This is a genomic window from bacterium 336/3 (genome assembly GCA_001281695.1).
Taxonomy (GTDB): Bacteria; Bacteroidota; Bacteroidia; order Cytophagales; family Thermonemataceae; genus Raineya.
Genome location: LJIE01000001.1, coordinates 6,107 through 63,777, shown reverse-complemented (window position 1 = coordinate 63,777; position 57,671 = coordinate 6,107). Strand labels below are relative to the sequence as shown.

48 protein-coding genes and 2 pseudogenes (2 of these 50 running past the window's edge) are annotated in these 57,671 nt (G+C 32.6%); 19 read left to right on the top strand and 31 right to left on the bottom strand.

Annotated elements, in window-relative coordinates; all coding sequences use genetic code 11:
- Positions 1 to 275 (top strand): annotated as a pseudogene (locus tag AD998_00275) (hypothetical protein); it begins 577 nt to the left of the window's first position.
- A 641-nt stretch (positions 276 to 916) separates the two neighbouring features.
- On the opposite strand, the gene AD998_00270 reads toward AD998_00275, so the two are convergent.
- The 5 genes from AD998_00270 to AD998_00250 form a co-directional block, all read right to left on the bottom strand.
- On the bottom strand, positions 917 to 1,729 hold the full coding sequence (locus tag AD998_00270; protein ID KOY84792.1) for a hypothetical protein: 813 nt from the start codon (positions 1,727 to 1,729) through the stop codon (positions 917 to 919).
- A 33-nt stretch (positions 1,730 to 1,762) separates the two neighbouring features.
- Complete coding sequence (locus AD998_00265; protein KOY87988.1) at positions 1,763 to 3,892, bottom strand: hypothetical protein; 2,130 nt, start codon at positions 3,890 to 3,892, stop codon at positions 1,763 to 1,765.
- A gap of 148 nt (positions 3,893 to 4,040) precedes the next feature.
- Positions 4,041 to 7,139 (bottom strand): hypothetical protein, encoded by a 3,099-nt coding sequence (locus AD998_00260; protein ID KOY84791.1) that lies wholly within the window; start codon positions 7,137 to 7,139, stop codon positions 4,041 to 4,043.
- A 132-nt stretch (positions 7,140 to 7,271) separates the two neighbouring features.
- On the bottom strand, positions 7,272 to 7,604 hold the full coding sequence (locus AD998_00255) for a hypothetical protein (GenBank protein KOY84790.1): 333 nt from the start codon (positions 7,602 to 7,604) through the stop codon (positions 7,272 to 7,274).
- Between the two features lie 62 nt (positions 7,605 to 7,666).
- Entirely contained in the window at positions 7,667 to 8,446 is a 780-nt protein-coding gene (locus AD998_00250) for a glycerol acyltransferase (protein KOY84789.1), read from the bottom strand.
- A 239-nt stretch (positions 8,447 to 8,685) separates the two neighbouring features.
- On the opposite strand from AD998_00250, the gene AD998_00245 reads away from it, so the two are divergent.
- From AD998_00245 to AD998_00230, 4 genes are all read left to right on the top strand, one after another.
- Complete coding sequence (locus AD998_00245; GenBank protein KOY84788.1) at positions 8,686 to 9,708, top strand: peptide chain release factor 2; 1,023 nt, start codon at positions 8,686 to 8,688, stop codon at positions 9,706 to 9,708.
- Positions 9,709 to 9,796: 88 nt separating this feature from the next.
- Complete coding sequence (locus AD998_00240; protein ID KOY84787.1) at positions 9,797 to 12,931, top strand: hypothetical protein; 3,135 nt, start codon at positions 9,797 to 9,799, stop codon at positions 12,929 to 12,931.
- An 81-nt stretch (positions 12,932 to 13,012) separates the two neighbouring features.
- Positions 13,013 to 13,435, top strand: coding sequence for an rRNA maturation factor (locus tag AD998_00235; GenBank protein KOY84786.1), 423 nt, complete (start codon positions 13,013 to 13,015; stop codon positions 13,433 to 13,435).
- A gap of 38 nt (positions 13,436 to 13,473) precedes the next feature.
- Positions 13,474 to 15,165, top strand: a complete 1,692-nt coding sequence (locus tag AD998_00230) for a hypothetical protein (protein KOY84785.1) — start codon at positions 13,474 to 13,476, stop codon at positions 15,163 to 15,165.
- A gap of 1,054 nt (positions 15,166 to 16,219) precedes the next feature.
- On the opposite strand, the pseudogene AD998_00225 reads toward AD998_00230, so the two are convergent.
- Positions 16,220 to 17,071, bottom strand: a pseudogene (locus tag AD998_00225) (hypothetical protein).
- Between the two features lie 309 nt (positions 17,072 to 17,380).
- Here AD998_00225 and AD998_00220 point away from each other — a divergent pair.
- On the top strand, positions 17,381 to 19,744 hold the full coding sequence (locus AD998_00220; GenBank protein KOY84784.1) for a colicin receptor: 2,364 nt from the start codon (positions 17,381 to 17,383) through the stop codon (positions 19,742 to 19,744).
- A 12-nt stretch (positions 19,745 to 19,756) separates the two neighbouring features.
- Here AD998_00220 and AD998_00215 read toward each other — a convergent pair whose 3' ends face one another.
- The 4 genes from AD998_00215 to AD998_00200 form a co-directional block, all read right to left on the bottom strand.
- The gene (locus AD998_00215) at positions 19,757 to 20,161 is read right to left on the bottom strand and encodes a hypothetical protein (GenBank protein ID KOY84783.1); all 405 of its coding nucleotides are present in this window, start codon (positions 20,159 to 20,161) and stop codon (positions 19,757 to 19,759) included.
- Positions 20,162 to 20,226: 65 nt separating this feature from the next.
- Positions 20,227 to 21,498, bottom strand: a complete 1,272-nt coding sequence (locus AD998_00210) for a seryl-tRNA synthetase (protein ID KOY84782.1) — start codon at positions 21,496 to 21,498, stop codon at positions 20,227 to 20,229.
- An 83-nt stretch (positions 21,499 to 21,581) separates the two neighbouring features.
- Complete coding sequence (locus tag AD998_00205) at positions 21,582 to 22,271, bottom strand: transcriptional regulator (protein KOY84781.1); 690 nt, start codon at positions 22,269 to 22,271, stop codon at positions 21,582 to 21,584.
- The gene (locus AD998_00200) at positions 22,268 to 23,530 is read right to left on the bottom strand and encodes a hypothetical protein (GenBank protein ID KOY84780.1); all 1,263 of its coding nucleotides are present in this window, start codon (positions 23,528 to 23,530) and stop codon (positions 22,268 to 22,270) included. Before AD998_00200 ends, AD998_00205 begins: the two co-directional genes overlap by 4 nt.
- A gap of 227 nt (positions 23,531 to 23,757) precedes the next feature.
- Between AD998_00200 and AD998_00195 the strand changes: the two genes are divergently transcribed.
- Together AD998_00195 and AD998_00190 are read left to right on the top strand one after the other, a co-directional pair.
- A complete protein-coding gene (locus AD998_00195; GenBank protein KOY87987.1) occupies positions 23,758 to 24,096 on the top strand; it encodes a hypothetical protein in 339 nt (112 codons plus the stop codon).
- 182 nt (positions 24,097 to 24,278) lie between these two features.
- The gene (locus AD998_00190; GenBank protein KOY84779.1) at positions 24,279 to 25,529 is read left to right on the top strand and encodes a DEAD/DEAH box helicase; all 1,251 of its coding nucleotides are present in this window, start codon (positions 24,279 to 24,281) and stop codon (positions 25,527 to 25,529) included.
- A gap of 42 nt (positions 25,530 to 25,571) precedes the next feature.
- Here the strand turns inward: AD998_00190 and AD998_00185 are convergent, their stop codons facing one another.
- The 3 genes from AD998_00185 to AD998_00175 form a co-directional block, all read right to left on the bottom strand.
- Positions 25,572 to 27,101, bottom strand: coding sequence for a hypothetical protein (locus tag AD998_00185; protein ID KOY84778.1), 1,530 nt, complete (start codon positions 27,099 to 27,101; stop codon positions 25,572 to 25,574).
- A gap of 2 nt (positions 27,102 to 27,103) precedes the next feature.
- Positions 27,104 to 27,397, bottom strand: coding sequence for a hypothetical protein (locus AD998_00180; GenBank protein KOY87986.1), 294 nt, complete (start codon positions 27,395 to 27,397; stop codon positions 27,104 to 27,106).
- A gap of 282 nt (positions 27,398 to 27,679) precedes the next feature.
- Positions 27,680 to 28,315, bottom strand: coding sequence for a hypothetical protein (locus tag AD998_00175; GenBank protein KOY84777.1), 636 nt, complete (start codon positions 28,313 to 28,315; stop codon positions 27,680 to 27,682).
- 172 nt (positions 28,316 to 28,487) lie between these two features.
- Between AD998_00175 and AD998_00170 the strand changes: the two genes are divergently transcribed.
- Positions 28,488 to 30,677: a glutamine synthetase gene (locus AD998_00170; protein KOY84776.1), complete on the top strand. Its 2,190-nt coding sequence runs from the start codon at positions 28,488 to 28,490 to the stop codon at positions 30,675 to 30,677.
- Positions 30,678 to 30,772: 95 nt separating this feature from the next.
- Positions 30,773 to 31,429 (top strand): deoxyribose-phosphate aldolase, encoded by a 657-nt coding sequence (locus tag AD998_00165; GenBank protein ID KOY84775.1) that lies wholly within the window; start codon positions 30,773 to 30,775, stop codon positions 31,427 to 31,429.
- Here the strand turns inward: AD998_00165 and AD998_00160 are convergent.
- On the bottom strand, positions 31,424 to 31,897 hold the full coding sequence (locus AD998_00160) for a hypothetical protein (protein ID KOY87985.1): 474 nt from the start codon (positions 31,895 to 31,897) through the stop codon (positions 31,424 to 31,426). The two genes, AD998_00165 and AD998_00160, sit on opposite strands and share 6 nt — an antisense overlap.
- 174 nt (positions 31,898 to 32,071) lie before the next feature.
- Between AD998_00160 and AD998_00155 the strand changes: the two genes are divergently transcribed.
- The 3 genes from AD998_00155 (at position 32,072) to AD998_00145 (ending at position 34,406) form a co-directional block, all read left to right on the top strand.
- Positions 32,072 to 33,073, top strand: a complete 1,002-nt coding sequence (locus tag AD998_00155; GenBank protein ID KOY87984.1) for a heptosyltransferase — start codon at positions 32,072 to 32,074, stop codon at positions 33,071 to 33,073.
- The gene (locus tag AD998_00150) at positions 33,070 to 33,471 is read left to right on the top strand and encodes a hypothetical protein (protein KOY84774.1); all 402 of its coding nucleotides are present in this window, start codon (positions 33,070 to 33,072) and stop codon (positions 33,469 to 33,471) included. Before AD998_00155 ends, AD998_00150 begins: the two co-directional genes overlap by 4 nt.
- 89 nt (positions 33,472 to 33,560) lie before the next feature.
- Entirely contained in the window at positions 33,561 to 34,406 is an 846-nt protein-coding gene (locus AD998_00145) for a hypothetical protein (protein KOY84773.1), read from the top strand.
- Between the two features lie 29 nt (positions 34,407 to 34,435).
- Here the strand turns inward: AD998_00145 and AD998_00140 are convergent, their stop codons facing one another.
- From AD998_00140 to AD998_00130, 3 genes are read right to left on the bottom strand one after another with little or no spacing between them, the layout of a single operon-like run.
- Positions 34,436 to 35,845 carry an ATP-dependent endonuclease gene (locus tag AD998_00140; GenBank protein KOY84772.1) on the bottom strand — a complete coding sequence of 470 codons (1,410 nt, stop codon included), beginning with the start codon at positions 35,843 to 35,845 and terminating at the stop codon, positions 34,436 to 34,438.
- A 14-nt stretch (positions 35,846 to 35,859) separates the two neighbouring features.
- Positions 35,860 to 36,195, bottom strand: coding sequence for a hypothetical protein (locus AD998_00135; protein ID KOY84771.1), 336 nt, complete (start codon positions 36,193 to 36,195; stop codon positions 35,860 to 35,862).
- The gene (locus tag AD998_00130) at positions 36,192 to 37,772 is read right to left on the bottom strand and encodes an oxidoreductase (GenBank protein KOY87983.1); all 1,581 of its coding nucleotides are present in this window, start codon (positions 37,770 to 37,772) and stop codon (positions 36,192 to 36,194) included. The genes AD998_00135 and AD998_00130 overlap by 4 nt, the downstream gene beginning before the upstream one ends.
- A gap of 133 nt (positions 37,773 to 37,905) precedes the next feature.
- On the opposite strand from AD998_00130, the gene AD998_00125 reads away from it, so the two are divergent.
- Entirely contained in the window at positions 37,906 to 38,403 is a 498-nt protein-coding gene (locus tag AD998_00125; protein KOY84770.1) for a hypothetical protein, read from the top strand.
- Between the two features lie 69 nt (positions 38,404 to 38,472).
- Positions 38,473 to 39,720 (top strand): ABC transporter, encoded by a 1,248-nt coding sequence (locus AD998_00120; protein ID KOY84769.1) that lies wholly within the window; start codon positions 38,473 to 38,475, stop codon positions 39,718 to 39,720.
- 24 nt (positions 39,721 to 39,744) lie between these two features.
- On the opposite strand, the gene AD998_00115 is transcribed toward AD998_00120, so the two are convergent.
- Positions 39,745 to 40,647 carry a hypothetical protein gene (locus AD998_00115; GenBank protein ID KOY84768.1) on the bottom strand — a complete coding sequence of 301 codons (903 nt, stop codon included), beginning with the start codon at positions 40,645 to 40,647 and terminating at the stop codon, positions 39,745 to 39,747.
- 135 nt (positions 40,648 to 40,782) lie between these two features.
- On the opposite strand from AD998_00115, the gene AD998_00110 reads away from it, so the two are divergent.
- Positions 40,783 to 43,431 carry a hypothetical protein gene (locus tag AD998_00110; GenBank protein KOY84767.1) on the top strand — a complete coding sequence of 883 codons (2,649 nt, stop codon included), beginning with the start codon at positions 40,783 to 40,785 and terminating at the stop codon, positions 43,429 to 43,431.
- Positions 43,432 to 43,533: 102 nt separating this feature from the next.
- Here the strand turns inward: AD998_00110 and AD998_00105 are convergent, their stop codons facing one another.
- From AD998_00105 to AD998_00045, 13 genes are all read right to left on the bottom strand, one after another.
- The gene (locus AD998_00105) at positions 43,534 to 44,532 is read right to left on the bottom strand and encodes a 3-oxoacyl-ACP synthase (protein ID KOY84766.1); all 999 of its coding nucleotides are present in this window, start codon (positions 44,530 to 44,532) and stop codon (positions 43,534 to 43,536) included.
- Between the two features lies 1 nt (position 44,533).
- Entirely contained in the window at positions 44,534 to 45,487 is a 954-nt protein-coding gene (locus AD998_00100) for a phosphate acyltransferase (protein KOY84765.1), read from the bottom strand.
- A gap of 28 nt (positions 45,488 to 45,515) precedes the next feature.
- On the bottom strand, positions 45,516 to 45,710 hold the full coding sequence (locus AD998_00095; protein ID KOY84764.1) for a 50S ribosomal protein L32: 195 nt from the start codon (positions 45,708 to 45,710) through the stop codon (positions 45,516 to 45,518).
- Between the two features lie 30 nt (positions 45,711 to 45,740).
- Positions 45,741 to 46,274, bottom strand: coding sequence for a hypothetical protein (locus tag AD998_00090; protein KOY84763.1), 534 nt, complete (start codon positions 46,272 to 46,274; stop codon positions 45,741 to 45,743).
- 71 nt (positions 46,275 to 46,345) lie between these two features.
- A complete protein-coding gene (locus tag AD998_00085) occupies positions 46,346 to 47,383 on the bottom strand; it encodes a 4-hydroxythreonine-4-phosphate dehydrogenase (protein KOY84762.1) in 1,038 nt (345 codons plus the stop codon).
- A 57-nt stretch (positions 47,384 to 47,440) separates the two neighbouring features.
- Positions 47,441 to 48,049, bottom strand: a complete 609-nt coding sequence (locus tag AD998_00080) for an RNA polymerase subunit sigma-24 (protein KOY84761.1) — start codon at positions 48,047 to 48,049, stop codon at positions 47,441 to 47,443.
- A complete protein-coding gene (locus AD998_00075; protein KOY84760.1) occupies positions 48,040 to 49,176 on the bottom strand; it encodes a hypothetical protein in 1,137 nt (378 codons plus the stop codon). The genes AD998_00080 and AD998_00075 overlap by 10 nt, the downstream gene beginning before the upstream one ends.
- Positions 49,177 to 49,192: 16 nt before the next feature.
- Entirely contained in the window at positions 49,193 to 49,498 is a 306-nt protein-coding gene (locus AD998_00070; protein KOY84759.1) for a hypothetical protein, read from the bottom strand.
- A gap of 66 nt (positions 49,499 to 49,564) precedes the next feature.
- Entirely contained in the window at positions 49,565 to 50,017 is a 453-nt protein-coding gene (locus AD998_00065; GenBank protein ID KOY84758.1) for a MarR family transcriptional regulator, read from the bottom strand.
- Between the two features lie 98 nt (positions 50,018 to 50,115).
- Positions 50,116 to 50,475, bottom strand: a complete 360-nt coding sequence (locus tag AD998_00060) for a hypothetical protein (GenBank protein ID KOY84757.1) — start codon at positions 50,473 to 50,475, stop codon at positions 50,116 to 50,118.
- A gap of 61 nt (positions 50,476 to 50,536) precedes the next feature.
- Positions 50,537 to 52,006 (bottom strand): hypothetical protein, encoded by a 1,470-nt coding sequence (locus AD998_00055; protein KOY84756.1) that lies wholly within the window; start codon positions 52,004 to 52,006, stop codon positions 50,537 to 50,539.
- Positions 51,937 to 52,944, bottom strand: coding sequence for a riboflavin biosynthesis protein RibD (locus AD998_00050; GenBank protein KOY84755.1), 1,008 nt, complete (start codon positions 52,942 to 52,944; stop codon positions 51,937 to 51,939). Before AD998_00050 ends, AD998_00055 begins: the two co-directional genes overlap by 70 nt.
- A 21-nt stretch (positions 52,945 to 52,965) precedes the next feature.
- Entirely contained in the window at positions 52,966 to 54,672 is a 1,707-nt protein-coding gene (locus tag AD998_00045) for a hypothetical protein (protein KOY84754.1), read from the bottom strand.
- Positions 54,673 to 54,788: 116 nt separating this feature from the next.
- Between AD998_00045 and AD998_00040 the strand changes: the two genes are divergently transcribed.
- From AD998_00040 to AD998_00030, 3 genes are all read left to right on the top strand, one after another.
- Positions 54,789 to 55,088 carry an NADH oxidase gene (locus AD998_00040; protein ID KOY84753.1) on the top strand — a complete coding sequence of 100 codons (300 nt, stop codon included), beginning with the start codon at positions 54,789 to 54,791 and terminating at the stop codon, positions 55,086 to 55,088.
- 103 nt (positions 55,089 to 55,191) lie between these two features.
- On the top strand, positions 55,192 to 56,181 hold the full coding sequence (locus tag AD998_00035) for a carbohydrate kinase (GenBank protein ID KOY84752.1): 990 nt from the start codon (positions 55,192 to 55,194) through the stop codon (positions 56,179 to 56,181).
- 115 nt (positions 56,182 to 56,296) lie between these two features.
- On the top strand, positions 56,297 to 57,671 hold the 5' portion of the coding sequence (locus tag AD998_00030) for a replicative DNA helicase (GenBank protein KOY87982.1). It continues 233 nt past the right edge of the window; only the first 1,375 of its 1,608 coding nucleotides appear in the window; it begins with the start codon at positions 56,297 to 56,299; its stop codon lies off the right edge, out of view.

The following is a 57,671-nucleotide window of genomic DNA, read 5'->3' as shown; positions in this document are numbered from 1 at the left end:
CAGATATATATTCTTTAGGTCTGATGTATTATGTGATGCTTACAGGGAAATATCCTTTGGAGCAACTTACATCAGAATATACTATTTATGATACTATTGTTAATAAGGATTTTGTTGATATACAAGCTTTAAAAGAGGATATTTCTGATCCTTCTATTTTCGTTTTGCAGACATGTTTACAACGTAATCCACAAGACCGATTTGCAACAGCATTGGATATTATAAAGGCATTAGACAACCCCATATCCATTGAAAAAGAGACTAAAACGTCTATTCCTCCAATTCAGAAAGTTGAAAATAAAATAGTACCCGAAAAGTTAGAAACCAAAAAAAGTCTAAAGAAATGGTATTTTGCTCTAGGGGTATGGGTTGTTTTAATTGCTACAGTAGTTGTTTTTTATGAGCCTATCAGCAATTTTGTAAAAGAACAATTTCTGAGTAATGAAGGAAAAGAAGAGAAACCAAAGGAAGACGGTGTTAAAATGTATGTTACTTCTACAAACCTAAATTTACGAAGTTTTCCACAAACAGGAAGTGTAATAGCTACAATTCCTTATGGAGATGCTGTTTATGTTTTGAGTGAGAGTAATCAGCCTGATTGGGTACGAGTTCGATATAACGATAAAGAAGGTTTTATATTTAAACATTATATAGCCGACCATGTAAAACCTGTCTATAAGGTAATAAGCCCGCAAGCCTATTTTTATTTAGATGCAAACTATGAAAACCCAACAAACGCTTATTTAGTTGCAGGACAATTTATATTGGCTGAGGAAACAAAAGGGAGTTTTGTATTTACACACTTTATTTATAATAGTAAAAAAACAAGTGGTTGGATAGACTCTAACGATTTGGAAAGAGTAAAATAAAAGGGCATTTTTAAATGCCCTTTTATGTGAAGATTTTATAATTGAAATTATTTTTTTGTTGTGATTTTCGAAGTACCATCTACAACTACATCCATTCCTTGAGCAGATACGCTCATTTTTTGAGTCATATTAGCTTCCAAAATAACACCAGTATTTTCTTCTATAATCATTTTACCAGTTTGTGTACCTGCTTCTTTACCATCTTGTGAAATTGTACTAGCTACTTCTACAGTCATTTTACCATCTTTACGCTCTACAACTTTATAGGTTGATTTTGTAACTAAAACACCAACTTGGCTTTTATTTTCACTTGTTCTTTCCCACGTATCACCAACTCCTAATGGTGTTTCAGGAAATTCATTACTCATACTATTGATAGCTTGCTTAGCAGCTTCATCACTAACATTTGTGATTTTGCCATTGGGAGCCGTTGTTGTTGAAACTTTCTTACCTTTCATTTCTTTAAGGTTCGCAAGTTCAGCAGGTTGTTTTTTCTCATCATCAGAGTCAAACTCTACTTCTGCACCTGTCATAGGGTTTGCTTGTTTTGAATAGATTTTTTCGTAGGTCATTTCAGTGGTAATATTACCTGTAGCATCCACATCTGTTACATTGTTTTTAAATGTATAAGATTGTGCCATAGGCATTTCCATAGACATAGAAGGAATGGTTATTTTCTGGTTAGATTCCATTACTTGTGTAAAAACATCACCCTTTTTTAATTTATAACGTAATACAACTTTACCATTTGAGGCTTCAGTTTTATTTTTTTTCTTCTTTTTCTCTTTCTTTTCCTTTTGAGCATAACTCATAGAAGATAAGGCTAACAATGCAACCAATAAAAAACTAATTTTTTTCATGCAAATTGAAATTTAATTGTGATAGATTGATATTTATTTTTTAGTTTGAGATAATTCATGAACAATCTGAATAGCATTTTTTAGATACAAATCTTTTAAATTATTAAAATTTTCTACAAGCTTTTTTGTATCATTTACATTGTTCACATCTTCTTCCTCTTCTTCTATGAGTTTCTTCTCATTTTTGAGAGCTTCTTTTTCTGCTTTCCTTTTTGCTTCATTCAAAGAAATTTTAGTTTCTTGTCTTCTTTTACGAGATTTTTCAGTATCAGCGATTAATTTTTTCAAATCATCCTCTGTTTTCATACGTTTTTGGAAGCTACTTTGTATATTTTTAAGAGTTTTCTCAGATATTTCATTTGTGGGCTTAAAGCTTTTTGCAGAAGCTATTTCGTCCCAAGGAAGAGATGTTTTATAAGAAGCTTCACTAAATTCTTTATCTTCAAAAGGAGTTGGTAACAGTACATCAGGAATAACACCTTTGTTTTGAACACTACTTCCAGATGCTCTATAATATTTTGAAACTGTTAAGTTTAACTGACCAACATTGCCATTATTACTTTCAGAGACAATATATTTACTCAAATCCATGATATTCTGAACAGTACCTTTTCCATAAGTGCTTTCACCTACAATGATACCTCTTTTATAATCTTGAATTGCTCCAGCGAAAATTTCAGAAGCAGAAGCACTAAAACGATTTGTCATTACAAGCAAAGGTCCATTATATACTTGTTCAAAATCGTCTGTATCACCAACGCTGATACGTCCATTAGCATCTTTGACTTGTACTACAGCCCCACCTTTGATAAACAAACTTGTTAAGTCAATAGCCTCTTTCAAAGAACCACCACCATTATAACGCAAATCTACAATAATCCCATCAACATTTTCAGTTTTGAGCTCTTCTAAGATTTTCTTTACATCATTAGTTGTACTTTTATAATCAGGTTTTCCTTGTCTGTATTCATCAAAATTGATATAAAATGCGGGTACACCAATTATTCCAAAGCGATATTTTTTCTTATTTTTCTCAAATTCAACAATTTGCTTGGTAGAAGATTGTTCTTCGAAAGTAATTTTTTCTCTTACCATTCTGACCTCCATTGGTTTGGCATTAGCTCCTTCGCTTGCTGGCAAAAGTTTTAAGCGAACAACTGTTCCTTGCTTTCCTCTAATCAATTGAATAGCTTCATCTACTCTCCAGCCAATGACATCTACCATTTCACTATCATCTCCTTGAGCTACAGCAATAATACGGTCATTCTTGAATATCTTTTTACTCTTGAAGGCAGGACCACCAGGACGAACTTCTCTGATAGTTACATAATCGTTTTCACTGGTAAGTGTTGCTCCAATCCCTTCCAAAGAGCGATTCATAGACATATTAAAATTAGAGGCTGCTACAGGCGAAAAATAGTTGGTATGCGGATCATAAGCCATTGCCAAAGCATTCATGTATGTCTGAAATACATCTTCAACAGTAGTTTTTGTTAGATTCTTTTTAAAAGTATCATAACGTTTTTCCAGTTTTGTAACAGTAGTTTCAGGTGCTTCACCTATCATTTTAGCTTCTAAAAAGCTGTTTTTAAATAATTTACGCCATTCTTTATCAGCTTCTTCTTGGGTTTTAGCATAACCGACTTTTTTACGGTCTGTTTCGTAGTATTCATCAGCACTGAAGTCATATTTTTCTTTGACAAGTAGTTTATTTCTTTCTAAACGCTCATAAACACGCTTTAAATAAATATTATAAATATAATAAGCTGTATTGAGGTTGTTTTTTTCTTGACGAAGTTCATCATCTATTGATAGACGATATTTTTTAAAATCTTCAATATCTGATTGTAAAAGATAAAGTTTGTTTTCATCAATTTCTTCAATAAAATTATCAAAAATATTAGCAGAAACAGAATCATCAAATTGCATTCTTTTGAAATGGCGATTTACAATAAGAGAGACAACTGTAGTAGCTTTTTTCTCAAATATACCATTGGGACGTAAACTAATATTAGTATCTAAAGTACAGTAAATTTTATTTGCTTTTGATATTTGGAATAAATTGGCAGTGGGTGTATCATCTGCATTCTTCTTCCACAAACCTAAGCTCCAAACAACAGCCGTAAGCAGAGCCACAGGTATAATCACCAGAAATTTTTTCATAATCATCATTTTACCTAAAATTTAATACAAATCTACCTAATACAAAAAACGTGCAAGATAAGATTTTAGTGTTTAGATGTAAAAATAAAAAAATAACCTGCAAGTTTAAGTTTCTTGCAGGTTATTTTTTATAAGGAAACAAAATCAATTACGATTTGATTTCAGTCTTAGCATTTGCTTCTTCAGCTAATCTTTTTTCCTCTTCTTTCTTTGCTTCTTCAGCACTTTTTCTTCTTGCGAAATCTAATACAGCAGGAGCAGCAATAAAGATAGATGAATATGTACCAAACACAATACCGATGAACATCGAGTATGAGAATCCTCTTAACACTTCACCTGCAAAGAATAACAAAATAAGTGTTGAAGTAATAGTAGTAATACCTGTTACAACTGTACGACTCAAAGTATCATTAATTGCACTATTCAACTGACCCGCAAAGTCTTTACTATCAATGCTTTGCTTCGCAAATTCACGAATACGGTCAAATACAACCACCGTGTCATTGATAGAGTAACCAATTACAGTAAGAATAGCAGCAACAAATACTTGGTCAATTTCTAAATTCAAACCAAATACTTTTGCAATAGGGACAAAAGCTAATGTAATTAAAACGTTGTGAGCCAATGAAATTAATGCTCCCAAACCATATTGCCAGTATTGGAAACGAGCAATAATATAAATAAACATAGCTATAAGAGATAGAATTACTGCATAACGAGCTGTATCCAAAATACTATCAGCTACAGTAGAATCTACTTTTGTGAAACTTACAATTTCAGGTTTTGCATCTTGATATTTTGATAAACCTTCTTTGAGTTTAGCCTCTACTTTTGCGTCAGCATCAGCATCATCAGCCAAATAGTTGGTTGTAACTTTTACTTGGCTACTAGTATTGAATGTTTTTACTTCTGTACCTGCTTGGAATGTTTTGCTTAGTGTTTCACGAACTTCGTTGGTTGGTATCGTTTTATTGAAAGCCACCACATAAGAGCGTCCACCTGTGAAATCAACACCAAATGTAAAACCACCTTGTATCACAGCTAAAATAGCACCTACCAAAATAATAGCTCCTGAGAACATATATGCTTTCTTACGAATAGCAATAAAATTGAAATTCGTTTTAGGGAAAATACTATTGAAGAATGCAGATTTGAAACTAAGAGCTTTACCTCTTGAAACATAAAATACTTCTGTAATCAGACGAGTAATAAAAATAGCACTAAATAATGATGTACAAATACCAATCATCAAAGTAATGGCAAAACCTCTTACCAAACTTGCCTCACTCAACAAATACAAAATTACACCAATGATAAAGGTAGTAATGTTGGAGTCTAAGATAGAGCTATATGCTTTTGTATAACCAATACGAACAGCCTCGCCAAACGATTTGCCAACTTGCAATTCTTCACGAATACGTTCGTTAATTAGTACGTTCGCATCAATGGACATCGCAACAGAAAGTACAAAACCAGCAATACCAGAAAGTGTAAGGACTGTACCAAACGAAGCCATTACACCCAATGTAAAGAAGATGTTTGCAATCAATGCTACCCAAACAATTAGACCAGCAACGTTATAGTATAAATAAATAAATAAAAATACTACTGCAATAGCCACCAATGTAGAAAGCAAACCTTGATTGATAGATTCTTGTCCTAAAGAAGAACCTACAATACCACGTTCTACAACTTCTGTTGGGATAGGTAATTTACCTGATTTTAAGATAGTTGCTAAGTCTTGAGCCTCTTCTAAAGTGAAGTTTCCTGAAATAGATGAATTACCTCCTGTAATTTCGTTTTGTACAGTAGGAGCAGAATAAACAGCTCTATCCAAAACAATGGCAACTTGTTTACCTATATTCTCTTTTGTGATACGAGCCCAATCTTGAGCACCTTTTACATTCATAACCATGGTTACACCATAACCTTTCTGAGGGTCGTAATCACGGAAGGCATTCTCTACAACATCACCACCCAATAAAGGCTCACCATCAACACCAGCTTTTAAGAAATATAAAGGCAATTTGCTTTTTGTTGGATTATCTTGTCCATTACCAAGTTTTTCTTCATCATCCACTTTAGCACCCCACATATAGACAAAATCGGAAGGGAACATCGCTTTTACTTCTTCTTTTGCAAATATTTTATTGATACGTGCTGTATCTTCTAACTTTACATAAAAAATATTGCCAGCTCCAATACTAAACAACTTATTGAAAGCTGCAGAATTAGAGTTTTTATTAGTGGTATCTTTCTTAGTCGTATCTTTTTTAGGTTCAGGTTTTTTACCTGTATCATTTTTCTTTACAGAATCAGCTTTGGGTTTGCTGAGTGTATCAGTTTTTTTAGAAGTTGTATCTTGTTTTACCTCATCTTTTTTCGTAGAATCATCTTTTTTAGCAAAAGGGTTGGCATCTGTATTACCTTCTTTTTTAGAACCTGTTGTGCTTGAAGCTTCAGTTTTGTTTACATAATCTACAAATTGACTAAAACCACCTGCTAAGCCTTGGAAATCATAAACTCCCCAAAACTCTAATTTGGCTTGACTCTTCAAAAGCTTTTCGGTTCTTTCAGGATCTTCTACACCAGGCAATTCAATTTGAATACGACCAGAAGCGGGTACTTTAGAAATACTAGGGTTTGCCAAACCTGTTTTATCAACACGGTCTTGAATAATTCTAAAAGCGATATCAACACTTTCTTCTGTTTTCTTGTCAAGAAACTTAATTACATCATTATTAGATGATTGTAGAGTAATTTCTGAATTGGTAGAACTTACAAAAAAGCGAGACAATTGCGTTTTAGGAGCCAACTCTTCTACTGCATCAGCAAAAAGTTGTGTAAAACGAGTAGAACTCTTTTTCTGTTTTTCTTTAGCACTAGCCAATGCTTTTTGGAAAACAGCTTCTTTCGCTCTTCTTCCTGCTAAAATTTTAAGTAACTCGGCATGAGATACTTGCAAAGTGAATTGCATACCACCTTGTAAGTCAAGCCCTAAGCCTAATTCTCTTTTCTTTACGCTGTTATAGTCATATTGAGCGATTCCAATATCAAAAACAGTTTCATAAGATTTATTTCTTAAAATCTCTTGTCTTTTAACAGCATCTTCAATGCCTTCTTTGTTGGTTGCTTTTGCTTTTGCATCATTACGTACACCTCTGGCTACCCAAGTAAAGGATAGTGAGTAAATACACAAAATTGCAATTACAACCGTCAGGAAAATAATAACTGAACGATTTTTCATGATAATTTAGATTATTTAAAATTGTGAATAAACGATTTAAAATTAGATATGAATTATAAAAGATAAGTTGTAAATGATAATTCCTTATTAAATATCAAAGACAGCTTAATCTTAATATGTTGGAAAGTTAAATTACGGGGCTTGGGGTGCTATAATATGCTCAAAAACTTTTTCAAAGAAGGAAACTCTGAAAATTGGTTTTTGAAAATAATGAGAAATATTATTTAAAACGACATAAGGTGTTTCAAAAATCAAAAAGTAAATAGCCTGAACAAAAGATGTAGAAGTTACAGGCATAGAGGCTTTTACCTGATAAGCTGAAATTTCTGTTTGTGTAGGCTTTTTATCTTTTTGTTCAGTTTTGTTACAGAATCCTTTTTGCGAAAAAGCATAGCTTATTGTTCCTGAAATCCAGAACAATAAAAGCAAGAGTGCAAAAATAGATATGTGTTTTTTGGTCTTCATGTTTTCGGAGTGCAAAAATACAGAAAACCTTGAGAAAAAAAAATATTTTGAAATGAATCCGTTTATTTACCTTCAGGGCTATCAAATTTAAACTTGAATTTTTCTGATTGCTCTATCGCATCCATCACTTGTTCCAAAATAATATCTGCATCATCCTCATAATTAATTTGTAGGGGTTCTTTGAAAGTTATTTTGAGTTGTGTACCTGTTTTTTTAAGAACTAAACCTTTTTTATCAAAAGCTCTTCTAAAACCATCAATAACAACAGGGACAACAAGAGGTTTGTATTGTTTGATGATGTGGGCTGTGCCTTTTCTCCCTGGGGCAAAAGCTTTGGTTGTTCCTTGTGGAAAAGTAATCACCCAGCCATCTTCCAAAGCACTCCCAACATTGGCTGTATCCTGTGTATCTACTTCTCTCTTAATGTTTTTTCCAGCTTCTCTCCAAGTTCTTTTTACCTGAATAGCACCTACATACGCAAACAGACGAGGAATAAAACCAGATTTCATGGTTTCTTCGGCTGCTACAAAATAAGTATTGGTTCGTGGTTTTAGTAAATAAAAAGGATTTTTAGTATTTTTAGTGATTTTAGAATTTACAGTGCAAAATACATGAAGCATTGTAATCACATCAGCAAAATAAGTTTGATGATTAGAAACAAATAAAACACCTGTATTGGGCAGTTTTTCTAAAATATCTTTTCCTTTAAAATGTGTTTTATTAATCCAATTTAAACGAGGAAAAGTAAGGCTGCCTATCAATGAAACAAGTAGCCTTTTTAGAGGAATAATATGCCCAAAAGTGTCTTTTTTTATAAATGGTAACTTTAAACTTAATTTCATACATGATTGCGTTAATCATCAAAAATTAAAATACTCTTAATATCAAAAAACGTTCAAAAAAATAAAGATGATAAAAAAATATAAAAAAACAAAATAAAACCCCTATGAAGTCGTGTAAATACTCGTAGGTATTTGGCAATCAATTCAAGACTTTTTCTAAATTTGCAAATATTTTTATAAAACCATGAACCAAGAACAAATTAAAGAATCAAAAGCTCGTATCTCAGCTTTAAGGAGGTATCTTTGACTACGATCATAAAAAAGTTCTTTTAGAACAAGAACAAGAACGTACTACAGTATCAGATTTTTGGGATAATCCTAAACAAGCAGAGGCTTTATTAAAGGAAATTAGAAACATCAAGGTTTGGACAGAACCTATGAGTGCTCTTTTACAAATGGATGCAGATTTTGATGTTTTATATGAGTTTTATCAAAACAATGAAGTTTCTGAGACTGAAATAGACCAAGAATTTGCGAAAATTACAGAAGCCATAGAGGAACTGGAGTTTAAGAAAATGTTGAGTGTTGAAGAAGATAGTTTCAATGCCATGTTAGAAATTAATCCTGGGGCAGGTGGAACAGATAGTTGCGACTGGGCAGAAATGCTGATGCGTATGTATATTTTATGGGGCGAAAAAAACGGCTTTACTGTAAGAGAAGTGCATTTGAAACAGGGAGATGTGGCAGGAATTAAATCTGCAACACTTGAGTTTGAAGGGCAGTTTGCTTATGGGCTTCTTAAATCTGAAATAGGGGTACATCGTTTGGTGCGTATTTCACCATTCAATTCGGGAGGTAGTAGAGAAACCTCATTTGCATCTGTTTTTGTATATCCTGTGGTAGATGATAACATTGAAATCAATATCAATACTGCTGATTTGGATTGGGATACGTTCCGTTCGGGTGGTGCAGGTGGACAAAATGTAAATAAAGTAGAAACAGCTGTAAGAGTTCGACATAAGCCTTCAGGAATTGTTGTAGAATGTCAGCAAGAACGTTCACAACATCAAAACAGAGATAAGGCAATACAAATGTTAAAATCTCGTTTATATCAGTTGGAACTTGAAAAACGCCAAGAAGAAAAAGATAAAATAGAAGGAACAAAGAAAAAAATAGATTTTGGCTCTCAAATCAGGAACTATGTTCTACATCCTTACAAACTCATAAAAGATGTACGTACAGGTGTGGAACGTACAGATGTACAAAATGTATTAAACGGTGATATTCAAGAATATATCAAAGCTTTTTTGATGATGCAGTAAGTTTAGAGATGAGACCGTAGAAACAAGACGCAAGAAAAATAAATTGATTACAAAAACTTCAATATTTTAACTAAATTTAGTTTACTCAATGCAGTATTTCAAAAAACTTAACACGATTTTGGGCTGGATAGCTTTCTTGATAGCTACTACAGTCTATTTACTTACTTTAGAACCCACAGCAAGTTACTGGGACTGTGGTGAATTTATCTCAGCTTCTGCAAAATTAGAAGTTCCACACCCTCCTGGTACACCATTCTTTTTACTTGTAAATAGAATGTTTGCTATGCTTGCTTCTGAGCCTTCACAAGTAGCTTATATGGTCAATCTTTCTTCTGGTTTGAGCAGTGGATTTACTATACTTTTCTTGTATTGGACTATCTCTCTTTTAGCTCTTAAGTTTTTTAACTACAATAAGCCTGATTTTGAACCTACTAAAGCTCAAACACACAGCATCATGTTTGCAAGTGCTGTTGGAGCATTGGCTTACGCATTCTCAGATTCTTTTTGGTTTTCTGCAGTAGAAGCCGAAGTATATGCTATGTCATCATTTCTAACAGGTTTTATATTTTGGGCAATGCTGAAGTGGGATGTTGTGAAGGAAGAAAAAATGGCAAATCGTTGGTTACTATTAATAGCTTATTTGATAGGTATTTCCATTGGTGTTCACCCTTTGAACCTCTTAACGATTCCAGCACTTGCCATGATTTATTATTTTAATAAATCTAAAAATGTTACTCTAAAAGGCACAATTTACTCGATTTTAGCTGGCTCAGCTATTTTAGTATTTTTGATGTGGTTAATACCTGGACTTCCTACATTGGCTAAAAAAATAGAAGTGTTTTTTGTAAATACAATCGGTTTACCATTCAATTCAGGTATCTTATTTTTAGGTTTATTAATTATAGGAGGAATAATTTATGGAATTGTGTATTCTATCAAAAAAGGAAAAGTACTATTAAATATTGGAATGTTGAGCTTTACGCTTGTTCTAATAGGTTATGCATCCTATGGTATTATCCTAATTCGTTCGGCTTACAACCCTCCAATGGATGAAAATAACCCAGAAGATTTAGTAACACTTATCTCTTACTTAAACCGTGAGCAATACGGAAGCCGTCCTTTACTTTTTGGACCTATTTTTACAAGCCAGCAAGAGTTGTATGAGAAAATGCAAATAGAACAACGCCAAATGAGTTATTATCAAGGATTTACGGAAACTCCAATCTATAAAAAAGATGAAAAACAAGGAAAATATGTGATTGTTAATTATGCAAGAGAACCTATTTATGGGCCAGAGGTGAGGCAAATGTTTTTTCCCCGTATTCATAGCACCTCTCAAGGACATAATAGATTATATAGAAGTTGGTTAAACATAGAAGAAGATGAAACCATTACTATGTACCATAACTTGAAATTTTTCTTTAAGTTTCAACTTGGACACATGTATTGGCGTTATTTTGCTTGGAACTTTATAGGAAGAGAAAGTGATATTAAAGATGCAGGAATAGCATTGGGTGGCTCTAGTAAAAATCTACCTGAATACTTGGCAAAAAATAAAGCAAGAAATAACTTCTTTGCAATCCCTCTTATTTTGGGTATAGTAGGAATAGTTTTTAATATTCTACGAAATAAACAAACAGCAGGAATTATAGGTTTATTATTCTTACTTACAGGTATGGCTTTGATAGTTTATTTAAACTCCCCTCCTATTGAGCCACGTGAACGAGATTATATCTATGTAGGTTCATTTTATGCTTTTGCTATCTGGATGGGTTTTGGAGTTTTAGGTTTGATAGAAATTTTAGAAGGAGTATTATCCAAAAATAAACCTACCCCTCAAGACCCAACAGCAGGCATTACTTATAAAAATCCGGTTGCTTGGAGTGTTGCAGGTGTATTGGGTGTTGCTTGTGTATTTTTGATGTTGCAACAAGGTTGGGATGATCACAATCGTTCGGGAAGATATTATTCTGTGGATTCAGCAAAAAATCTACTGAGTTCTTGTGAACCCAATTCTATTTTATTTACAGGAGGTGATAATGATACATTTCCTTTGTGGTACGCTCAAGAAGTAGAAGGTTTTCGTACTGATGTAAGAGTTTGTAATACAAGCCTTTTGGGGACAGATTGGTATATTTCTCAAATGAAATTACCTGCTTACGATTCAGACCCTTTACCTATTTCATTAGAAGAACCTTTGTATCGTTCAGGTACAAATGATGTGATATCTGTTGAACCAAGCCCTATACTACCTGAAAAAGAAGCTAAAAAGCTGATGGGAGAGGGTATTCCATTAGACCAATACTTAGATTTATTAAAACAAAAGAATCAATATATTTTAGATGATAAAGGAGAGTCAATTTTGCCTTCACAAAAACTTTTATTAAGTATAGAAAAAGATATAGATTTTATTAAAAAATCAGGATTTTTACCCGCACAAGCTGATACATTACTCAAATATCCAATGTATTGGCAATTACCTGCTAAAAGTATAGATAAAGATGAGTTAATCATGTTGGATATTATTGTTAATAATCACTGGAAACGTCCTATTTATTTTGCTACACAATTGGGTGCTGATGATTATTTAGGCTTAAAAGATTATATGCAAATCGAAGGTTTAGCATATAGGTTACTGCCTGTACCTGTGGGTATTAGCACGCCTAAAAATAAAGAGCTTTATGTCAATACAGATTTGAGTTATGATTTATTCATGAAAGAAAAGAAACAAACCTTTAAGGGTAAAGAAATAACAAGAAAAATGACATGGAGAGGTTTAGATAATCCGAAAGTGTATCATAATGAAGACTATTTAGGGTTTATTGCTCAAGCTCGTGAAAATATTGTAGAAATAGCAGAAGCACTTATTGCAGAAGGTAAAAAAGATAAAGCTAAAGAATTGATGTTACACTCTCTTAAAGTAATACCCATAGAATCAATACCTTATGATGTATATGTAGCACAATTAGTTCCTTTACTTTTTGAAGCAGGAGAAGAAAAGAAAGCTACAGAACTTTATCAGAAGATAGGTAAGGAGGCTGATCTTACTCTTGCGTATTTAAATGATAATTACAACGGAAAAGATGCATATCGCATTCAGCATAATATATATGCTCTCAGCGTATTTGCCCAAACTCTTGAAGAACGTAAAAGCCCTGATGCAGCTAAATACAAAGAGCTGGCTATGAAATATAGACAGATTTATAAAGATGCTTTTAAATAAGACTAATAAAAGGCTACAAATTATTTTGTAGCCTTTTGCTTTCAAAGATTAAATTTTATACAAATCAATTACATATAAATTATGGCGATACAATTTTTTCAAGAAAATATAGAATTCAAACTTAAAAACTCACTTAAACTTAAAAAATGGATAAAGGGTGTTGTAGAAAATGAAAAGCAAAAAGTTTTAGACTTGAATTTTATCTTTTGTGATGATGAGTATTTACATCAAATAAATGTAGAATATCTCGACCATGATACTTATACAGACATTATTACTTTTGATAATTCTGAAGAAAAAGGAAAAATAGAAAGCGATATTTTTATAAGTATTGAAAGAGTAAAAGAAAATGCGGGTAAACTACAAGTTACTTTTGAGCAAGAATTACACCGAGTAATGATTCATGGGGTGTTACATTTACTAGGTTACAAGGATAAAACAAAAATGGATAAACAAACCATGAGAGCTAAAGAAGATGAAGCTCTTAGTATGTTGGTTTTATAAGTTTTTGTATATTTGGAACTATGAATAACTTATTTCCTATGAAGAAATTATTGTTTTTGGCATGTAGCATTCTTTTCATCAATTCAGTTTTTGGACAAGCAAATTGCTTTTATGCACAAGATTATATACCCTCTGCTACACAAGTACGAGTTTGTATTGGAAAGCCCATTACGATGAATGATGCAGGGTGTGTAAATTTTAATCCAGATCCTAATCGTCTTTATAAATTTTTTCCTGCTCAAAGCCCAACAACAACTAAAACACATACATATACCCAAACAGGAATTTACACAGTAGAGTTTATTGGTAATTTAATTAGTGGTGGTGGCTCAAGTGTAGTCAGAAGTAACTATGTTCAAGTTTTACCAACACCCAAACCTAAAGTAAAATTAACTCGTTGTGCTGGGACACTCAAAGTAGAATTTGTTGAGTTTACTCCTTATGATAGATACAAAGTAAAATTTGGTAGTAATGAACAAATTATAACAACTAATCCTGCTATTCTTACTTTTCCTGCTGGAACAACCAATATCAGTGTTGTAGGAGAATACAATCTCAATAAAACGACAGGTGATGGCTTTGAATCTGGAGTGAATGCAGATACTACTGTTTCTAACTTTCAGATTTATAACAACTTAAGTGATATAGCCAGTTCATTTAGAGCAGAACAGCAAGGTATTAGTTCTGCATGTAATGGAAAGATAAAAGTATCAATTCCAAAAGTGTTTGCTGATATTCGTTATGAAATAGTGATTTCAAAAGGAGGAAAACCTTTTGAAATATTGGATGTCATAGAGAATAAGAACCAAGATAATTATAGTTTAGAAATAGATAGCTTAAATAATTTAGGACAAGAACATAGAATAGAAATTCGTTTGAGAGATTTGTGTAATAATACTCATACGTTCTCTCAACCATTTTTTCCTACATTTAGTAACTTACCACTCAAAGTACAAAAAGTAAATGCCTCATTTAGCCTTGATAACAAGCTTCAAATCTCTTGGACTGCCACTGGACAAGCTCAAGAAGAACTCCGAACCTATCAAGTGTTAGAAAATGGAAAAGTATTAGATGTTACAACCAATGTCCAATTAGGCTTTTCTGGTAAAGAAACTAAAAATAGTTGTTATACAGTAGAATATACAACAAGTTGTGGTGTCAAGACCCTTACATCTGAAACAACTTGTCCTGTTATTTTGAGAGGGAAAGATGTAAGCCCTGAAGAAAGATTTTTGGAGTGGACACCCTATAAAAATTCTAATAATGAGGCTGTTATAGCCTATGAAGTTGTTAAAGTAAATAGTATTGGAGGTGCAATAGATAATTTCCCTGCAGGAACAGCCACCAACTACAGAGATACTAAGGAAGATTTAGAAAATCAGATTATCCAATATAGAATTAAGGCTATTACAGCAACTGGAGAGTCTTTTTCAAATTTAATTCGTATAGAAAGACCTGTAAGACTATTTTTTCCAAATGTCTTTACACCTAATGGTGATGGATTGAATGATACGTTTTTCCCAAAAGGTTTGTTTATTAAGAATTTTAAAATGTCAATTTTTAATCAGAATGGGCAAAAATTGTTTGAATCATCTGCTTTGGGAGAAGGTTGGGATGGGAATTTTGGAGGAAAAGCAATGCCTACGGGTGTATATATCTATTCTTGTGAAGTACAAGACTTGATAGGTAATACGATTAAAAATTCTGGTACGTTTTTACTACAAAAATAAAGCCTCTGTAAAAGAGGCTTTATTTTTATTTCACTAAGTTGAGACTTCCTTTATAGCGTCTACTGGTGTAATCTATTACATAATAATAAACACCCATGGGTAAGTTACTACCATCCCATTTGAAGTTCCTGTCTTTACTTTCAAAAATAGGTTTTCCCCAACGATTATAAATTTTTATTCCATTGTATTGATATAAACAGTTATCCGAAGGCAAAATTCTATTAAAATCTGCTACTTGTGGTAAATCTTCCATTTGGAAAACATCATTGACACCATCACCATTGGGTGTAAATGTATTGGCAGGCAAGAAATTATCCACATTCGAGAAAGCATCTTTTAAATTTACTTTAAGAGTGAGCGTATCATCTGCAACATTACAAGTATTACTTTTTTCCCTTAAAATAATATCTATGATAAATTGGTCGTTTTGTCCATTAATTTTGATGAAACGACAATCTGGTCGCCAAATAAAATCTGTGGTAAATCTGCCTTTTCCCTCTTTAGGTGTGAAAGTAATATCCAAACTATCAATATTAAAACCTCTACCTACTGCAAAAATACTTAAAGAGTCATTGTCTTTGTCAAATGCTTGGAAAGTAGCTTTTACTTCTTGTCCTGATGTGAGTAGGGGAGTTGTTGTAAGTGTGGGAATATCAAAATTGGGTGTAGCTTGAGTAATAGTAAGTGATGGAGGGTTGTTAAATTTAGGACGTACCTTCATTTTTACAAATAATGTATCAATTCCTCTTACTGGACAACCTTGGTCATCTACAATAATACCAAATTCAAAAATTTCATCACCTTTAAAACTATATAAACATTCTTTCCAACAGAATTTTGCAACTCCAATACCAGAAGAATTAACTGTAACAGCACTTACTGTTTGATTTCCTGCATTTCTGAATGGACGGTAATTGTTGAGAGTTAACTTTTTAGCATTATCATTAATAGGATAATAAGTCATTTTAATATTTTGTCCAGGAGTATCAAAAAACTGTAAATTTAAACAAAGAGCTTGGTTAGCATCCAAATCTAATAATGTGTTTTCTTGATAAATACTTCCATTAGGCAATTGTAAACGAGTTTGAGGTGTTGGATTTAATTCTTGACAGTTTTTAACTAAAATCTGATAATCTCTTTTTACTTCTCCAATTTTAATACCACCTCTAAATTCTTCACATTTTACAGAAAAAACAAACAAACCTGCTTGACTAGGCTTACCAGAAAGAACACCTGTGGTAGGGTCAACAGTAAGCGGGAAACCAAAAGTACTGGGAATGGCATTGGTAGCTGAAAACCCAGGTGCCCAAGTGATTTGAGATGGAGGAAAAGGATAAGTTGCTGGAGGATTTGGAATAGCATTACCACTAGCTCCTATACCATTGAAGGGTGTATCCATAGAATACACTAAATTATCCCCATCAGCATCAGTAGCTCCAAAATTAAAAGTAAAATCACCTCCTAAACACAAATAACTTGCTTGTGGAGTAGAAAATGCTGGACTATTATTGATAAAAGGATTACCTGCTTGTTGTATGGCTGGAAAATCTAGATAAAAAGCATTGGCTGCTCCACCAGGGTTGGTAATATTAGAAATTGCATTGTTTCTACAACATCTATCCCAAATAGCATAATAACCAGCAGCGTCAGAGTAGTCGGCCAATACAAGTGTAGCTTGTGTTTCATATACCAAACGTGTGAAACGTAAAAGTATTTGATTAGTACAAGAATCAACAGGGAAAGATAAATTGGTTTCAGAAACTAAAGGAAGTGTTAGGGTTTGGACTCTTCCATTATTAGATTTTCTGTAAATACCAATGGTAATGCTGTTGTCTTTCACTGTGGATGTCTTATCCCAATACATATTCAGGTTGAAACGATAAGTTGTACCAGAAATAAATGTCATTTGGAGTTCTCCTCCTACGATATGCGTTGCTTTAGAAGAGTTTATAATTCCAACAAAGCAAAGAAATAAGATGAGTATATGTTTTTTCATTTTGGCTATTTGTTTGTTTTTCAGTTGTTAGGGAAAACAAAATTATAAAAAACTGGTAATAAACAGAATATTTATTTGTAGTTTTTATGTAATACAAAATTGATGTTTGGATAATAATCTGATAAACAATATTTTATATAAAAATCTTGTAAAGTTTTAAATCAACAACAAAGGCTCTTATGAACTCTTTGTGTATATTTGTCAAAACCAGTATTATCAATGTCAAGATTATTAATTTTCCTCTTTTTTATTCTTTCTTTTCAAACCTTTTCTCAAAAAGGAATTATACAAGGCAAAATAACAGATGAGTTAGGCAAGCCCTTAGATTTTGTTGTGTTGGCTCTTCCTAATTACAGAATAGGAACAACTACCAATCCACAAGGAATATATCGTTTGGAAATACCTGCAAATATAGATATATCACTCAAGATTAGTTATTTGGGACTTAGTAAAGATACTTTAGTGAGAGTTTTGGAGGGTAGCATCACAGAGCTAAATTTTGTGTTTAAAGTAGCAGAAATCAAAGGTATTGATATTGTTGCCAAGAAAAAAGATAGTTTGCAACGTATGGAGGTGAGTATTACTCGCTTTGATGCTAAAAAACTTGAAGCAATGCCTTCTGCATTTGGGGATTTTAATAAAATATTGGCGACATTGGCAGGAGTTGTAAGTAATAATGAGCTTTCTGCAACTTACTCAGTACGAGGTGGTAGCTTTGATGAAAATTTGGTGTATGTAAATGATATTCAGATATATAGACCATTTTTGATACGAGCAGGACAGCAAGAAGGCTTGAGTTTTATCAACCCAAATTTGGCTGGAGATGTGGTTTTTTCTTCAGGAGGCTGGCAATCGAAATATGGGGATAAGCTTTCTTCTGTTTTGGATGTAAAATACAGAGAACCTATCAAAAATGGAGGCTCTTTAACACTTGGTATCCTTAATAATCAAGGGCATATAGAAGGGATTAGTAAAAATCAGAAATTCAGTTATACAGCAGGTGTAAGGCGTAAAAGCTCTCGATATTTATTAAATACTTTGCCTGTAAAAGGACAATATTTGCCTCAATTTTTTGATTTTCAGGGATATGCAAGCTATGAGTTTTCAAAAAAATTGACATTAAGTTTACTTACTTCTTATGCTCAAAATCGCTATTTGGTAAGTCCTGAATCTCAAGAAACAACATTTGGTACCGTTAATAGGGTATTAAGACTTTTTGTAGCTTTTGAAGGGCAAGAAAAAATGGATTATGACATTACTCAAAATGCTTTTAAACTAACTTTTAAACCAAATAATAAGCTAACAACTAATTGGATACTCTCACAAGTATTTACTTCTGAAAAAGAGTATTCTGATGTGGAAGGTGGATATAGATTATGTGAAATCAATCCTAATTTTGGAACACAAGGTTTTAATGAATGTGTTACGACTGTAGGGGTAGGCTCAGAATACTTGTATTTACGAAACCGACTGAAAGCTCAAATTTATGCCTTTGAAAATCGTTCTGTGTATGATTTGAACTCCAAACACAAAATTGAATTTGGATTAAGATATTCTTATGAAAATATCAATGACAAACTTCAAGAGTATAATTTTACAGATTCAGTAGGCTTTGTGAACGTTATTTATAGAAATTTTAGAGACAATACCTTAGAAAGCAGTCGTTTTTCAGCATATTCTCAACATACTATTCAAATAGATACCAATCAAACCCTGACTTATGGTGTAAGGCTTGCTTATTGGAGTATAAACAAAGAATTTCTTGTAAGCCCAACACTCCAATATGCTATCAAACCACGAGGTCGAAAAGATATGATTTGGAAAGGAGCAGTAGGAGTATATCAGCAGCAACCATTTTTTAGAGAGCTAAGAGACTTTCAAGGTAATTTAAATCTAAATCTAAAATCTCAAAAATCTATCCATGCTGTAGTGGGTAACGATTATGTTTTTAAAGCCTTTGGTGATAGAAACTTTAGGCTTACTAATGAATTGTATTACAAATATTTATGGGATGTAGTGCCTTATGATGTTGATAATGTACGCCTGCGATATTATGCGACTAATGGAGCAAAAGCCTATGCAGTGGGTTGGGATGGTAGAATAAGTGGGGAGTTTATTAAAGGTACAGAATCTTGGTTTTCAATGAGTTTGATGCAAACCAAAGAAGATGTTGATTTTGATAACAAAGGTTATCTCAGACGCCCTACAGATCAAAGACTTACTTTAGGAATGTATTTGGAAGACCATTTGCCTAATAACCCTACTTGGCGAATGAATTTGAATTTGGTTTGGGGAACAGGCTTGCCTTTTAACGTTCCTAATAATCCTGAATTACGAAATGTTTTTCAAGGGAAGGCATTTAGAAGAGTAGATGTAGGTTTTTCTAAATATGTGGATAGAGTTCGTTTTGGAGGTAGAACGGTTTTTCAGTCGTTATGGATAGGAGCAGATATTCTAAACCTACTGGCTATCAATAATGTAATCTCTTATACTTGGGTAAGTGATCTGAACAGACAAAGATACGCCATTCCCAATGCCCTATCAGCAAGATTTTTGAATTTAAGAGCTATTGTGAAGTTTTAATTATAAATTTTATTAGTTATTATCTGAAATAAAATCTCCAGAATACTGTTTTTCAAAGTCTAAAGATTTCTTTTTTTCTTTTTCTGAATAGAAAAACCTAATATATTGAATGGATTTATCGAGTATCTTTTCTGTTTCCATTTTCTCAATGATTTCCTCACTAATTTTCTGAATATTGATTTCATCAAGATTTTCAACATCTATATAAAAATCATACTCATCACTATTCTCTTTCAGTTTGAATGAACGATCTATATCTCTAAAAGAATAGTGTAATTTTATTTCTTTTAAAAAAGCTGTTTCATTCAAAGACATTTCCACCTCAGGATAATCTAGTTTGAAATTTGAACAAAATCTACATATACCATTGATTAATAGTGCAATAATTAATAAAATTAAAAATTTCAACATTTTCATTGCCCAAAATCTAATGATTTATATTTCACCTCGTTTGGGTTTTACCAAACGAGGTGAATTTCTTTTTATATCTTCTCAAACTTTGTATAAGGGTGCAATACTTTTGGAATATTGATACCATCCTCAGTTTGTTTATTTTCTAAAATAGCTGCCACAATACGAGGCAACGCCAAAGCACTACCATTGAGTGTGTGTAAAAGATGAGTTTTCTTATCATCACCTTTATAACGCAATTTCAAACGGTTCGCCTGATAGCTTTCAAAATTACTCACGGAACTCACTTCTAACCAACGTTTCTGAGCAGCAGAATACACTTCCATATCGTAAGTAAGGGCAGATGTAAAACTCATATCTCCACCACAAAGTTTTAGAACTCTGTAAGGCAATTCCAATTTTTCCAAAAGCCCTTGTACATACTCTCGCATGTCCTCAAGCGTTTCATAAGACTTCTCTGGGTGCTGAATTTGTACAATTTCGACTTTATCAAATTGGTGCAAACGGTTCAACCCTCTTACATCAGCACCCCAACTACCAGCTTCTCTTCTAAAACAAGGAGTATAGCCTACATTTTTGATAGGTAATTGTTCTACGTCTACAATCACATCTCTGTACATATTGGTGATAGGTACTTCGGCTGTAGGTATCAGGTAAAAATCATCTACTGTAGCATGATACATTTGTCCATCTTTATCAGGAAGTTGTCCTGTTCCAAAGCCTGAATCTTTGTTAATCAAAATAGGAGGCTGTACTTCAAAATAACCAGCCTTTTCAGCTTCATCTAAAAAGAAATTGATTAAAGCTCTTTGCAATTTAGCTCCCTTTCCTTTATAAAACGGAAAACCTGCTCCAGTAACTTTATTACCCAACTCAAAATCGATAATATCGTACTTTACAATGAGTTCCCAGTGTGGTAAAGCACCTTCATGTAATGTAGGCACTTCTCCATGAGATTCAACCACTACATTGTCATTGGCTGTTTTACCTTCAGGAACTTGTTCAGAAGGTAAATTGGGAAATGTTACTAATATTTGATATAATTTTTCTTCTAATTCAGATGCTTTTTCTACAAGAGTTTTGGCTTCATCAGAAAGGCTTTTGGCTTCTTGTTTTACGTTTTCAGCTTCATCTTTTTTACCATCTTTCATCAAAACACCAATTTGTTTAGAAAGCTGATTTGATTTGGCAAGGGCATCATCTTGTTGTTTTTGGGCTTCACGGCGTTGAGCATCCAAAGCCAAAGCTTCTTTTACTTTTTCTTCTGCATCAGCAAAATGCTTTTTTTGTAGCCCTTTTATAGTTTTTTCAGTATTTTCTCTGATAAATTGAATCTGTAACATAACTCGTGTTGAATAAATGAGTTACAAAATTAAAAAAGCCTATCAATAAATCCAATGTATCAGTGGAAAAGAGAAAATAAATTTTATTGATGTATAATTAATTGGAAACCAATAGAATGGTGATTTTTGATTTCTATATTTTCATCATCTTTCAAATATTTTCGAAGTTTTGAAATAAAAACATCTAAACTTCTACCCAAAAAATAATCGTCATTACCCCAAATTTTTATAAGCAACTCCTCTCTTTTTACAATATTCCCTAAATTATCCCTAAACATTTGTAAAATATCAGCTTCTTTTTGTGTAAGTACTTTGGTTTTTGAAGCAATGGAAAGACTTAAATTTGTGTAATTGAAGGTGTATTTGCCCAAAGAAGTATTTTTTTCTTTGGGTTGAGTAGAAATACTTTTACTCCTTCTTAAAAAAACTTCAATACGTAAAATCAGTTCTTCAATACTAAATGGTTTTAAAATATAATCATCAGCCCCAATTTTAAAACCCTCAATTTTATCTTCTTCCATAGATTTGGCAGTGATAAATAAAATTGGAATATGGGTGCTTTTTTCTCTAATAAGTTTTGCTACACTAAAACCGTCCAATTCAGGCATCATGACATCCAATAAACAAATATCAAAACACTCAGAAAGAAAAGCCTCCCAAGCCAATTTACCATTAGAATAAAGCATGGTTTGATAACCCGAAATATTCAAATAATCAGCTACTACTTTCCCAAGATTGGGATCATCTTCAGCAAATAGTATTTTAGTTTTCATACATGAGGAATAAAAATTTCAATGGTTGTGCCTTTGCTTTTTTCACTTTTGAGAGTGAAATATCCTTTATGACGTTTTAAAACAGCCTCTACATAGCTCAAACCTAATCCAAAACCTTTTACATTGTGCAAATTACCAGTAGGAACTCTGTAAAATTTTTCAAACACTTTTTTATGATGCTTTTTATCAATACCAATCCCATTATCTATAATGCTAATTTGAAGATACTGATTAGTATTAGATGTTTGTATTCGAATAATAGGTTTTTTATCACAATATTTTAATGAGTTTTCAAGCAAATTAAGGAGCATACTTTCAATATGAATGTTGTCAGCTTCAATCAAATCTTCTTTTGCATCCAAACTTAAAATAACTTGTGCCTCTTTTTGTTCCAAAACCAATTGTAAACTATTTAAAACTTTTTCTACTAGTTCATGCAAACTAAAACGAGTAATCTGAAGTTCCACTTTTTCAAATTGAGCCACTTGTAAAATACGTTCTATTTGCTCCTTGATACGTAATGTTTCGTTTTGAATTAAGCCCAAATAACGATTAGTAGCTTCTGTATCTTTCTGAATAACAGGTTTTTTGAGTAAATCGGAGGAAACTAAAATTGTGGATAGCGGAGTTTTAAACTCATGAGCCATATTATTGATAAAATCTTTCTGGACTTCTGAAAGTCTTTTTTGCTTTAAAATCATGGTAATGGTATAAATCAGAAGTCCTAAGAGTGCTAATAATACAATCAGAGAGAATAGCCAAAAATCCATTTCGGCTATGAGTTCATGGTTCTTTTTAGGGAAATAAATTCCAAAATAATAATTGTCTTTCTCCCATTTGGGTAATTCTTTAATCTGCTTGCCTATACGAAATTTGTTCTCTTTTTCAATGAAATTGCCATAAATCATCTGTTCATTTTGGCAATTATAAATCCCATATTCAAAATCGAGAGATAGATTTCGTTTAGAAAATTCTGTAACAAGTAGCCCTTCAAGCAAACTCACATCTATTTCAGCGTTGAGCATCACCGTAAAATAATTGTTGGAAAGTTGTTCTACAGGGCTTGTTTCAGGAACGGCTTGATTGGTAAAGACAAAAAAACGCTCTGCTACACCTCTAAGAGCCAAGTGTACATTATGATTGAACTGTTTTTCTTTCAAATCGAAAGCTTTCCGAAACCAAATAAACTGAGCAACACCTATCCCAATAAGCATGATAAGTGTTAAGGCTATTAAAATTTGAATGGTTCGGTTTTGCATATCTGTAAAATCTGATAAACAAATTTAAACGAAAAAATAGATACTTTTTTGTCATTAACATTTCATTAACAAATATTAAGAATTGTGTAACACAGCCTTATAAAAAAGCTCTGTATGTTTGTAACGTTCTTGCAAGACGACATGGTTTCACTCTAAAAAATACGTTTATGAAAAATCTAAGATTATTATTGACTTTCGTTATTTTGGCTTCTATTGCATCTATTCAAATGTCTTTCAAAAATATAGATGAAACAAGTAAAGCTATTATTGAAGTACAAAATACTACACGTGATATGGGTAAAATACCACAAGGTAAACCTATAACTGTAGAATTTGTAGTGAAAAATGCGGGAAAAGCTCCTCTTATTATGGAAAATATTCAAACTTCTTGTGGTTGTACAGTTGCCGATTTCACAAAAACACCTATTGCTTCCAATCAGACAGGCTATGTAAAAGTAACCTACAATGCGAATGCTGTGGGTAGTTTTACAAAAACAGCTACAATTCTTTCAAATGCAGAAAATAAATCTTTGATACTGACTCTAAAAGGCGAAGTGGTAAATTAATAAAAACCAATATTTTAGACCTATCAGATTTTAAAATTTGATAGGTTTTTTCATAAACCAAAAAAGAATCTAAATATTGATTTTTTTGCTTGAACTTTCTAAGCTTCTTGATGGCTTGGTAGTTACTTAATTCTTTTAGTTAAGAAAATAAACTATCTTTGTAGGTTCATAAAAAATAATCGATGAAATTTAGTGAATTAAACTTAGTTGAGCCAATTTTAAAGGCTTTAGACGAAGAAGGTTATCAAAACCCAACACCAATCCAAGAACAAGCGATCCCGATTGTTTTAGATAAAAAAGATTTACTTGCTGTTGCACAAACGGGAACAGGCAAAACAGCAGCTTTTGCAATCCCAATTTTGCAACTTCTTTCTGAAAATCCTTCACAACAGAAATCCAGAAAAGCTCGAGCTTTGATTCTCACACCAACAAGAGAACTTGCTATACAAATAGAAGAGAGTTTTGCAGCTTATGGACGACATACCAATCTGAAAAGTACAGTTATTTTTGGTGGCGTTAATCAAAATCCACAAGTAACAGCTATTCGACAAGGAGTTGATATCATTATTGCAACACCAGGAAGACTTTTAGACATTATCAATCAAGGTTTGCTCAAACTAAATACGATTGAGTTTTTCGTTTTGGACGAGGCGGATCGTATGCTAGATATGGGTTTTATTACAGACATCAAAAAATTACTGGTTTTACTACCTAAAAAGCGTCAAACGCTTTTTTTCTCTGCAACAATGCCTCCAGAAATCATTAAGTTGTCATCAAGTATTTTGATGAATCCTCTTAAAGTTTCAGTTACACCTGTCTCATCTACTGTTGATTTAATCAATCAATCAGTATATTATGTTGACAAAGAAAACAAAAACAAGTTATTGTTAGAACTTTTGAAGGATAAAGCCATCAAAACGGTTTTAGTTTTTACTAGAACAAAACATGGGGCAGATAAAGTCGTCAAAGCATTGTTGAAAGAAAACATCAAAGCTGAGGCAATTCATGGAAATAAGTCCCAAAATGCTCGACAAAGAGCATTATCCAATTTCAAAGAGCAATCAACAAGAGTTTTGGTAGCAACTGATATTGCAGCTCGTGGTATTGATGTGGATGATTTGGCTTTTGTAATTAACTACGAAACCTCTAATATTGCTGAAACTTATGTCCACAGAATTGGGCGTACTGGTAGAGCAGGAGCAAAAGGAACAGCTATTTCATTTATAGATGCAGAAGAAAAAGCTTATTTGAAAGATATTGAGAAGTTAATCAATAAGAAAATTCCTGTAGTCGTTGAACACCCATTTCCAATGATAAATGGTACTCCTGAAAAAAAGACGATACAACAAAAACCTGTTAAGAAAGGAAATAGCCAAAAAACTAGAAAACCATTTAATAAAAGTTTTAAAAAACAAAAGTATAAAGGAGATTAGTTCATTTCATTACTTTTCAATTATCAATAGAGGAATAACTGATTATATTTTGAATCCAACGACCAGAATATCATCAGTTTGCTCATTGATAAAACCTTTCCATGTGTCATGAAGCTCATTTAAATAAAGCTTTTGGTATTCAAGAGGCTTTGGATAAAATTGTAATAACTTTTCTTTGAAATGAGTCGTTAGGAATTTACTATCATTTTCACCTCCAAACTGATCAGTAAATCCATCAGATGACATATAAAAAACATCTTCAGTAGTAGATTGAATAGAGTGTTCTTCAAAATCTTTTTCCATATTAGCCAAACCTCCAATACCTATTCTTGAGCCTTTGATTTCTTTGACACCATTTTTATTTACAATAAACAGAGGTCTTTTGGCACCTCCAAAACAAACTTCTTTAGTACTTTTATGTATTCGGCAAATGGCTATATCCATACCATCTGTAACATTGTAAGGCTTTTCTTTATCTTGTTGGAGAGTTTTATTAAGTTCTTTATCAAGCATTTTTAAAATTTCTTTAGGGCTAAAAATTTGATCTTCCTTAATGATATGATTCAATAAATCATTACCAATAACAGTCATAAAAGCCCCAGGAATACCATGTCCAGTACAGTCAGCAACAATCAGAAATAAATATTCATTAACAGATGTGAACCAATAAAAATCTCCACTTAAAATTTCTTTAGGTTTATATAAAACCATCATATCTGTAAAGTGAGGTTTCATAAGGTCTATTTGAGGCAAAAGAGCCATCTGAATTTTTTTTGTGTAATAGATGCTATCTATTAGTTCTTCATAAGTTTTTGTTAATTCATCGTTTTGTGTTTGTAAAAGTTCTTTTTGTAAGATGAGATCTTGATTTTGTTTATTAAATTGTTCGTATAAATTTACTAGTTCTTTATTTTTTTCTTCAATTTCATTTTGCTGTTCGGAAAGTACTTGATTAAATCTTTCCATTTTTTCTGTTTTTAAAATATTTCTTCTACTAATACTTTTAAGAACACTAACATAAAAACGAATAATATACATTAAAAAAATAGACAACAGCGAATTTGTAAAAATAGCAAATAGGATAGTCTGATAGCTATTTAATTTACTACTAAATCCATTATTACTTAATTCAAGAATACCTAACGTTACTATGGATAAAATACCTATAGACATCCAAATAATACCCATTTTTTTGCCAGCATACAAAAAAGCAATAATACCAGATAATAGAAAGGAAGCAATTGCAGGAGATTTGATTCCTCCTGTTTCTATGTTGCCAATTAAAACTATACAATAAATACTAAAACTTATTGCATTACCAAATAAAATTAAGGATCCAGTTTTTTTAAAAGAATATAGACTAACAAACAAAAGAGCAATTATACCAATAACTGTCGAAGCACTTATGGAAAGTTCAAGAGTAAGATTTAAAGGTATAAGAACAGTTAAGAATATAATCCCGACCAAAGTTGCTTCTATGACATTTTCAGATTTTTTGAAAACGGAAATATCAGATTGGTAATTTTTGGGGATAAAATAGTTTTTGAGTTTTTTGAATGTTTTTATAGGCATTATTACGCTTCAGGCATTAAGTTGATTTTAAGAATTTTAAAACGGCTCTGCTTTTTATCATAATAGAATTTTTGCAATACATCAAAAATATCGTTTCCTCTAAACCACGAAACTTGTACTTTTTCGTTGCTTTTTGCATCTAACCATTCTATCTGATAACTCTCTTGATTCTTTTTGAATTCACTAATATAAGCTATCATATCTTCTAAAATAGCTATCTTATTTCCTCCTTTGGTTGAATGGAATAAAAATTTTTGATTATGTTCTCTGTTAATCGTGATAAGGTCAAGTTTGATGAGTGGCGTTTTATGGTCTTGTTTATCAGGTACTAAGTTATAGTCAAAATATATTTGGGTCTCATTTAGTTGCTCCCTGATTTGATTTTCTAATTCAATTTCTTTTAATAAAATTTCTGCAGGTTGCTGAATTGCGTTATGACGATTTTCCATGTTGTAACAATAATTTATTGCCAAATTAAGATATTTGTTTTATGAATGAAATTTTTTTACTGAAAAATATAAAAAAAGGCAATAGAAACTCAATTCTATTGCCTTTTATGAAACTTAAATAATTTTTGACTATTTTTTGTTTTTTGAAAAAGAGCCACTTTTCATATCATAATCTTTAAAGCCAATACTTACACCTACCATCAAAGCAAGGTTAGAATTATAAAGCTTGGTAGTCCCCTTGTCTAAATCTGTCAAACCTAAATTATAACGAACATCTGCATTTAGCCAAATTTTAGGAGCTAAATTGTAATTGAAACCCACTCCAAGGGTAGCTCCAAAATCTGTTGTCTCTAATAAAGTCCCATTAGGGTCTAAATCATTTCCATCTTTGTCTTTTGCTGAGAGTAAAAAGCCAATTTGAGGACCTAAAAGCACTTTTGGCTTGAAGTTGTTTTTACCAAAATAGTATGCACCCAAAATAGGTACTTGCAAGTAATTGAAATTAGTGGAGGTTTCTGTTCCTAAAACTTCAAATTTTGCACCTTGTTGGCTATATAGAAGTTGTCCTGTTAAACCAAAATCATCAGTAATGCTATAATTAGCAAAAATACCACCAGCAAAACCTAATTTACCAGAACTATTATCTGTATTATCTCCTCGTAAATTAGAGTAGTTCAATCCTAGAATAGGGCCTACTGAAAAATTTTGTCCAAAAACAAACTGCTGACATAAGATAAATAAAAATAATACAATCGACTTTTTCATAAAAATTTAGAGTTTTGATGTCCTAATTTTAACGAAAAAAAATATTTAAAGGTTCTAAAATCAATAAAAAAGGTTTTTTTTAAAAATAAGACATTTTTTATACTTAAAAATTTAAAAAGTATATAAATTTTAATAATTTTGCATCAAATTTAATCCTAAATCTTTAAAAATTATGTCAATTTTAAGATTTGAGGCTATAAAACAAGCCCAAGACCGTCCTTTTGTAAAAGTAACTCCCCCTTCAGAAAAAATTTCTGATTATTTTGGTGTCAATGTATTTGGTGACGAAGCAATGCGACAATACTTGAATGCTGACACCTACAAAAAATTAAAATCAGCTATTGCTCAAGGGCAGCCTATAAGCTTAGAATTGGCGGATAGTGTGGCTTCTGGTATGAAAAGTTGGGCAATGAGCAAAGGTGTAACACACTATACTCACTGGTTTCAACCTCTTACAGGACTTACAGCCGAAAAACATGATGCTTTTTTCGATTTAGAAAGTGATGGCAGAGTACTTGAGAAATTTAAAGGTTCAGCTTTGGCTCAACAAGAACCAGATGCTTCTTCATTCCCCAGTGGAGGTATTCGTTCTACTTTCGAAGCTCGTGGTTATACAGCTTGGGATGCAACGTCTCCTGCTTTTATTATGGAAGATAATGGGACAAAGACTTTGTGTATTCCTACCGTATTTGTTTCTTATACAGGTGAGGCTTTGGATTTTAAAATGCCTTTGTTGAAAGCTTTGCATGCTGTAGATAAAGCTGCAACATCTGTTGCTCAATATTTTGATTCTGATGTTACCAGTACTATTGCAACATTAGGACCTGAGCAAGAATATTTCTTGGTGGATAAAGCCATGTATTATGCTCGTCCAGACTTAGTTTCTACTGGTAGAACACTTTTTGGACATACTCCTCCTAAAGGACAACAATTAGAAGACCATTATTTTGGCTCAATCCCTTCTCGTGTAAGAGCATTTATGGTAGATTTTGAAATTGAATGTTTAAAGTTAGGTATTCCCATTCGTACACGTCACAATGAAGTAGCTCCTGCTCAATTCGAATGTGCTTCTACATTTGAAGAGGCAAATTTGGCAGTTGATCATAATTTGCTTTTGATGGATGTAATGGAAAAAGTTGCTGACAAACACGATTTGAAAGTGCTTTTCCACGAAAAACCTTTTGCAGGTATCAATGGTAGTGGTAAACATAACAACTGGTCTTTACAAACCAACACAGGTATCAATTTGCTTTCACCAAGTACCAAAGCAAAAGATAATTTAAGATTTTTAACCTTTTTTATCAATGTTATCAAGGCTGTACACGATAATGCAGATTTATTGCGTGCAAGTATCATGTCGGCTGCAAACGAACATCGTTTAGGTGCAAATGAAGCTCCTCCTGCAATTATCTCCGTTTTTGTGGGTGCTCAAATGAGTGAAATCTTAGATGAATTAGAGAAAAAAGCTACTATAAAAGTTTCTAAAGGTGAGAATATCTATATGAAAACAGGCATTAATAAAATACCTCCTGTACTTTTAGATAATACAGACCGTAACAGAACATCTCCATTCGCATTTACAGGTAATAAATTTGAATTTAGAGCTGTAGGTTCTTCTGCAAATTGTTCTTCTAATATGATTGTCATCAATACAATTATGGCAAATCAGTTGGCTCTATTTAAAGAGGAAGTAGATAAACGTATAGCTAAAGGTGAAAAGAAAGAAGCAGCTATTATCAATATTTTGAAAGGCTATATCAAAGATAGTAAGAAAATTATTTTTGAAGGAGATGGTTATTCAGAAGCATGGAAAAAAGAAGCTTTGAAAAAAGGTTTAACCAATGTTACTTCTTGTGTGGAGTCTTTGGAGGCTTTTGTAAGTAAAAAGACTATTGAGATTTTTGAAAAACACAATGTTTTATCACACAGAGAATTAGATGCTCGTTATGAAATTTTATTAGAAATATATATTAAAAAGATTCAAATAGAATCTCGTATGATGGGTGAATTGGTTGTAAATCATGTTATTCCTACTGCTATTTCTTACCAAAATAAATTGGTAGAATATGTAAGAAGCTTGAAAGCAATAGGTATTGAAGATGCTTTGGTAGAGAGTACACTTGTAACAGTCAAGAAAATAGCTAATTATGTGAATGATTTGCAAACTAATGTTCGTGATATGATTGAAACTCGTAAGCAGGCAAACAATACAGAAGATGTGAAAAAACGAGCTAAAATTTATAGCGAGAAAGTAAAACCTTATTTTGAGCCTCTTCGTTATGCTGTGGATAAATTAGAACTTACTATCAGCGATGAAGCATGGCCTTTGGCAAAATACAGAGAATTGTTACTTATCAAATAAAAAAATGAAAAGACCTTTAAAATTCTAAAGGTCTTTTTTTATGGTTATGTTTCAATAACTTATTAAATTTGATTTTCAACATCAAGGAAGTATTTATGAATAATATAGCGTCTTATATAGAACATACGATTTTAAATCCACTCACTACCTCCAGCGAAATAGATAAATTGATAGGAGAGGCAAAAGAGTATAATTTCGTAGGAGTTTGTGTACCACCTTATTGGGTAGAAAAAACCCATAGAGATTTACGAGGTACAGACATTAAAACGGTTACAGTAGTAGGCTTTCCTTTGGGATATCAGAGAACGCAAGCCAAAAGACAAGAAATGGAAACGGCTATCAAAGATGGTGCAGATGAACTGGATATGGTTATGACGCTTTCGGCCTTTGCCAATGGCTCTTATGATTGGGTAAAAATAGAAATTGCACAACTTGCTAAATTAGCTCATGAAAGAGAAAAAATATTGAAAGTGATTCTAGAAACAGCTTACTGGAATGATGAACAAATCAAATTAGCTTGCCAATTGTGTGTAGAAGCAGGAACCGATTTTGTAAAGACTTCTACAGGTTTTGCCAAAGAAGGAGCAAAAGTAGAACATATACAACTCATGCGTAGTATTTGTCCTACTTCTGTAGGTGTAAAAGCTTCTGGAGGTATCCGCTCTTACGAGAATGCAATAAGTATGATACAAGCAGGTGCTGATAGAATTGGCACTTCTGCAAGTGTAGCTATTGTAACGCAGGGATTATAATGCTTCTGTGTCTTCGCCTGCGTCTTGTTTCCACTTTTTATAACGAGCAGAAATCTTTTTAGCAATTTTTTCGTAGTTTTTCCAATTATCCTCTACGTGATAGATAGAGGGTAAATCTGCTGCTAAGGTTTTTTCGTAATCCTTTTTATAACGACCACTTTGATAATAAAATACACAAAAGTCGTTACCTTCATCGTTAAATAACTCTGAACCTAAGTAACCATCCCAAACAGCACTCAAAATGGAACAACTAATTTGTCTTCTTCTGAAACGTAGAATTTGTAAGGCTGCTTCTTCCTCGAAGAAATCACTATAAAGATCATTCTCGCATACCCATCCCAAAAACATACCAATATGAACATAAGCTTGCTCTATAGGAAGAACATTGGGGAAGTTTCCTAAAAAATGATGCTTTGCTCTATCGTATATAAAGTTCTTGGGCTTTCCTGATTGTGATAAAACTGCCATATGGTGTGCTTTATTTGTAGAATTCAAATTTAAAAAAATATTCGGAAAAAATAACTTTTTTTATTTTTTTTCATGCAAAAATGAAAAATCGTATAAATTTTTCCTTGAAAAATGGCTATTTTTGACGTAAGTTTATCAAAAAGTATATTTTTTTTATGCAAAAATAAAAAATTAATGAAAAAAACTTACCAAAAGGTACTCATTATACAAACTGCTTTTATTGGGGATGTAATTTTAGCTACAGCCGTATTGGAGAAGCTTTATGCATATTATCCAGAAGCAGAATATACTTTTTTATTACGAAAAGGTAACGAAATGTTACTTCAAAATCACCCATTCTTAAAAAAGGTATTGGTGTGGGATAAGAGCCAAAATAAATATAAAAACTTTTGGAAAACTCTAAAGCAAATTAGATTTGAAAAATACGATTTGGTAGTAAACTTGCAAAGATATGCTTCTTCAGGGATATTTATGGCTTTTTCTGGTGCAAAAGAAAAGATGTGTTTCGATAAAAACCCGTTTTCTTGGGGGGCTACTCATAAGGTAAAACATAAAATCGAAAAAGGAACACATGAAATAGATAGAAATCAGAGTTTAATAGCTCATATTACAGATGAAAAAAGTGCAAAACCAAAACTTTATCCCTCTATAAGCGACTTTGAGACAATAAAACCTTACCAAGACAGTAAATATATTTGTATAGCTCCTGCTTCAGTTTGGTTTACCAAACAATTTCCTATACATAAATGGATAGAATTCATTAAATTATTGCCGATAGAAACTAATATTTATTTATTGGGAGCAAAATCAGACTTTGAATTGTGTGAAGAAATCAAAGAGAAAGCAAAACACCCGTTTTTACATAATCTGGCAGGTAAACTAAACCTTTTGGCATCGGCAGCATTGATGCAAAAAGCTACAATGAATTATGTAAATGACTCAGCACCATTGCATTTGGCTTCAGCTCTTAATGCTCCAGTTTGTGCTGTATATTGTTCAACAGTTACTGATTTTGGATTTTACCCTGTGTCAGAAAAATCTTATGTAATAGAAACGGCTCAAAATTTGCCATGTCGTCCTTGTGGTTTGCATGGATACAAAGCCTGCCCCAAAGGGCATTTTGCTTGTGCAGAAAGTATAGATACACAAAAACTGGCAGTTTTGATGAATATATGATAAAACAATGGCTGATATGGCTATTATTTTTTGTAGGCTTTCAGGGTGTACTCAAAGCTCAAAACTCTATTAATATAGACTCTGTTTATACAGTTGCAGAACAAATGCCCGAACCAGTAGGTGGTTATCCTAAATTTTATAAATATTTAGACGAAAATATTTATTACACACAAACAGCTATTGATAAAAAAATAGAAGGATATGTATTTGTACAATTTATTGTAAATAAAGCAGGAAAGTTAGAAAATATAAAAATTGTAAAAGGTTTAGGGTATGGGTTAGATGAAGAGGTCATAAGAGTATTTGAAGAAAGCCCAGTATGGTTTGTAGGAAAAGAAAAAAACACACCTATAAAGGTTCGAATGACCTTTTCAGTAGTATTTAGATTGCCCAAATAATTAAATTCATGAAAAAAAGTGATTAAAGTCTTGTAGATAAGGCATATATTTATGTAATTTTAACCAAAGGAACTCAAATTATTTCTTTAATGAAAACCATCATCATTCCTACCGATTTTTCCGAAAATGCTTCTGTAGCAGTCAATTTGGCTCTAAGAATCAATCAGGAAACAGCATGCCGTTTTGTATTTGTCAATGTTTCACAACCAGAAATATCTGTTACACTAACAGGTAAACAACATTCTGATGCGATAGACGCTTTTGTCGTTAGCAAGGAAAAAGAGTTAAAAGAATATACTGAAAAACTTGGTGTAACAGCTTTGCCTAAAAGAGAAATTCTATATGTGGTACGAACAAGCCCATTAGTTTCAGAAAGCCTTTGTGAAGTAGCTAAACAACAAAAAGCTGATTTAATTATCATGGGTACGAGAGGCTCAAGTGGTATGAAAAAGGTGTTTTTTGGGAGTAATGCCTCTAATACTATTCAAAATTCTGAAATACCTGTTATGGCTGTTCCAAGTGGCTACCAAAGCACAGCTATCGAGTATATAGCTTTGGCTACAGACTTGGTAAACGCCGAAAAGAAAATTGAAAAAGTAATGGAGCTTGCTCGTATTTTTGATGCAAACCTACAATTGGTGCATGTGTATCCAAATTACCCTGAAATGGTAAAGTTAGATACTTTCAATAATCAAAAGTTTATAGAAGATTTAAAAGAAAAATTAAGTTATAACCGTTTAGAATTGCATTTCCAACATACCAACTCTGAAAATGATATTCATGGAGGTTTGAAGGAATTTGCTCGTGTCTATAAACCAGATATGATAGTGATGTTTACACACAAACGCAGTTTCTGGGACAAGATTTTTGATGGAAGTAGAACAGAAGAAGTCGTTTATACAACCAATATTCCATTGTTAGCGATTAAAGCATAAAAATTAAAGGGAGATTTTCATCTCCCTTTTTAATTACTCTCAAAGAACTCATCTCTAAAATTTACCAAAAACAATTCTTTTTCTGCTCTTGTTAGTCCTGTATAAAGCCATCTCAAAAAGTCTATATTGAGCATTTCTTCAGTTAAAAATCCTTGTTCTACAAAAACTGCTTGCCATTGCCCTCCTTGCGATTTGTGGCAAGTAATGGCGTAAGCAAATTTTACTTGTAAAGCATTGAGATAAGGGTCGTTTTTGAGAGCTTCTTGCCTTTTACGTTGTTGAGTAATATCAGCATAACTCTCTAGAACTTGTTTATAAAGACTCTCATAGTCTTTTGTGGGTAGAGAGGGGTGTTCAGTGTAAAGAGAATTTAAGATAACCTTTGCTTCAAAAGGAGGGGCATCAGGATAATCGACCAAACGGAGTTCCATTGTTGCAAAACGAAAACCATATTCTTCTTCTTCATTTCTGATTTTCTGAATCTGAACAAAATCTCCATTGGCTAAGAAACCTTCTTGACCGTTATCTGAGAGTACAAAATAATTGTTTTTTACAATCATCAGATAATCACCTGCTTCTATTTCTGATTCGGCAAATCGGATAGCCCTTCGGATGTATTGGTTAAAATTATTTGCATTTTTATTAGAACGACAAATTACAATGGTATCTTCAATTCCAAACTTATCATAAGCGTACCTGAGTCCGTCCTCAAGGCGTTCGCTGGTCATTTTATAAAAATCTTTGTAGCCTTTAGTTCTCAGTTGTAATTTTATATCCTCATTTTTCAGACTATTTCTGATAAGAGTGGCATTATAAAGTATCCCTGAGTTTTGTTCTTGTCGCATGACTTGGGTAAACTCTTGAAAAATAATATCCAAATCATATTTGCTTGTCATATAATCTTTATCCAAAGCTACACTCAAGTTTTCTCCTACAGGAGGCAATTGTGCTACATCGCCGACCAATAACAGCTTATTTTGAGAGCCCATATTCTCAAAAACATACGAAATCAAATCATTCAACAAACTTTTTGAACCAAAAACGGCTGTATCTGAAATCATAGAAGCCTCATCTACAATATAAATGGTTTTTTCAGAAGAGTTTTTAACTCTTTTGAATACGAAATTGCCTTGTTTGGTATCTGTTTGTTGGTAAATCTTTCTGTGAATTGTAGAAGCTCTTTTGTGGGCATAACCGCCTAATACTTTTGCTGCTCTTCCTGTGGGTGCAAGTAACGAAATTTTATAACCCATTTTGGAGGCAATTCTAACCAAGCTACTCACCATCAAGGTTTTCCCCGTACCTGCATAACCTCTTAAAATAATGGTTGAACGCTTTTCTGAATCCTGAAAAAAATTATCCAGTTTTGTGGCAAATTCTTGCTGTTCGGTAGTAAGCTGAAAATTAATGTTTTGCGTGAAAAGCTGAGAAGCTTTCATAGTTTTATGATATTTTATGAGAAAAGCCAAGCTCTGGCTTCGAGTATATGATTGAAAAATCGAATAGAATTTTTTGCTATAATTTCTGTATTCAGACTATTAATACTGTCCTTGTTAAAAAAATCTTTTGATAAAACAACTGCGATCTTTTGTTCATAATGTTCGTATTTACAAAGCCATTCTAAGTCTAAAAAGCTAATAAATTTAGCTTTTTCTATCTTAATAAGCCATGTTCTGTAGGTATGTAGATGCTCTTCAAGCAATTTACAGAAGTCTTCATGAGAGAAAAAACCTTCTATTTGTAGTGTTTTGGCATGGAGAACATTATCTTCTTGTACATCAAAAATCATATTTTTAATAATTGCAATAGTGTAATTACCCCTTGTTGGGTATTTTGAAAAATTTGTTGTGGCAAAATACCAATGATGAAACTAATACAAGCCATCACACTTAACATCAACAACTCTCTTTTATTAACGTCTTGGAGTTGCCAATCTGTATTTTTGAGCCAAAGTTTTCCCAAAAACATTTTTTGGAGTGTCCAGAGAAAATAACCTGCACCCAAAATAATACCTAATGTAGCCAATATAGGCATCCAAATAGGTAATACAACAGACTGAAAACCACCCATAACACTAAATAATTCGCCTATAAAACCTGAAAATAAAGGCAAACCTAAAGAGGCAAAGAAGGCAATACTTACAAAACTTCCATAAATAGGAACAGCACTTAAAAGTCCTTTAAAATCTTCGATTTTTCTACTATGAGTTCTATCATATAAAATACCTACAATAACAAAAAGCATAGCAGATAGAACTCCATGACTAAACATCTGAAAAATAGCCCCATTGATGCCCTCTGCATTCAAAGAACCTATACCCAACAGCACAAAGCCCATATGAGAGATAGACGAATAAGCCACCATCTTCTTGAGATCCTGTTGAGCTAAAGCATTCAATGCTCCATAGATAATAGAAAATACTCCCAAAAATGCAATCCAATAACTGTATTGAACAGCTATTTCAGGAAAAATAGGATAAGCTATTCTCAAAATTCCATAACCTCCAATTTTTAATAAAATCCCAGCCAAAACCACAGAAACTGCCGTAGGAGCTTCTACGTGGGCATCAGGTAACCATGTATGAAAAGGCACAGCAGGAATTTTTATCAAGAAGCCAACAACTAATAACCAAAAAATCCAGAAACGAGGTGAAAAGCCTGCAATTAAATTTTGATTTTCGATACTTAAAAGACTATTGCCTACAAAGTTCTTGCTTTGAGTCATCTCCAATAAATTGAATGTATAATAGCCACTCTCAGGACTTTTTACAGACATATACAACGTTATCATGGCTATCAAAATAAGAATAGAACCTGTAAGTGTATAAAGAAAAAACTTAATGGATGCGTATTCTCTTCTTTCACCACCCCAAATACCTATCAGAAAATACATAGGCAGAAGCATAAACTCAAAAAATAGATAGAACAAAAAGAAATCTAAAGCACAAAAAGATCCTATAACAGAAGCTGAAAGTATCAAATATAATGCAAAATAGCCTTTTTGCTTGGTTTCGATATTCCATGAAGCCAAAGAGCCTATCCAAAGAACAAGGCTAGCAAGTAAAATAATAGATATGTTTAGGCTATCTACTCCCAAAAAATAATCTATTTGTATTTTACCTAAAGAACCTAAGTTTAAACTTATCCAAGAGGCTTTCTCAACAAGAAAGAAGCCCTTAATATCTTGAATTCCCGCTAAATGAGAAGGGTATTTTGTGTAAACCCAAAAACTAACCAACAAAAGAATACTTGAAGAAGTAAAATTTATCCATTTATAATAATTTTGATATTGTTTGGGTAAAATTAATACCAACAATGCAAAAAGAAGAGGCGTGAATATAAGCAAACTCAGGACAGGAAAATCCATATTAAAGTTTATCTGTTTAAAGGATTTTAAATCAAAAAATTTCTCTAAAATTACAAATTCTACCACTAAAAGCCCAAACTTTATGTGTTTTTTTGGTGTTTTTATTTAAGACAGATTATAAATTTTATAAATTATGTACACATCTTTTGAAAATATGCCTTCAAACTCTCGTATCTGGATTTATCAGGCAGATAGAGAATTTACAAAATCAGAACAAGAACAAATTATTGATGAATTAAAAAGTTTTTTAGAAAACTGGACAGCTCACCAACAAACACTTAAAGCTTCAGGAAAAATAGAATATAATAGATTCATTATCATAGCTGTAGATGAAACTATCAATTTAGCTTCAGGTTGTTCAATTGACAAGCAAGTACACTTTATCCAAAATCTTGAAAATAAATTACAAATAAAACTTCTAGATCGTTCTTTAATAGCTTTTAAAGTTAATGATCAGATATTTACTGTACAACTTCCAAAAATTTCGGAAGCTGTTAAGAGTGGACAAATTACAACAGATACATGGGTATTCAACAATACAATTACTACCTTGGAAACATTGAAAACTAATTGGTTGCAAATCGCTTCTGAAACATGGCTACAACGATATTTTCAAAAAGAACTCGTTTAGAACAAAATATTTATGTCTATTAATCAATTTCTTTAAAATATATTCGTTGTTAAAGTATTACTTTTTAATATTATGTTTTTAAGATTAATCTGGGAAAGTTTTTCGTTCGCTATTCAGGCCTTAAGAGCAAATTTGCTTAGAACTGTACTCTCTTTGCTGGGCGTTACAATAGGGATTTTTGCTATTATAACCATTTTTACAATTGTAGATTCTTTAGAAAGAAGTATCAGGCAAAGTTTGACTTTTTTGGGTGATAAAGTAATTTATGTTCAGAAATGGCCTTGGATGTTTGGACCAGATTATCCCTGGTGGCGTTATATCAACCGTCCTATTGCTTCACAAGACGAAATGAAGTTTTTAGAACAAAATCTTGAACATGCTTCGGGAGTGGCTTTTTATGCTGTAAAAGGCAACGCAACAGTCAAATATATTTCCAATAGTATTGAAGGCATAAGCATCATAGGGGCTACTTATGGCTACTCCAAAGTATCCGAAATTAAAATTAGAGAAGGAAGATACTTTTCACTTCAAGAAATGGAAGGAGGCAAAAACGTAACACTGATAGGTGATGAAGTAGCCAAAAAACTTTTTCCATTTAGTAATCCAATAGGAAAAGAAATATCAATTAAAAAACGAAGATTTGTGGTCATTGGAATCATGGAACGAGAGGGGGAGAATTTTTTAGGTGCTCCTCGCCGAGATATCCAATGTATTGTCCCTTTTGGAATGTTTGAAAAACTTTATAAAGTCAGTATTTTTGGAATCCAACCTACCATTTCCCTCAAAGGCTTTGAAGATGATAAAGATTTAATGAATTTAGAAGGGGAGATAAAAGGTTTGATGCGAGCCAAAAGAGGATTGAAGCCCATGCAAGAAGATAATTTTGCACTCAATCGTCCCGAAATGATAGCTAAAGAAGTGGGAGCTATTTTTAGTGTAATTAGCTTTGCTGGTGCAATTATTGGCTCTTTTGCTATTCTAGTGGGGGTTTTTGGGATAGCCAATATTATGTTTGTGTCTGTAAAAGAACGAACCAATATTATAGGTATTCAAAAATCTTTAGGGGCTAAAAACTACTTTATCTTATTTCAATTTTTGTTTGAAGCAGTATTTTTGAGCTTGATAGGAGGAGGGATTGGCATTTTCTTGGTATTTCTGATAACCATTATCCCTCAAGATTCTTTAGAACTCAGAATGAGCCTTAACAATGTTTCTACAGGTTTTATAGTTTCTGCATTGGCTGGTTTGGTTTCAGGAATTATACCTGCATTATCAGCATCTCGTTTAGACCCCGTACAAGCTATTAGAGCAAAATAAGAGTTTCTTTAAAGAAACTCTTATTTATTGTATTAATTTTTGACTCACCCAAACTTTTGTAAAAGCTCCTGTATTATTATCTCCTGCAATTTTTTTTGAAAGTGTAAGCATTGTTTTGTTAGATGCTTCAAACATAAAAATTGCTTGCTCTGCTATTTCATTTTTATAGACTCGTTCTATGGCATCTCTAATTAAGCAAATACTTGCTTTTGTGTTTCTGTGTTCTTTATCAATAAAGAAAGAGGTAATTTGAATACTCTTGGAAGAAACAAGATGTATAGTAATCCAACCTATTATTTCACTTTTATATTTGAGAAGTAAACTGCCTTCTTTAATTAAAATATTTTCTAACTGAAAAGGAGATAATATTTCTGGATACCAATTGTCTGAGTTTTGTTTAGATAAAATATATTCTTTATCATTAGAAGTAAAATTACTCCAATCTGTAACGGTAAAATTTTCTGGATAATCTTTTATTTGAAACCAAGGTAAGTCTTTCACTTGATTATAATGAAGTTTTGCTAATGTCAAACGGTGTTGAGGTTTATCCCAACCTGTTTTTTCAAGTAACTTAGGCATTATTTTAAAGCTATTCCAGTTATCTTGAAATACTATATTGGTATAAAATGCACTATTATTCTTTGCTATTTGTTCTGCAACTTTAAGCATTTGAGATGCAATACCTTTTCTCTGATAATCTTCGTGAACTTTTAATGATAATACTTTAAGAACCTTTTGGTCAGTCATAAACTCCACAATAGATAATCCAACAATTATTTCATTAAGTTTAACTTCTATTACAAAAAAAGGTTCTTGTAGGTTTCTAACATTACTTTTTTGTCTAAAACTTGGAAAACTATGGGTTTCATAACGTTCTATCACTTGCTTGGTCGTTAAACCTCGGTGTACAATATATTGATAGTTCATAGATTAAAAAGTTATGTAAATATTTGGTAGATGTTAAAAAAAAGAAAAAAATGTTTTGCAAAACAAGTAAAAAAAAATAACTTGTGAGGACTTTGATACAAAAACTTTCATCATAAACCATAATTGCGAAAAAACATGAAACAATATTTATCGCAACAGTATAAGAATACCATCTCTAAATACAAGAAGTTTAAAGCACGCTTTGAAAAAACTGTACAGAATGGTGTATCTAATAAAAAGCGTAGAGACTTAGTCCAACGTCTCCGCAAACTGTATAGCCAAATTACACGCCTCGAAACACAGTTGAAATTGGCAGTATCTGCGGGAACTCTTTCATTAATGCTAACAGCATTACCCAATAATAGTGTAGTAGCCCAAAATTTACCTGTAAATAAGTATAAATATTTTCAAAGAGAGTTAGGTCTACCAGAAGGAGATTATGTACAACAATCATCACCTGTATATCCAACTTTTGTAGATTTAGATAATGATGGAGATAAAGACCTTGTTTTAGGTTTATATAGTGGAGGAGCCTTGTTTTATCAAAAAAATGTTGATGATGAAACAGGAAAAGATAAATATACATTAATTCCTAATGATAATGATGCAAGTCCTTTTAAAGGCCTAGATCTATCTAGTTATCCTTATTTTTCACCATCATTTGCTGATGTAGATAACGATGGTGATTTAGACATGATAGCTGGATATGTAGATGGATATGCCCTAGTTACACTATTCAAGAATGTAAATGGTAAATTCGTAGCCTTTAGTGGAGATGCAAATCCTTTTAAAAATGTACAATTCTATTCTTATATCGCTGCTGGTGGTACAAGACCTGAAATGATAGACGTAGATAATGATGGCGACTTAGATTTATTTGTTTCTGGTTGTGACCCTGATAAGTCTACAATTGTCGTTAAATACTATGAAAACGATGGTGAGAATACTGGCGTTTTCATAGAAAGAACAGGTACAGCAAACCCTCTTAATAATGTAAGTATATCCTCTGGATATGGGTATGGCTCACTTACCTTCGCTGATGTAGATAATGATGGTGATTTAGATGCTTTTGTAGGCGAAAAGCTTGGCAGTATATATGAATATAAAAATAATGGTGACAATACTTTTGCTAATGGAGTATTACATCCAACTCTGAGTTTTACTGGAGGAAATGAATATTGCCCAACGCCTGCATTCAATGACATGGATGGGGATGGTGATTTAGATGCAATTATTGGGGATAAATTTTTAGCTACTTTACCTTATGCTAAGAATAATGGTAGTGGAGTTTTTACCAAAACCAATGATATCAATGCAGTAACAGACTTCTTGGTAAATGACCCTCCAAGTTTGGTATTGGAGCGTCTGTCATCTACAGCTATTGCTGATATAGACAAAGATGGCGACCAAGATTTTATTACAATAGACTTCTATGGAGAAATTCGCTACTTCTCAAGTAACGGAGATAATACCTTTGAAGAAATAACAACTGGTAGTCCTTTTGCAACAATTTCAGGTGCAAACTACATACCTGCTGCTGACTTTGCGGATATGGATGGAGATGGTGACCAAGATTTAGTAATTAAAGATTACTATACTAATACACCTAAGTACTATCAAAATAATGGTACCACTTTCGTTGAGCTTACAGGTGCTTCAAATCCATTTAATGGAATCAGTATCGTGGGTTTTGCTGGACTTGATATTGTTGATTTAGATAATGATGGTGATTTTGACTTATTAGCAGGAGATGCCACAGGCTTCAAATTGTTTATAAATGGTGGAACATCCTTTTCTTTAGCTACAGGAGCAGCAGATCCATTTGCCAGCATATTTACAGGTATTACTACGGGTAACAGATATGTATCTCCTAATTTGGTAGATATGGATGGAGATGGAGATTTAGATCTTGTGTTTGGAGTGTTTAATAATTTAGAAAACCCAACTACTACAGTAACACCTGATTTTGTTAATACTAAAATTCATTACTTCTTAAATGATGGAGGTGTTTATAAGAGAGTTTCAGACACAGATTCTCCTTTTAGCATGACAGTTGCTCGTTTTGGTACTCCAAAATTTGGGGACTTAGATGGAGATGAAGATTTAGATATGTTTGTAGGAGAATTTGCAGGTGCTGCAAGAGTAAGATTCTTTGAAAGAGCAGGTAATAATTTCTGTGCTAAAATTGATGAAATTCGTCATAAAATAGCTGTAAATGAAAATTATACATTCTTATCTCAAGAATTTAAAGATGTATATAATGATGAGCCTGATACCAAATACAAAGATTTCCCTAAAATCAAAATTGTAACATCTCCTCAATTTGGTGTACTCAAAGCTGCAGGTAATACTGTAAATTCAGGTGAAGAAATAAATTATTCAGATTTAGGAGAACTTGTATATGTTCCAAATAAAGATTACACTGGAATAGATGCATTTACTTGGGCAGCTTTTGATCCTGTTGGACAATGTTATTCTGCTGCTTCCTATGCTCGTTTTGGTATAGGTGTAGATGTAACAGCGTTAGATGATGAATTAGATAAATACATAAAAGTATATCCTAATCCTACAGAAGGCTCATTCAATATCGCATTTGATAAAATCTTAAATGGCAAGATTGAATTGAAACTTTATAATGCTGTTGGAGCTTTATTGAAGACCTACTCTTATGAGAACCCTTCTGATATACAAGCTATTAATTTAGAAAGTATGCCTAAAGGATTGTATGTTCTTCGTGTAAATAATGATGGCAAAATAGGAAGTATCAAAGTAATTAAAGACTAATAAAGTTTTTGTAAAAATTAAAAAAACCTCAAGAAATTATTCTTGAGGTTTTTTTATTATAAAATGTAGTTGTCAATTTTTAATCTAATAAATTTTAAATGGTTATTTTGGATTATAAGCCCATTTAAGATAAATAGCTCCCCAAGTAAATCCTCCCCCAAATGCAGCCAAAATTAAGTTATCTCCTTTTTTTAGCTGGGTTTCGTAGTCTTTTAAACACAAAGGAATTGTAGCATTTGTTGTATTGCCATATTTTTCAATGTTTAACATTACTTTTTCATCAGGTAGTCCCATTTTGCTAGCTGTTGAATCTATAATTCTCTTATTTGCTTGATGTGGAACTAACCAGTGAATATCTTCAGCTTTTAAATCGTTATTATTCATGATGTGTGTACATGCCTCAGCCATACCTTGAACAGCATGCTTGAATACTACAGCACCTTCTTGATATACATAATGCTCTCTATTCTGTACAGTTTCAATAGTAGGTGGTCTTCTGCTTCCTCCTGCCTTTTGGTGTAAATGTACCCATCCAGCTCCATCAGAACGCATCCATGCGTCCACAATTCCTAAATCTTCTGTTGTTGGCTCAAGTAAAACGGCCCCAGCTCCATCTCCAAAAATAATACAAGTAGCCCTATCTGTGTAATCTATGATAGAGGACATTTTATCTGCTCCTACCACAATAATTTTTTTATATTTACCAGTTTCTATAAACTGAGATGCTGTATGCAAAGCATAAATAAAGCCAGAGCAAGCAGCCATTACATCATAATGAAAGGCATTTTTGATACCTGCTTCATTAGCTATAAGGCTTGCTGTTGATGGAAATACAAAATCTGGTGTTGCTGTTGCACAAATTAATAAATCTATTTCTTCTGGACGAGTATTCGATTTCTCTAAAAGACTCTGAACAGCTTTAGCTCCCATGTAAGAAGTTCCCAAACCTTCACCCTTAAGAATTCGTCTTTCTTTAATACCTGTACGCTCTAAAATCCATTGGTCGTTGGTATCTACCATTTTTTCCAATTCTGCATTAGATAGGACGTAATCAGGACTGTAAGTAGATAAAGCAGTGATGGCAGCTCTCAATTTGCTCATATTAGCCTTGGGATGTTACTGGTGGGAGAGATTGTTTAATTTTTTCGTGTAGATTGCTTTCTGCCATTTTTTTAGCTATTTCAATCATATTTTTGATAGCCAATGCAGAAGAAATGCCATGACCAATTACAATATTACCATTTAAACCTAAGATGGGGCTTCCTCCAATGGCTTCATAATTAAGCTGATTTAGGAAATTATCTTGTATTTTCTGATGTTTTACTACATCATAGATAGATTCAGCCATTTTGAGAATTACATTGCCTACAAATCCATCACAAACCATCACATCCGATTTGCTAAAAAATACATCTCTGCCTTCTACATTTCCTACAAAATTAAGAAGAGGGTCATTTTTAAGTAAAGTATAAGTTGCTTGAGCTTGGAGGTTTCCTTTTCCTTCTTCTTCACCAACATTCATGAGAGATATTCTTGGATTTTTAATGCCTAAGACATTTTCTGCATAAACTTTTCCTAAAGAAGCAAACTGATGAAGTACTTCTGGCTTGCAATCTGTATTAGCTCCAACATCTAATAAAATACTGGTGGAGCCATCCAATTGTGGAATATGACTAACAATAGGAGATCTTAAAATACCTTCTATTGTTTTTACACTAAATAAAGCACCAACAAGCATTGCTCCTGTATTACCTGCTCCGCAAAAAGCTTGAACTTTTCCCTCTTTCAGCAAGTGATAACCAATAGCAATGCTTGAACGCTGCTTTTGTTGTAAGGCTTTGGTAGGGTGTTCTCCCATTTCTATCACTTCATCTGCATGAATGATATGAATATTAGGAATACTCCCATAAGAACTGATAAGAGGAGCTAAAACGGGCTCTTGTCCTATCAGCAAAATTTGAACATCTGATGAAAATTCTTTGGCAGCTATTACTGCCCCTTCTACGGTAGCTTTTGGGGCAAAATCCCCACCCATAGCGTCCAGAGCTATTTTCATAAGGTTGATAATTTTGTTTTCGAATGAATTAGCTTACTTTCTCGTAACCTTCAATCATTAATTTACCATTATAGTACAAGTTACCTTCTACTACATAAGCTCTGTGTAAAACATGAACTTCGTTAGTAGTTTGGCAAGTGCCTAATGGCTTAGGAGTAGCCTTGTAATGTGTTCTTCTTTTATCCCTACGAGTCTTCGATATTTTCCTTTTAGGATGTGCCATGGTTGTAAATATTTAATTGTAATTAGAGTATTATTTGTTAAAAATTTTCTTAAGTTCTTCCCAACGAGGGTCTGTCGTTTCTTCTGAATTCTGATCTTTGGTTTTCTTATTACTTGTATAAACTAGAGTCAGTTCTTCATTGCTATTTTTTTCTTCTTGAAAACGAGGATGAAGCTTTTTCATAGGAACAGCTAAGCTAATTAGTTCATAAATATATTGAGATACATTTATTTCAGCTATTCCTCTTGGAATTAACTCCATTTCGTCTGTTATTTGTTCCGAATGATCTGAGAATCTTAAAATTTGAACGCCTTCAGTATGAAATGGATAATCAAATTTTTCTAAACTTCTATCGCAAGTCAGCTCTAATACACCTTCAATATCAAAAATAAGATGTAATAATGCTTCTGACTTTCTTAAGGTCATTTTTACCTTGCAACTACCATTCTCTACAAATGTTTCTTCAAAAGAGATAAAGAACTCTCTGCCCACTTGCCACTCAAAATAATAATCTTTATTTTGAAGTTTTGCAATGCCTACTTTATATTCATTTAACCTTTCCAAAGCAACTCAATAGATTAAGGACGCAAAATTAGTAATATATTTTGAATTCTCAAAAGAACTTATAAAAAATATTATGGTAAAGCTAATAAGTTTGTTTGTCTATATTTAATTACGTCACAAGCTAAATAAATTGCTTGTAACATAGAACTGGCATCTGCTAAATTTTTTCCTGCAATATTGTAAGCTGTTCCATGATCTGGTGAAGTACGAACAACAGGTAGTCCAGCTGTAAAATTCACACCATCTTCAAATGCTAATGTTTTGAATGCTGTAAGACCTTGATCGTGGTACATTGCTAAAGTGGCATCATAAGAAGAATACTTCTTACTACCAAAAAAACCATCAGCAGGAAAAGGACCATAAACCAAATGTCCTTGTTTTTTAAACTCTTTTATAACAGGTTCAATAATTTCTTTTTCTTCGTTACCCAACAAACCCTCTTCACCAGCATGTGGATTGAGCCCTAATACAGCAATTTTAGGTTTTTGTATACCAAAATCTTTCTGAAGAGATTGTTGCAAAACAGAAATTTTATTTTGTAATTTTTCTTTGGTAATGGACTCACTTACATCTTTGAGAGCCAAATGCCCAGTAAGTAAAGCTACACGCAATTTTCCGCTTACCATACACATCAATGTATTAGGAGCATTAAAATTTTCTGTAAAGTACTCAGTATGACCTACAAAGTTGAAGAATTCATTTTGAATATTGTATTTATTGATAGGGGCGGTAACTACAGCATGTAATGCTCCTCTTAATAAATCTTTGGTACAACTTTCTAAGCATACAAATGCAGCTTTTCCAGCTTCTGGAGTAACTTGCCCTGGTGCTATTTCTGCATCTTCAATACAATTGATAAGATTTATTTTTTTATAGCTGACTTGTTCTACATCTTTAATAACTTGAAAGTAGCTATCTTCCATACCTAACAACCGTCTGTATTTATTCAATATTTTTAAAGAACCATAAATAACAGGGGTACAAAATGCCAATAGCCTATTATCAGCAAGAGATTTTAAAATAACTTCAGGACCAATACCATTGTAATCCCCAAGTGTAATACCAATAATTGGTTTATCTTCTACAAAATGTTTTTTATTAGAACTCATAGCTCACTATCAATAAATCGTTGTTCTAATTTAGTTGTTTAATGTTTAATGTATATTTTAGATATGATCTTTTTGATTTTTAATCATATCATATAACAATTCTCTTGCTCTGTGTAGTTGTGCTTTTACAGTTCCTATAGGCAATTCTAGTTCTTGTGCAATTTCCTGATAAGCCATCTCTTCAAAATAACGCATTGTTACTAACTTTCTGTATTTAGTTGGTAATTTGCTTACTAAATTTTGCATCAAGGCAATCTTTTGAGATCGAATAGCCTCTTCTTGTGGATTCGATTCATCAGCAATGTCTAATCCAACTTCTTCACCACCCTCACCTGTAAACATATTGCTTATGCTGAGTGTATTCATTTTTTTCTTTCGAATAAAATCAATACAATTATTGGTAGCAATTCTAAAGAGCCAAGTACTAAAAGTAAAATCTTCTTTAAATTTATCTAAGTTCTTAAATGCTTTAGCAAAAGCTTCAATAGTTAAGTCCTCTGCATCATCTACATTTCTTATCATTTTAAGAATGGTATGATAAAGAGATCTATTATATCGTTTCATCAATTCGGCAAAAGCATTCTGATCACCATTTTTGGCGAGTTCTACAAGTTTAAAATCGTAGCGAGCTTTTTGCGAAAATTCTTTGTTATTTCCTATGTCCATCGTTCAGGTTTGCTGAAGAATGCTTTTATGCCTAAAATTATAATAAAAAAAACATATACACAATCAAACAGCCACCAAGATAACCAAGAAGATTGGAATTTTATTTTTTTACTAGCAAAAAAATGTAAACAAGACCAAGAAAAAATACGAAGCCCTGCAAAACTAATCAATATATAGTGTTTTAACTGAAATTCTGAAATATACAAAAATGAAACTAAAATTGTAATGGGAACTAAAATCCAAAATAATACATGGGTTAGGTTTTGTAAACCTAATAATGTAAGATGTTTCTTTTTATAAAACTTCCCAACACTCAAATGCCTATTTTTCTGACCAAGCCAACTTTTCCATGTTGTTTTAGGATAAGAAAATATATGAGCTTCTTTTTGAATACAGATAGCAGTATTTTTAGCATTACTATATTGATTTACAAACAAATCATCATCACCACCTACTATATTTAAGTGATCATTGAAACCTTTATTATCAATAAAAATATTTTTTTTATAAGCTAAATTTCTTCCTACACCCATATAAGGTGTTTTTGCAAAAGCATATGAAAGATATTGGATGGCAGTAATAAAAGTTTCGTGCTGAATTATCCAGTTGAGAACACCTTTTTGTTTCAGATATGGTGAAACTCCTAATACAAAATCTTTTGAATCTACAAACTCAGTTGTCATCCAAGCTATCCAATTGGATGACTCAGGGTAGCAATCTGCATCAGTAAAGAGCAAATAGTCGTATTGTGCAGCTTTTACCCCCAATGTGATAGCATATTTTTTATTGCTGATATGCTCAGGAGTATGGTCTATACGTACAATTTTGATTCGAGAATCTTTATTACGTTCATCATACAAAAAATCGAAACTACCATCATTAGAACGATCATCTACGATAATAATTTCAAACTTTGGATAATTTTGTTTTTGCAGAAGCGGCAATAATATCCTGAGATTCTCAAGTTCATTTCTAGCAGCAATAATAATAGATACAGGTTTTTGAAAATCGTAGTCTAATGAAGTTTTAGATTTATAAAATAAAAAACGAATATGAAAAAACAGATGATAAAAAAACTGAATAACAACCACAAACGCTATAAGATATAGCGTAATATCTAAAACCATAAATTTTAATAATTATTTATTGTATCACTTCCAAGACAGTTCTAAACGCCACAAATTTGTCTTTATAGCGTGTGCTATGGTCTTTTTGTAATTGTGGAGCGTAATTTTTTTGATATTCCTCCAATTTAGCTTGAGATTCACACAAATACTGGAATGCATACGTATAGCCTTCATTTTCAGTTTCTTTTATAAGTCTTAAAACTTTATTTTCTAAGAAACAACCAGTAGCCATTACTTCTGGAATATGTTTGGTAAGCATCCAATTGAGCCACTCTTTGTGTATAGAAGGGTCTATATTGACAGTTACATTATATACAATCATATCTGAAAAAAAAATATTGAATTACAAATATGATTGTATTTTATGAACCTAACAAGAATAGTTTTATTATTTGTTTTTTTCGTCTATCAATAAGTTCACTTTCTTGATTACTTCAAAGAAGACATCAAGTTTTTCTACTTCAATATTTTCGTACATCAAAACATTGAATTTCTTTACAACTCTACGAGCAATCTCTTTTTTATCTTTACCTTTCTCTGTAAGAAATATTCGTACAAAACGTTTATCTATTTCACCTTGCTTGCGATAAATTAGCCCATCATCTTCCATATTCTTGAGCGTTCTTGTAATACTGCGAGCTTCTAAACCAAATTGTGGAGCAATTTTGGTGGCAGGAGTGCCCTCTTCATTATCTATATTTAGGAGAATAAATCCAATGGATGCAGAAATGCCATGTTTATTACCTTCAGCATTATACATTCTGGAAATAGCATGCCAAGTCAACTTAATATGGTAATCAATGCTTTCTTCTGGCTTTAACTTAATATTAGAAAAAGTCATTATAAAATAGGGTAAAATGAAAGTATGCAAGGCAAATTTAATAAAATAAATTCGGCTTGCATACTTTTTTATTGAGAATATATTTCTGAAGAGAGAACTTATGCACAAGCACAAGCCTTAGCTTTTCTGAGTTTGTACCAATTTAATATATAGGCTGAAAGAATACCTAAAATACCTAAAACATCTAGAAATACAGTTTTATAGGTAATTAATCCTAATAAAATAATGGCGAAAGAAGCTAATAGGATAACTATAGGCAAAAGATTCTTATGTAATCGAATGTCTTTAACAAGTACAAAAATTGCGATGAATAGACTAGATAATGTAATACAAAGCTCAATTTCTTCTGTAACCCAATTTCCTAAACTTGGTAAGAATGCCAATGCCACAGGCATTGCCATACAATGTACAGCACAAGCCATGGAAAGTGATATGCCTAGTTTTTCAAGAATTCTCATGTAGTTATTCAACAATGTTGCAAATATAATAAAGTAGCAACAGTGTTGCAAACATTTTCGTTCAATCTAACGATATTTTTTTTTCAAAATCGTATAAACAAAGTAAACGAATCTTATAATAGCCTATCCAAATAGATTCTAATTGACGAAGATAATTTTGAGAAGCTAAATTTTTTGCTTCAAGGGCTTTATCAAGTTCACTTAATCCAGTAAAGCCACCTAAATATTCTTGAAAAGTAATTTGATAACTTTTTTCTGCACTTTCTTGTGTTTTTTGGGCAATAGCCAGTTGTTTTTGAGCTAACTCCCAAATATGAATTTGTCTAATAAGTTCTGTTTCAAGATCAAGTATTTCTTGATTTGTCTGACTTTCAATGTTTTTCTTATTAAGTGTAGCAATCTTAATTTCAGATTTTCCTCTTTGCCAATCTAAAATGGGTACTTGAAAAGTGAGTCTAGCACTTTCTTGATCTTGTAGTCTATTATATAGGTTGGCTAAACTTGTAGAACTTTTCGAAAGACCGAAAGAAACTGTAATGTCCATTTTCAGGCCTGCATTAGCTCTTGCTTGAGCAAGTTCTCTATCAGCTTCCAAAAGCTTTCTTTGTATTTGTAAAGCTTTGGTACTATTTTGTTTGAGACGTTCAATAGCGACATCTTTATTAATCTCCACTTTTGGAGGAGCTTGTGGTTTAATAAGTTTAATAGAATCTTTAAAATAAAAAAAGGTTTGAAATTGTCTTAAAGCAAATAAAAACTCTGCAATACTTTGTTGATTATCTTGTTCTGCCTGTAAAAAATTAATTTCATTCCTTAAAAACTCATTTTCAGTAATTTTTCCAACGTTTAATCTCTTCTTGGCTAATTGAAATAAAGTATCTGCATTAATAAGTTGTCTTTTGGCTATTGCGATGTTTTCTTGAGAATAAAGTAAATTAAAAAACAATTGTAAACCTTTCACTTTACTCATTTCCAAATCTTCTAAAAATTTCTTTTTAGATTCTTCATATTTAAAAGGCTCTATTTTATTTGCCCATTTTAGAGCATTAAAACTACCTATAGGCTGACGAAACCCGACTAAAACAGGATATGATAGATATGAAGTAGTAGTAGGATTGCTAAAAATATCAATTCTATTGATTTGAGATGATGCAAAAAATGTCCCACCTGTAGGAGCTATATTCTGAACCAATGAAAGTTCTAAAAGAGAAGTAGCCAAACTTCTTTCCCTAAAAGTCTCAGAACCATCATTTTGTGTTACGGGGATAATGGTTCGGCTTAGGTTTGGAAGCTCTCCATTCAACAACAATCGGGGTTTATTTCCAGATAAATGTAACCGATATTGCCAAAAACTAATTTGAGCCTTTCTTTCAGACTGTTGCCCATCAACAGATTCATATTCAGATAATTTTAATATTTGCTGAATATCCAAAGTTTTTTGGGCATGAGCACCCATAAAAACTAAGAAAAATTGGAATAATAAAAGAGTGTATCTCCTTGTATATCTTCTATATAAAAAGATTTTTTGCATAATCTGGGGGCTACAATACCTTCTTGAAAAGTCTGGGAAGCTACAAAAATACGAGCTTCATCCCAATAATTTTTTTCGATGAATTTATTTATCAAAAAACTTCCACCTTCTACCAAGACTGATTGCACTTTACGTTCAAACAAATCTTGTAGGAGATTCTCTAAAAAATTATCAGCATCCAAACGAACAAGAGCCAAATTATGATTTTCTTCATTTTTGACCAAATTATAACAAATAGTTTTTTGTGTTTGGTCAAATAAATAAAAATGATGAGGTAATTTTAAGTTTTTATCAATAACTATTCTAATAGGATTTTTACCAGACCAATCTCTTACATTTAATTGAGGGTTATCATATAAAGCTGTATTTGTTCCAACCATAATAGCTTGCTCCTCAGTTCTCCACTTATGTACAAGTGTTCGAGAATGTTCATTACTTATCCATTTTGAATCATAATTTTTTCGAGCAACAAAGCCGTCAGAGGTTTCAGCCCATTTGAGCAAAATATAAGGTCTGCGTTTTTCCATAAAAGTAAAAAAACGCTTATTCAGTAATCTTGCTTCTTTTTCAAGAATACTTGTTTCTATTTCTATTCCTGCATTTTTGAGTTTTTCAAGCCCCTTGCCAGCAACCAATGGGTTTGTATCAAGATTGGCTACTACTACTTTTTTGACTTGTTTTGTAATGAGTAAATCTGCACAAGGAGGCGTTTTTCCATAATGGGAGCAAGGCTCAAGGCTTACATAAACGGTGCTTTCTTTTAATAACTCTTGATTTATAACACTCTCAATGGCATTGACTTCTGCATGAGCTTTTCCATACTCTTTATGCCAGCCTTCACCAATAATGGTATCATTGTGAACAATTACACAGCCCACCATAGGATTGGGAGCAACATTGCCTAAACCTAAAAGAGCCAACTGAATGGCTCTTTGCATATATTTTTCGTGTGTAGTCAATTATCTTTGAGGAGATTTTTTGATTTTAGAAAACTTCAACAAAACAACTTCTTTTTGATTTAAGAAACGCCATTTACCTCTTGGCAAATCTTTTTTGGTAAGTCCTGCATACACAGTACGGTCAAGTTTTTCAACACTGTAACCTAAACTTTCAAAAATTCTACGTACAATCCTGTTTCTTCCACTATGTAGTTCTATTCCTAAAGTATCAGGAGTCAATAATGCCAAGGCATCAGGCTTGATGACCCCATCTTCTAATTCCAAACCTTCTTGAATTTTCAAATAATCAGTTTCTGAAATAGGCTTATCTAAACCTACTTGATAAATTTTCTTCATGTTGCTAGAAGGATGAGCTAATTTTTTAGCCAAATCACCATCATTAGTCAATAATAAAAGCCCTGTTGTGTTTCTATCCAAACGTCCTACAGGATACACTCTTTCTTCACAAGCATCTTTTACAATTTCCATGACTGTGTGGCGTTCTTCAGGGTCATCAGTTGTTGTAATGCAATTTTTGGGTTTATTTAACAATATGTAAACCAATTTTTCTCTTTGTAAAAGCTTGCCTTTATAACTTACTTTATCAGAGGGTTTTACTTGATAGCCCATTTCTGTGATGGTATTGCCATTTACTTTTACAAAACCCTGAGTAATTAAATCATCAGCTTCTCTTCTCGAGCAAACACCAGCATTTGCTATAAACTTGTTTAATCTAATATCTGTAACAGCCTCTTTCTCTTCTTTAACTTCCTTTTTGTATTTAGAATCATAGAATTTCATATTATAGGTAGGAGTCTTTTTTTCCTTAAAAGAAGAACGTTCGTTTTTACTCTTAAATCCACTTTGTTTTTTGAAAACTTTACCATCATCTTTAGAGTCTCCTTTATTATCTTCAAACTTCTTTTTATAAGAGGTTCTATAACCTTCTGAATTTTCAGTTGTTGCTTTTTTATAAAAAGGCTTTTCTTCAGAAGTAAATTTCTTATCCGTTTTCTTGAAATCAGAAGTTTTAGAACCATAAGTCTTTTTAGGCCTATCTTCCGAACTATCTGAGTTATACTTTTTATAAGTAGTTTTCTCTCCAAATTTTTTGTCAGTCTTTCTGAAATCAGAAGTTTTAGAACCATAAGTCTTTTTGGGCCTATCTTCTGAACTCTCTGAGTTATACTTTTTATAAGTAGTTTTTTCTCCAAACTTTTTGTCAGTTTTCTTGAAATCAGAGGTTTTAGAACCATAAGTCTTTTTAGGTCTATCTTCTGAACTCTCTGAGTTATACTTTTTATAAGTAGTTTTCTCTCCTCCAAACTTCTTATCAGTTTTCTTAAAATCAGAAGTTTTAGAACCATAGGTTTTTTTAGGTCTATCTTCTGAACTTTCAGAGTTATACTTTTTATAAATAGTTTTCCCTCCAAACTTTTTGTCAGTCTTTTTGAAGTCAGAAGTTTTAGAGCTATAAGTCTTTTTAGGTCTATCTTCCGAACTTTCTGAATTATACTTTTTATAAGTAGGCTTTTCCGATTTTACAAATGTTTTTTTATTCTCTTTCGAAGAGTTTTCTGAACTATTAAAGCCAGAGGATTTTTTCTTATCAAAACTCTTTTTAGTTGAATCTTTGGAAAATTTGCTTCCTGATTGAACTTCTTTCTTAGAATGGTAATTCGATGTCTTTTTCATCAATAAAAGATGTATAAAATGAATATATAGCATCTTTTCTATTATAAAAGAATGCTAATCAGCTACAAAGTTACGAAAAAACACCAATAAAAATTTGATAACCTATCTAAATTTATATTTATCTTTGAGTAAAAATCAAAATTTGTTTTATGAATGATATAACAACACAAGAACTACGCGAACGTATCGAAAAAGGTGAAAACCTACACATTGTAGATGTTCGGGAGCAATGGGAATTTGATGAAGCAAACCTAAACGGATTGCTCATTCCTTTAGGGGAACTGCCCAATCGCCTTTCAGAAATTGATCCATGGAAAAATGAAGAAATTATTATCCACTGTAAATCTGGTGGAAGAAGTGGAAGAGCAAAAGAATTCTTAAAAACACAAGGTTACGAAAATGTTAGAAATTTATTGGGAGGCATTACAGAATATTTAGCGAACCAATAAAAATTTCCAGAATACAAAATTAAGCATAACTTTGCCTGCCAAAAGCAGGCTTTTTGCTTTTCTCAAAATCTAAATACTCTGTACCCAATACTTTGTACTATTAATGATACAATTAGAAAAAATATTTCACCAATTTAATGACCTAAAGGTTTTAATTATTGGTGATGTGATGATAGATTCTTATTTGTGGGGAAATGTGAATAGAATTTCGCCAGAAGCTCCTGTACCCATTGTCAATGTTCAAAAACGAGAACAAAGGCTTGGTGGAGCAGCCAATGTTGCCCTTAATGTGCAAGCTTTAGGAGCTACTCCTATATTATGTTCGGTGGTAGGAAGTGATGGAGAAGGAGAGAATCTTTTAAGGCTTATGGAAATAAACGGACTGAACAGAATCGGAATTGTACAGAGTAATCACCGAATTACTACCGTAAAACACAGAATATTAGCCTCTTCACAGCATTTGCTTCGTATAGATTCTGAAATGGATAAACTTATTGATGAGGAAGAACAAGAACTCCTTTGGAAAAAAATAGAAACACTTCTGCCTGATGTTCAAGCTGTTATTTTTGAAGATTATGATAAAGGTGTTATCAATCAAGAACTTATAGAAAGAACTATCAATTTAGCTAATCAAAAAAATATCCCCACCATCATAGACCCCAAGAAAAGAAATTTTTTGTTCTATAAAAAAGCAACTCTCTTTAAACCCAATCTCAAAGAACTCAAAGAAGGCTTGAAAATAGACTTCAATCATCATAACATAGAGGAAATAACTGAGGCAGTAAAAAAACTGCAAGAATCCTTAGATGCTCAATGTGTAATGACCACTCTTTCTGAAAAAGGAGTTTTAATTTATTCTGAAAAAGAAACACATCATATTCCTGCACATCTTCGTAGCATTGCCGATGTTTCAGGTGCAGGCGATACAGTGGTGAGTGTAGCCGCTTTGTGTGTAGCCCTCAACCTGCCTTTGAGGCTTGTTGCAGACCTTTCCAATTTAGCAGGTGGTTTAGTCTGTGAATATCAAGGAGTTGTGCCAATTAATAAAACAAAATTACTATCAGAAGCTCTTACAAAAAAGATTGCTGAATGAACATTTTGATAATCAATAATCAAGTTTTTTTAAGCAAATAAATTTGAGTTTTTCCGTCCAAAATACCATAAAAAAGTGTATCTTTGATACTCTTTTAATATTGATATTTTGGCGTATGGAACAAGAAGTAAATGAAAACAGAATAGGCGTAGGTAGTAAGAAATTAAAACCACTAAGCAATACACTACAAACTTTAGGGAAAGTCCAGCCTCAAGCAAGAGAGTTGGAAGAAGCTATTTTAGGAGCATTGATGCTGGAGAAGAATGCAATGATGGATGTAGCAGATGTTTTACATACAGAATGCTTCTATGATCCTCGACACCAAGATATATTCAAAGCTATTTTAGAACTATTTGCAGAATCTCAACCTGTTGATATTCTTACAGTCAAACAACGACTGCAAAAATTAGGCAAACTCGAAACAGCAGGTGGAGCATATTATTTAGCAGAACTCACTTCCAAAGTAAACTCTGCTGCCAATATCGAATACCACGCTAGAATTGTCTTAGAAGCATATATCAAGAGATCAATTATCGAAATTGTTGGTAAGTTAGGTACAATGGCTTACGAAGATACTACAGATGTGTTTGATTTGTTGGATACAGCTGAACAAATGTTGTTCAGAGTTTCAGAACAAAACATCCGTAAAAATTATGTGCAAATGTCAGATTTGATGCGAAAAGCATTAAAAGAGTTAGATGAAAAGAAAAATAAGAAAGATGGTCTGACAGGCGTTCCTACAGGTTTCACCGATTTAGATAGAGTTACAGCTGGATTTCAAAAATCTAATCTTATTATTATTGCAGCTCGCCCAGGTATGGGTAAAAGTGCGTTTATTATTTCTGTAGCCCGAAATTCGGCTGTTGAGTTTCAACAACCTGTTGCAATTTTCTCTTTAGAAATGTCTGCTGTAGAATTAGTGAATCGTCTTATTTCTGCTGAAGCTGAAATTGAAAGTGAAAAAATCAAAAAAGGTTTACTGACAGAAGGTGAATGGAAACATCTCCACAACCGTATTCCTAAACTGACAGATGCACCTATATTTATAGATGATACACCGGCCCTTTCTGTATTGGAACTACGAGCCAAAGCAAGAAGACTTAAAGCTCAACACAATATACAGTTGCTAATGATTGACTACCTTCAACTCATGTCAGGAGGCGATACTGGAAAAGGAAATCGTGAACAAGAAATTGCTTATATCTCTCGTTCACTAAAAAACATAGCTAAAGAATTAGATATCCCTGTTATTGCACTCTCTCAGTTAAGTAGAGCTGTAGAAACTCGTGGAGGTGATAAAAAGCCTCAACTTTCGGATTTACGTGAATCTGGTAGTATTGAGCAAGATGCAGATATGGTAATGTTTTTGTATCGTCCAGAATACTATGGTATTACACAAGATGAAGATGGACTGCCCACACAAGGTACAGGTGAGGTAATCATTGCTAAACATCGTAATGGTTCTTTAGAAAATATAAAGCTACGTTTTA

What these genes read in the sequence shown, in the direction of transcription:
- AD998_00065 (KOY84758.1), bottom strand. Translation starts at nt 50,017, where the DNA reads ATGACTTTTTCTAATATTAAGTTAAAGCCAGAAGAAAGCATTGATTAC.
- AD998_00145 (KOY84773.1), top strand. Translation starts at nt 33,561, where the DNA reads ATGAAAACCATCATCATTCCTACCGATTTTTCCGAAAATGCTTCTGTA.
- AD998_00150 (KOY84774.1), top strand. Translation starts at nt 33,070, where the DNA reads ATGATAAAACAATGGCTGATATGGCTATTATTTTTTGTAGGCTTTCAG.
- AD998_00155 (KOY87984.1), top strand. Translation starts at nt 32,072, where the DNA reads ATGAAAAAAACTTACCAAAAGGTACTCATTATACAAACTGCTTTTATT.
- AD998_00095 (KOY84764.1), bottom strand. Translation starts at nt 45,710, where the DNA reads ATGGCACATCCTAAAAGGAAAATATCGAAGACTCGTAGGGATAAAAGA.
- AD998_00110 (KOY84767.1), top strand. Translation starts at nt 40,783, where the DNA reads ATGAAACAATATTTATCGCAACAGTATAAGAATACCATCTCTAAATAC.
- AD998_00250 (KOY84789.1), bottom strand. Translation starts at nt 8,446, where the DNA reads ATGAAATTAAGTTTAAAGTTACCATTTATAAAAAAAGACACTTTTGGG.
- AD998_00205 (KOY84781.1), bottom strand. Translation starts at nt 22,271, where the DNA reads ATGAAAACTAAAATACTATTTGCTGAAGATGATCCCAATCTTGGGAAA.
- AD998_00100 (KOY84765.1), bottom strand. Translation starts at nt 45,487, where the DNA reads ATGAAAATAGCTCTGGACGCTATGGGTGGGGATTTTGCCCCAAAAGCT.
- AD998_00210 (KOY84782.1), bottom strand. Translation starts at nt 21,498, where the DNA reads ATGTTACAGATTCAATTTATCAGAGAAAATACTGAAAAAACTATAAAA.
- AD998_00235 (KOY84786.1), top strand. Translation starts at nt 13,013, where the DNA reads ATGGCGATACAATTTTTTCAAGAAAATATAGAATTCAAACTTAAAAAC.
- AD998_00215 (KOY84783.1), bottom strand. Translation starts at nt 20,161, where the DNA reads ATGAAAATGTTGAAATTTTTAATTTTATTAATTATTGCACTATTAATC.
- AD998_00260 (KOY84791.1), bottom strand. Translation starts at nt 7,139, where the DNA reads ATGAAAAATCGTTCAGTTATTATTTTCCTGACGGTTGTAATTGCAATT.
- AD998_00230 (KOY84785.1), top strand. Translation starts at nt 13,474, where the DNA reads ATGAAGAAATTATTGTTTTTGGCATGTAGCATTCTTTTCATCAATTCA.
- AD998_00190 (KOY84779.1), top strand. Translation starts at nt 24,279, where the DNA reads ATGAAATTTAGTGAATTAAACTTAGTTGAGCCAATTTTAAAGGCTTTA.
- AD998_00175 (KOY84777.1), bottom strand. Translation starts at nt 28,315, where the DNA reads ATGAAAAAGTCGATTGTATTATTTTTATTTATCTTATGTCAGCAGTTT.
- AD998_00240 (KOY84787.1), top strand. Translation starts at nt 9,797, where the DNA reads ATGCAGTATTTCAAAAAACTTAACACGATTTTGGGCTGGATAGCTTTC.
- AD998_00085 (KOY84762.1), bottom strand. Translation starts at nt 47,383, where the DNA reads ATGAGTTCTAATAAAAAACATTTTGTAGAAGATAAACCAATTATTGGT.
- AD998_00125 (KOY84770.1), top strand. Translation starts at nt 37,906, where the DNA reads ATGTACACATCTTTTGAAAATATGCCTTCAAACTCTCGTATCTGGATT.
- AD998_00045 (KOY84754.1), bottom strand. Translation starts at nt 54,672, where the DNA reads ATGCTATATATTCATTTTATACATCTTTTATTGATGAAAAAGACATCG.
- AD998_00115 (KOY84768.1), bottom strand. Translation starts at nt 40,647, where the DNA reads ATGAACTATCAATATATTGTACACCGAGGTTTAACGACCAAGCAAGTG.
- AD998_00140 (KOY84772.1), bottom strand. Translation starts at nt 35,845, where the DNA reads ATGAAAGCTTCTCAGCTTTTCACGCAAAACATTAATTTTCAGCTTACT.
- AD998_00075 (KOY84760.1), bottom strand. Translation starts at nt 49,176, where the DNA reads ATGGTTTTAGATATTACGCTATATCTTATAGCGTTTGTGGTTGTTATT.
- AD998_00200 (KOY84780.1), bottom strand. Translation starts at nt 23,530, where the DNA reads ATGCAAAACCGAACCATTCAAATTTTAATAGCCTTAACACTTATCATG.
- AD998_00070 (KOY84759.1), bottom strand. Translation starts at nt 49,498, where the DNA reads ATGATTGTATATAATGTAACTGTCAATATAGACCCTTCTATACACAAA.
- AD998_00060 (KOY84757.1), bottom strand. Translation starts at nt 50,475, where the DNA reads ATGAGAATTCTTGAAAAACTAGGCATATCACTTTCCATGGCTTGTGCT.
- AD998_00080 (KOY84761.1), bottom strand. Translation starts at nt 48,049, where the DNA reads ATGGACATAGGAAATAACAAAGAATTTTCGCAAAAAGCTCGCTACGAT.
- AD998_00185 (KOY84778.1), bottom strand. Translation starts at nt 27,101, where the DNA reads ATGCCTATAAAAACATTCAAAAAACTCAAAAACTATTTTATCCCCAAA.
- AD998_00130 (KOY87983.1), bottom strand. Translation starts at nt 37,772, where the DNA reads ATGGATTTTCCTGTCCTGAGTTTGCTTATATTCACGCCTCTTCTTTTT.
- AD998_00265 (KOY87988.1), bottom strand. Translation starts at nt 3,892, where the DNA reads ATGAAAAAATTTCTGGTGATTATACCTGTGGCTCTGCTTACGGCTGTT.
- AD998_00165 (KOY84775.1), top strand. Translation starts at nt 30,773, where the DNA reads ATGAATAATATAGCGTCTTATATAGAACATACGATTTTAAATCCACTC.
- AD998_00255 (KOY84790.1), bottom strand. Translation starts at nt 7,604, where the DNA reads ATGAAGACCAAAAAACACATATCTATTTTTGCACTCTTGCTTTTATTG.
- AD998_00160 (KOY87985.1), bottom strand. Translation starts at nt 31,897, where the DNA reads ATGGCAGTTTTATCACAATCAGGAAAGCCCAAGAACTTTATATACGAT.
- AD998_00170 (KOY84776.1), top strand. Translation starts at nt 28,488, where the DNA reads ATGTCAATTTTAAGATTTGAGGCTATAAAACAAGCCCAAGACCGTCCT.
- AD998_00270 (KOY84792.1), bottom strand. Translation starts at nt 1,729, where the DNA reads ATGAAAAAAATTAGTTTTTTATTGGTTGCATTGTTAGCCTTATCTTCT.
- AD998_00220 (KOY84784.1), top strand. Translation starts at nt 17,381, where the DNA reads ATGTCAAGATTATTAATTTTCCTCTTTTTTATTCTTTCTTTTCAAACC.
- AD998_00105 (KOY84766.1), bottom strand. Translation starts at nt 44,532, where the DNA reads ATGAGCAAATTGAGAGCTGCCATCACTGCTTTATCTACTTACAGTCCT.
- AD998_00035 (KOY84752.1), top strand. Translation starts at nt 55,192, where the DNA reads ATGATACAATTAGAAAAAATATTTCACCAATTTAATGACCTAAAGGTT.
- AD998_00195 (KOY87987.1), top strand. Translation starts at nt 23,758, where the DNA reads ATGTCTTTCAAAAATATAGATGAAACAAGTAAAGCTATTATTGAAGTA.
- AD998_00050 (KOY84755.1), bottom strand. Translation starts at nt 52,944, where the DNA reads ATGCAAAGAGCCATTCAGTTGGCTCTTTTAGGTTTAGGCAATGTTGCT.
- AD998_00055 (KOY84756.1), bottom strand. Translation starts at nt 52,006, where the DNA reads ATGCAAAAAATCTTTTTATATAGAAGATATACAAGGAGATACACTCTT.
- AD998_00135 (KOY84771.1), bottom strand. Translation starts at nt 36,195, where the DNA reads ATGATTTTTGATGTACAAGAAGATAATGTTCTCCATGCCAAAACACTA.
- AD998_00040 (KOY84753.1), top strand. Translation starts at nt 54,789, where the DNA reads ATGAATGATATAACAACACAAGAACTACGCGAACGTATCGAAAAAGGT.